The organism is Cellulosimicrobium composti (assembly GCF_010287905.1).
GTDB classification, from domain to species: Bacteria; Actinomycetota; Actinomycetes; order Actinomycetales; family Cellulomonadaceae; genus Cellulosimicrobium; species Cellulosimicrobium composti.
Map to the genome: position 1 here is coordinate 1 of NZ_JAAFAN010000029.1, position 48,766 is coordinate 48,766.

The window sequence follows — 48,766 nt, forward strand, 5'->3', positions numbered from 1 at the left end:
CGGGCGGGGGCCCCCCCCTGGGCGCCCCCCCGGGGCCCCCCCCGCGCCGGGCCCCCGGCCGCCCCCCCCCCCGGGGGGGGGGGGCGGGGGCCCCCCCCCCCCCCCCCCCTCGACGGGAGCCCGCGCAGGAGCCTGCGGCTCGCTCAGCCCTTGACGGAGCCGGACATCAGCCCGCCGACGAAGTACTTGCCGAGGACGATGTACACGAGCAGCGTCGGGAGCGACGCGAAGAGCGCGCCCGCCATGGAGACGCCGTAGTTCTGCAGCAGCGCACCGTTCGCGAGGTTGTTCAGCGCGAGCGTGACGGGGCCGTTCTGGCTCGAGGAGAAGAACACCGCGAAGAGGAAGTCGTTCCACGCCGACGTGAACTGCCAGATGAGCACGACCACGAAGCTCGGGATCGAGATCGGCAGGATGATCGACCAGAACGTGCGCAGCATGCCCGCGCCGTCGACGCGCGCGGCCTCGACGAGCTCGTGCGGCACCGTCATGTAGTAGTTGCGGAAGATGAGCGTCGTGATCGGGATGCCGTAGACCACGTGGAGCAGGATCAGCGACGGCACGCCGCTCGGGATGCCCAGGCCCAGCACGAGCTGGTTGAGCGGGATCATCACGGCCTGGTACGGGATGAACATCCCGAAGAGGATGAGCGTGAAGACGACGTTCGCGCCCTTGAACGACCAGCGCGAGAGCACGAACCCGTTGAGCGAGCCGAGGAAGGCCGCGATGATCGCGGCCGGCACGACCATCTGCAGCGAGCGCAGGATCGCCGGCGACAAAGCGGTCCACGCGGTCTGCCAGTTCTCGAGCGTCCACACCTGCGGGAGCGCCCACGCGCGTGCCGGGGACGCGTCGCCCGCGCCCTTGAAGCTCGTCACGAGCAGCACGTAGACGGGGATGAGGACGATGACGACGAAGAAGAGCAGCGCGGCGTACTTCAGGGTGCGGCCGACGGAGAACCGTCCGCGCGGGGCACGACGCTCGGTCTGGCGCGGGGTGCCGAGGACGTCGGGAGTGGGGACGGCCGGCGTCGAGGTGGTCGTCATCGCTTCTCCTGACGGTTGGTGCGGACCAGGTAGGGCACGATGACGACGGCCACGATGATCAGCAGGATCGAGCCGACGGCCGCCGCGTTGGCGTAGTCGAAGCTCGACTTGAAGACGTACATGTCGACGGCGGGCACCTTGGTCTGGTAGTTCGCGGGCTTCGAGATCGACATGATGAGGTCGAACGCCTTGAGCGACATGTGGCCGATGATGATGAGCGCCGACAGCGCGACCGGCGACAGCTGCGGGAACAGCACGTGGCGGTAGAGCTTCCACTCGCTCGCGCCGTCCATGCGGGCCGCCTCGCGGAGCTCGTCGGGGATGCCGCGGAACCCGGCGAGGAAGAGCGCCATGACGTAGCCGGAGAGCTGCCAGATCGCGGGGATCGCGATCGCGGTGATGCCCCACGTGACGTTGTTCCACCAGTTGTTCTGCAGGAAGTCCAGGCCGACGATCTGGAACAGGCGGTTGAGGCCGCTCGCCTGCTCGCCCTGGTTCGAGTTGAGCAGCCAGCGCCACACGACGCCCGAGGCGACGAACGACACGGCGAAGGGGAACAGGTAGACCGACCGGAAGAAGCCCTCACCCTTGACGGGCCGGTCCATCATCCACGCCCACAGGAAGCCCATGAGCATCGTCCCGGCGAGGAAGACGACGGTGTAGAGGACGAGGTTCTTCAGCGAGTGCTGGAACGCCTCGCTGCCGAGCAGGTCGAGGTAGTTCTCGAACCACACGACCACCGACGGCTTCTGGCCGGTGGCCTGCGCCGCGGTGTGGTTGTCGGTGATCGACGTCGTGAAGTTCGCGCCGATGAGGCCGTACACGAACACGCCGACGAGGATCAGCGAGGGGGCGAGCATCAGCAGCGCGGGGCCGGCGCGTCGCAGTGACTTGAGCATGGTGGGTCTTCCCGGTCGTGGGGGCGAGGGAGCCGCTCGGCGGCATCCCGGGGAGGGTTCCGGTCGCGCGGGTCCGCCGCGCGCCGTCGGGACGTGCCCGACGACGCGCGGCGGCTCCGGTGGACCGGTCTCAGCCCTGGGTGGCGGACACGAGCTCGGACTGGAAGGTCGCGAGGTCGGACCCGCCGGAGGTGAACTTGCTCGTCGCGTCGGAGATCGCGTTGAGCGTCGCGACCGGCGCGGCGGCGCCGTGCGCGAGCGAGGACACGATCGTGTCCTGGCCGAACGACTCGATCGCGGTCTGCTGGTACTCGGAGAACTCCGAGGCGTCGGCGTCGGTACGGGCCGGGATGGAGCCCTTGGCCTTGTTGAACGCGACCTGGCCCTCGAGCGAGCCGACGGTCTCGAGCCACGCCTTGGCGCCGTCGGGGTGCGGCGCGCCCACCGGGAGGGTGAACGAGTCGGCGAGGAAGTCGAACACGCCGTCGGTGCCCGGCACGGGGAACGCGGTGAAGTCGGTGCCGAGCGCCTTGCCCTGCTCCTCGAACGCCGCGACGGCCCAGTCGCCCATGACGTTGAACCCGGCGTTGCCGTCGATCACCATCTGGGTCGCCTCGGGCCAGTCGAGCCCGTCACGGTCGGTGTTGGTGTAGCCCATGAGCTTCTCGAAGTCCTCGAGCGCGGCCGTCACCTCGGGGCCGGCCCAGTCGGTCGAGCCGTCCCACAGGCCGTTGTACGCCTCCGCGCCGAGGTCGGCGAGGAGCACGGTCTCGAGGAGGTGGACCTGGGTCCACGTCGTCGCGACGGACAGCGGCGTGACGCCGGCGGCCTGGAGCGTGTCGAGGTCCGCCATCCAGGCGTCGAGGTCCGCGTAGGTCGCGGCGGGGTCGATGCCGTTGGCCTCGAGGACCGCCGGGTTGGCCCACACGACGTTCGCGCGGTGGATGTTCGACGGGATCGAGTAGATCGCGCCGTCCTCGGACTTGAGGCGGTCGACCAGGTCGGCCGGGAACACGTCGTTGAGGCCGAACTCGTCGTACAGCGAGGAGACGTCCTCGATCTGCGCGGCGTCGATGTAGTCCTGCAGCTCCGCGCCGGCGTGCGCCTGGAACGTGTCCGGCGGGTCCTGCGCCTGGAGGCGCGACTGGAGGAGGTCCTTGGCGGCCGAGCCGGCACCGCCGGCGACCGCGCCGTTGATGAACGTCACGTCGGGGTGCTGCTCGTCGAACACGCCGACCAGCGCGTCGAGACCCGCCTTCTCGGAGCCGGCGGCCCACCAGGTGAAGACCTCGACCTCGTCGCCGCCCCCGGAAGCGCCACCGTCACCGGTGCCCCCGTCACCGGAACCACCGCCGCTGCACGCGGCGAGTGCGAGACCCACGAGGGCGGCAGTCGCCACCGTCGCGCTCGTCCTGCGATCGATTCGCATCGTGATTTCCCTACGCCTTCTTCGGTCGTTGGGGACCAGCGGGACGACCACGTCGCGCCGGCCGGGCGCACCGGCGCGCCCTCGAACCCGGTGCCCATCCAACGGCGACCCACGCTTGGTGTCAAGAAGTGAACTCAAGCGTCGCCCAATCGTGATCTTCACGTCAGGTCGTGGATCCAACCTGCGGCTCCGCTGAGGACCGCCTCGGATGACAGCGCTATCGACCAGCGGCCGAGGGAACCCGCACGGGACCGAGCCGGGGCGCCCCACCTGGACCGGGGTGCCTCGGCGGTATTCTGGCGGACGTGCGCGCTGACCGGGTGACCCCGGGCTCGCAGACTTCACTGCGTGAGGCCAACCGAGCTCGGATCGTGAGCGCCGTCCAGCAGCGTGGCTCCCTCACGCAGATCGAGCTGGCCGGCGTCACCGGGCTGTCCCCGGCCACCGTCTCCAACATCGTCAAGGAGCTCACGGGCGCGGGCGTGCTGCACACCTCGCCGTCCACGCGCAGCGGGCGCCGCGCGCTCCAGGTCACCCTCGCGCGCAACCTCGGGCTCGTCGCGGGCGTCCACTTCGGCAGCCGGTCGATGCGCGTCGCGCTCGCCGACGCCTCGATGCGCGTCCTCGCCGACCAGCGCATGCCCCTCGCGCCGGACCACCGCGCGGACACGGGCCTCCAGCGCGCCGCGCTCCTCGTCGCCGAGATGGTCGCGTCGGTCGACGCCGCCCCGGACGAGCTGCTGGCCGTCGGCGTGGGCGTCCCCGCGCCGGTCGACGTGCGCGCGGGCAGCATCGCCACGGTCGGGATGATGCGCGGGTGGGACGGCGTCGTCGTCCCCGAGGTGCTCGAGGCCGAGCTCGGCGCGCCCGTGACGGTCGACAACGACGCCAACCTCGGCGCGCTCGCCGAGACCCGGTTCGGCGCGGCCGTCGGGCACGACGCCGTCGCCTACCTGCGCGTGTCGCACGGCGTCGGCGGCGGGCTCGTCCTGGGCGGGCGCGTCGTGCACGGCCGGGCGGGCGTCGCGGGCGAGATCGGGCACGTGACGATCGACGAGAACGGCCCCGTGTGCCGGTGCGGCAACCGCGGGTGCCTCGAGATGTACGTCGGCGCGGGCGTGCTGCTCTCCATGCTCTCCGAGAGCCGCGGGCACCTCACGCTGCGCGACGTCATCGCGCGCGCGCAGGAGGGCGACCCGGGCTGCCGCCGCGTCCTGTTCGACGCCGGCCAGCACCTCGGGGTCGCGGCCGCCAACCTCTGCAACCTCGTGGACCCGGAGATCGTCGTCGTGGGCGGGCAGCTCGCCGAGGCGGGCGAGGCGCTGCTCGGCCCGCTGCGCACGGCGCTCGAGCAGCGCACCGTGCCGAGCACCGCCGGACCCGTCCAGGTGGTCGCGTCCGAGCTCGGCTCCGCCGCCGAGGTGCGCGGGGCGCTCGCCGTCGCGCTCGACCTGGCCCGCGTGAGCGGGTCGCTGGGGGTGAGCGCATGACCGCCGCGCGCGTGCGCCGCGCCGTCGCGGCCGCCGTCGTCACCCTGCTCGCGCTCGCCGGGTGCGCCGCGCCCGAGGAGGCGCCGGCGGGCCCGTCCGAGGGGACGATCGGGCTGCTGCTGCCGGAGGCGAAGACCGCGCGCTACGAGACGACCGACCGGCCCACCTTCGTGGGCGTCGTCGAGCGACGCTGCCCCACGTGCGAGGTGCTGTACGCCAACGCCGCGCAGGACGCGGCGAACCAGCAGCAGCAGGCCGAGTCGATGCTCGCGCGCGGCGCCGACGTGCTCGTCCTCGACGCGGTCGACGCCGTCGCCGCGGTGAGCATCGTCGCCGAGGCCCAGCGCCTCGGCGTGCCCGTCATCGCCTACGATCGCTTCGTCGACGGCGCGAACTACTACGTCTCGTTCGACAACGAGCTCATCGGGTACCTCATGGGGGAGGCGCTCGTCGGCGCGGTCCTGGACCGCGCGGAGCAGGACCCGCCGGGCGAGGGCCGGCGGCCGGGCGTCCTGCTCGTCCAGGGCTCGCCGACCGACCCGAACGCCGCGGAGCTCGCCGCCGGCGCCCACCGTGCGCTCGAGGGAGAGGACATCGACGTGCTCGCCGAGTACGACACGCCCGACTGGAGCCCCGACAAGGCGACCGAGTGGGTCGAGGGACAGCTCACGCAGTACCCCGGTCGCGTCGACGGCGTCTTCGCGGCGAGCGACAGCATCGCGGGCGGAGCCATCGCGGCCATGAAGGCCGCCGGTCTCGACCCCGTGCCGCCCACGACCGGCCAGGACGGCGAGCTCGCGGCCGTCCAGCGCATCGTCTCGGGCGACCAGTACATGACCGTCTACAAGGCGACCGCCCAGCAGGCGCGGACGGCGGCCGAGCTCGCCGTGCGCGTGCTGCGCGGCGAGGACCCGCGCGCGACGGCCGTCATCGACGGCGTCCCGAGCCTGCTGCTCGCGCCGCGCGCCGTCGGGGTCGACGACGTGCAGCGCGTCGTCGTGGACGGCGGGGTCCACTCCGTCGACGAGATCTGCACCCCGTACTACGTCGACGCGTGCGTCGAGGCCGGGCTCCTGGAGGCCGCACCGTGAGCGCACCCGTCCTGTCGCTGCGCGGCGTCTCGAAGAACTTCGGCGGCGTCCGCGCGCTCGTCGACGTCGACGTCGACGTGCGCGAGCACGAGGTGCTCGCCGTCGTGGGCGACAACGGCGCCGGCAAGTCGACGCTCGCGGGCGTCATCGCGGGGGCGTTCCGCCCGGACGGCGGCGAGGTCCTGCTCGACGGCGCGCCCGTCGTGCTCGACTCGCCCGCCGCGGCCCGCACGCACGGGATCGCGGCGGTCTTCCAGCAGCTCGCGCTCGTCGACGACCTCGACGTCGTCGAGAACGTGTTCCTCGGCCAGGAGACGCTGCGCGGGCCGTTCCTCGACGAGATCGCGATGGAGCGCGAGGCGTGGGGCCTGCTCGACCAGCTCGCGGCGACCGTCCCCTCGGTGCGCCAGCCGGTGCGCACGCTGTCCGGCGGCCAGCGCCAGGTCGTCGCGGTGGCCCGGGCCCTGCTCGGCGCGCCGCGCGTCCTCGTGCTCGACGAGCCGACGGCCGCGCTCGGCGTCCGCCAGACCGCCGAGGTGCTCAACCTCATCGAGAAGCTGCGCGAGCGCGGCCACGCCGTCGTGCTCATCAGCCACCAGGCGGGCGACCTCCAGGCCGTCGCGGACCGCATCGTCGTGCTGCGCCTCGGGCGCGTGCACGGCGAGTTCTCGGGCGACACCTCGTACGAGGACCTGCTCGCCGCGATGACCGGCGCGGTCCGGCCCGCGCGCCCCGGCGGTCCCGCGCGCGCCGCGTCCGGCCCGGAGCCCCGCGAGCGGCGGGCCGGCGGCACGGGGGCGGTGCACCGATGAGCGTCCCCGGCCGCACCCCCGGCGCCGCGCTCGAGCGCACGACGACCGGCGCCCTGTCCGGCACCGTCGTGCAGCAGCTGCGCGGCGCGCACCTCGGCATGCTGCCGATCGTCGGCGCGCTCCTGCTCATCTGGGTCGTGCTGGGCGCGATCAACCCGGCGTTCCTCTCCGCGGAGAACCTCGTCAACCTCACGCTCCAGAGCGCGCCCACGGGCATCATCGCGCTCGGCGTCGTCATCGTGCTGCTCGTCGGGCAGATCGACCTGTCGGTCGGGTCGGTGAGCGGGCTCGCGGCCGCGGTGCTCGCGGTCGGGACGGTCGGCCTCGGGTGGCCGGTCGGGCTCGCGATCGTCGCGGCCCTCTCCGTCGGCGTCGTCGTGGGCATCGGGTACGGGCTGCTGTCCACGCGCCTGGGCCTCGCGTCGTTCGTCTTCACGCTCGCGGGCCTGCTCGTCCTCGCGGGCGTGCAGCTGCGCGTCCTCGGGCCCAAGGGGTCGATCAACCTCCCGTTCGAGTCGTGGCTCGTGCGCACGGTCCAGCAGGGCTTCCTCGCCCCGGCCGTCGCGTGGGGGCTCGTGGCCGCCGTCGTCGTGGGGTACGCGGCGCTGCGCGTCGCCGACCACGTGCGCCGCGTGCGCGCGGGGCTCCCCAGCCCGGGCCTGGGCCGCGCCGCGGTCCGCACCGGGCTCCTCGCCGCCGTCCTCGTCGCGACCGTCGCCTACCTCGGCACGGCGCGCGGCATCGGCTACACCGTCGTGCTCTTCGTCGCGCTCGTCGTCGTGGTCGACGTGCTCCTGCGCCGCACGCGCTGGGGTCGCTCGGTGCGCGCGGTGGGCGGCAACCGCCGGTCGGCGCTCCTCGCGGGCGTCGCCGTGCGGCGGACGGTCGTCTCGTGCTTCGTCGCCTGCTCCACCTTCGCCGCGCTCGGCGGCGTCCTCGCTGCCGGCCGCCTCGCCGCCGCGAACCAGGGCACGGGCGGGGCGGACACCTACCTCACGGCCATCGCCGCGGCGGTGATCGGCGGCACGAGCCTGTTCGGCGGGCGCGGCAGCGCGTGGTCCGCGCTGCTCGGCGTGCTGGTCATCCAGTCGATCGCGAACGGCCTCACCCTGCTCAACCTCGACACGGCGACGCGCTACATCGTGACCGGAGCGGTGCTCCTGCTCGCTATCGTCGTCGACATGCTCATCCGCGGCCGACGGGAGATCTGATGATGGTGGTGCAGGGGGAGCACGCGGACATGCTCCCGCCGGGCGGGGCCCCGGTCACGACGGTGGCAGGACCGGCCGCGGCGACGCGCGTCGCGCCCGACGCCGCCGCGCGACCGCACGCGGGCCGCGGAGGACGGCGCCCGACGCTCGCGTCGGTCGCCGAGGCCGCGGGCGTCAGCCTCAAGACGGCGTCCCGCGTCCTCAACGACGAACCGAACGTCGCGCCGCAGACGCGCGCCAAGGTGCAGGAGGCCGCGCAGCGGCTCGGGTTCCGGCGCAACGCCGTCGCGGCCGACCTCGCCCGCGGCGGCTCGTCGCGGCTCGTCGGCTTCGTGACCGGCGACCTCGCGAACCCGTTCTACTCGGCGCTCGCGAGCGGCATCGAGCGCGAGCTGCGCCACCACGGGCTGCAGCTCATCACGACGAGCTCCGACGAGGAGCCCGAGCGCGAGCGCACGCTCACGGAGGCGCTCGTCGAGCGGCGCGTCGGCGCGCTCGTCGTCACGCCGACCTCGACCGACCACTCGTCGCTGCGCCGCGAGCTCGACGACGGCCTCCCGGTCGTGTTCATCGACCGCCCCGCGCAGGGCGTCGAGGCGGACACCGTCGTCATCGACAACCGCGGCGGCGTGCGCGACGCCGTGACGCACCTGCTCGCGCACGGGCACCGGCGCATCGCCCTCGTGGGCGACGTCTCGCGCCTGTGGACGTTCCAGGAGCGCCGCGACGAGTTCGTGGCGACGCTGCGGGCCGCCGGCGTCGAGGACCCCGCGCGGTACGTGCGCGACGGCGCGCACGACGCGGACCTCGCACGCGCGTTCGTCACCGAGCTCCTGGCCCTGCCGGAGCCGCCGACGGCGCTCGTCACCGCGAACAACAAGATCACCGTCGGCGCGCTGCACGCCCTGCGCGACCGCGTCTCCGGGGGCGAGGCGCCCGACGTCGCGCTCGTGGGCTTCGACGACTTCGAGCTGGCCGACCTCCTGCACGTGACCGTCGTGGGCTACGACGTCGTCGAGATGGGTCGTCAGGCCGCGGCGCTCGCGGTCTCGCGCGCCGAGAACCCCGAGCTCGCGCCGCGGCTGGTCGTGGTGCCGACACGGCTCGTCGTGCGGGGCACGGGGGAGGTCCCCGGCCCCGGGGCCTAGGTGCGCACGGGCGGTGCGAACCGCGCGTCCGGCACGCCGTGCGCGCCCCCGAGATCCCCTCGCCGAACGCGGCCCGGCCCCGCCGAGGTCGCGTTGACAAAGCGAGGAGCCGCCGCATAAGTTCAGGTCGCCCCTGACAACGCTTCCCCCCTGCGCGTTGTCAGGGGCACCCCTGCAGCCTGACAGCGCTGTCAGATGATCGAAGGAGATCGCGAGCATGATCAGACCCCTCCCGCCCGGACGCGCGGTCGCGCGCTCCGGCGGCGGCGCGCGCCCGCTCGGGCTCGCGCTCGCCGTGGCCCTCGCCGTACCCCTCGCGGTACCCGTGGGCGTCCTCGCCGCGGCGCCCGCGGCCGCCGCCGAGCCCGGCGACTTCTTCTCCTCGTTCGAGTCCGGCGACCCGGCCCCGCTGTCCACCACGGTGGCGGAGCGCGACGGCGAGCCCTGGCAGTCGAACGTCGGAGCCTTCACCGCGGGCCTGCCCGGCAGCGTGCTCGGCGGGCTCCGGAGCATCACCGCGAGCGCGGAGAACCTGCCCAACGAGGGAGCCGCCAAGCTCGCCGACGGCAGCTCGGGCACCAAGTGGCTCGCGTTCGCCTCGACCGGCTGGGTCACGTACCAGTTCGCCGAGCCCGTCTCGATCTCCGCCTACGCGATGACGTCGGGCGACGACGCCCCCGGGCGTGACCCGAAGAACTGGACGATCGAGGGCTCCTCCGACGGCACCACCTGGACGCCGCTCGACCAGCGCACCGACGAGGACTTCCCCCAGCGCCAGCAGCAGCGCGTGTTCGAGCTCGACGAGCCGACCGCCGCCTACGCCTACCTGCGCCTGAACATCACCGCGAACTCCGGCGACAACATCGTGCAGCTCGCCGGCTGGGACCTCTCGTCCGACCTCTCCGCCGCGCAGCCGCCCGCGCCCATGACGACCGAGGTCGGCACCGGGCCGCGCGTGAACTTCACGAACAAGGCCGGCGTCGGGTTCACCGGCCTGCGCTCCCTGCGCTACGACGGCTCGCACATCGCCGACGGCGAGGCGTACGCGACGAACGTCCTCTACGACGACGTGGACGTCGTCGTGGGCGAGGACACGCGCCTGAGCTACACGATCTTCCCCGAGCTGCTCGACGACCTGCAGTACCCGTCGACGTACGCCGCGGTGGACGTCCGCTTCACCGACGGCACCTTCCTGTCCGACCTCGGCGCGCGCGACGCGCACGAGACGGTCGCGAGCGCGCAGGCGCAGGGCGAGGGCAAGATCCTCTACGCCGACCAGTGGAACTCGGTCCGGATCGACCTGGGCGACGTCGCCGCGGGCAAGACCGTCGACCAGCTCCTCGTCGGGTACGACAACCCGGCCGGGCACGCGGGCACGCGGTTCGCGGGCTGGCTCGACGACGTGGCGATCACCGCGGACCCCGCGACGATCGACGGGTCGAGCCTCGTCAACTACGTGGACACGCGCCGCGGCACGCACGCGTCGGGCTCGTTCTCGCGCGGGAACAACATCCCGGCGGCGGCCCTGCCGAACGGGTTCAACTTCTGGGTGCCGTACACCAACGCGTCCTCGCAGAGCTGGCTGTACGAGTACCACAAGGCCAACAACGGCAACAACAAGCCCGTCCTCCAGGGCTTCGGCGTCTCGCACGAGCCGAGCCCGTGGATGGGGGACCGCAACCAGCTGACGTTCCTGCCGTCGACGGTCGCGGGCACGCCGAACGCGACCCTCTCGACGCGCGGTCTCGAGTTCGACCACGCCGACGAGACGGCGCGGCCCGACTACTACGGCGTCCGGTTCACCAACGGCTCCGCCCTCGAGGCGACGCCCAGCGACCACGGCGCGGTGCTGCGCTTCTCGTTCCCCGGCAGCACGGGCCACGTGATCGTGGACAAGGTGGACGGCTCGTCCAAGCTCACGCTCGACCAGGCCACGGGCACGATCTCCGGCTGGGTCGAGAACGGGTCCGGCCTCTCCGTGGGCCGCACGCGGATGTTCGTCGCCGGCTCCTTCGACCGTAGTCCGACGGCGGTCGGGACGGCGACGGGCAACCGGGCCGACGCGCGGTTCGCCACGTTCGACACGTCGTCCGACGACACGGTCGAGCTGCGCGTCGCGACGTCGTTCATCAGCCTCGACCAGGCGCGCAAGAACCTCGACCTGGAGGTGACCGGCAAGACCTTCACCGAGGTCAAGGCGGCCGCGGCCGAGGCGTGGAACGACCGCCTGGGCGTCATCGAGGTCGAGGGCGCGAGCGAGGACCAGCTCGTCACGCTGTACTCCAACCTCTACCGCCTCAACCTGTACCCGAACTCGCAGTTCGAGAACACGGGCACGGCGGACGAGCCCCGGTACCAGTACGCGAGCCCGGTCTCCGCGACCACCGGCTCGGCGACCGACACGCAGACGAACGCGAAGATCGTCGACGGCAAGATCTACGTGAACAACGGGTTCTGGGACACGTACCGCACGGCGTGGCCGGCGTACTCGTTCCTCTACCCGGAGCTCGCGGGCGAGCTCATCGACGGGTTCGTGCAGCAGTACCGCGACGGCGGCTGGATCGCGCGCTGGTCCTCGCCGGGCTACGCCGACCTCATGACGGGCACGAGCTCCGACGTCGCGTTCGCGGACGCGTACCTCAAGGGCTCGCTCCCGACCGGCACCGCGCTCGAGGCGTACGACGCCGCGCTGCGCAACGCGACCGTCGCGCCGCCGAACAACGCCGTGGGCCGCAAGGGCCTGCAGACGTCGCCGTTCCTCGGGTTCACGCCGGAGTCCACGCACGAGTCCGTGTCGTGGGGCCTGGAGGGCCTGATCAACGACTTCGGCATCGGCAACATGGCCGCGGCCCTCGCGGAGGACCCGGCCACGCCGGACGAGCGTCGCGAGACGTTGCGCGAGGAGTCGGCGTACTTCCTCGAGCGCGCCACGCACTACGTCGAGCTGTTCGACCCCGAGGTCGACTTCTTCGTGCCGCGCCACGCGGACGGCTCGTGGGCCGTGGACCCGGAGACGTACGACCCCGAGGCGTGGGGCGGCGGCTACACCGAGACGAGCGGCTGGAACTTCGCGTTCCACGCGCCGCAGGACGGCCAGGGCCTGGCGAACCTCTACGGCGGCAAGCAGGGCCTGGAGGACAAGCTCGACCTGTTCTTCTCCACCCCGGAGCGGGGTGCCGGCAACGGCGGCATCCACGAGCAGCGCGAGGCGCGCGACGTGCGCATGGGCATGTGGGGCATGAGCAACCAGGTGTCGCACCACATCCCGTGGCTGTACGACGCCGCGGGCGCCCCGGCCAAGGCCCAGGAGAAGGTCCGCGAGGTCATGCGCCGCCTCTTCGTGGGCAGCGAGATCGGCCAGGGCTACCCGGGCGACGAGGACAACGGCGAGATGTCGTCGTGGTGGATCTTCGCCTCGCTCGGCTTCTACCCGCTGCAGGTCGGCTCCGACCAGTACGCGGTCGGCTCGCCGCTGTTCGACACGGCGACCGTGCACCTGCCGGACGGCGACCTCGTCGTCAACGCCGAGAACAACTCGGTCGACAACGTCTACGTCCAGTCCCTCGCCGTGGACGGCGAGGCGCGCACGTCGACGTCGCTCTCGCAGGCCGACCTCTCGGGCGGCGCGACCCTGGACTTCGTCATGGGTCCGGAGCCGTCGGCGTGGGGCACGGGCGAGGACGACGCGCCGCCGTCGCTCACCGAGGGCGACGAGCCCCCGGTCCCGGCGAAGGACGCCACCACGGTGGGCCTCGGCACGACGACCGTCAGCGACGGCGACGCGTCCACGAGCGCCACGGCGCTCACGGACAACACGTCCGCCTCGCGCACGACGTTCGCCACGTCGACCCCGTCGATCACGTGGGCGGGCAACGGCATCCGGCCGACGGTCGCGACGTACACCCTGACCTCCGGGGCGAGCGGGACGGCCTCGCCGTCCGCGTGGACCCTCGAGGGCTCGGACGACGGCGAGACGTGGACGACGCTCGACGAGCGGTCGGGCGAGCAGTTCCGCTGGGCGCTGCAGACGCGGCCGTTCACCGTCGCCGACCCGGCGGCGTTCGCGCAGTACCGCGTCACGGTCACGGCCACGGCCGGCGAGGGCGCGCTGTCGCTCGCCGAGGTCGAGCTGCTCGCCGACCCGCGGGAGTCGGGCGCCCAGGAGCTCACGCTCTCGGCCGCCCCGGACCGCGAGGCCGTCACGGGCCGCGAGGTCACCGGCGCGTTCGCGACCCTCACGGGGGTCGGGGGCGACGTGGCCGCGCTCGACGCGCAGGTCACGTTCGGCGACGGGTCCGACCCGGTCGCCGGGACGCTCGTGGCCGGCGCGTTCGGCGGGTACGCGGTGCACGCCGCGCACACGTGGGCCGCCCCGGGCGTGTACCCGGTGACGGTGACGGTCTCCGGCGACGGGGTCGAGCCGGTCACGGCGACGTCCCACGTGAGCGTCTCGCTCCTGCGCGAGGGCTCGCTGCTCGCCGCGTACGACAACGTGTGCATCGGCGACGTCGGCACCACGGTCGGCTCGTGCGACGGGCAGGGCGTGTTCTTCGACCGGGCGCAGCTCGAGGCGAAGGGCTTCGTCCAGGGCGAGCGCGGCACGGTGCCCGGCACCGACCTCGCGTTCGACGTCCCCGCGGTCCCCGCGGGCGAGCCGGACAACGCGACGGGCGACGGGCAGACCATCGAGCTGGACGTCCCCGCGGACGCCGAGCAGCTCTCGGTGATCGGCACGGGCACGGAGAAGAACCAGCAGGCCACCGGCACGCTGACGTTCGACGACGGCTCGTCCCAGCCCATCGACCTGAGCTTCGGCGACTGGTCGGGCGCCGCCCGCAACCCGGTGTTCGGCAACATCGCGGTCGCCGTGACGGACCACCGCCTGCGCGGCGGGAGCCCGCAGACCGGCACCCCCGCCGCGTTCTTCGCGACGGCGCCGATCACGCTCCCCGAGGGCAAGCGGCCCGTGAGCCTCACGCTCCCGGACCAGCCGGGCGAGCTCGCGCGCGACGGGCGCATCCACGTCGTCGCGATCGCGCACGACGGCACCTTCGCGGAGCAGCCCCCGCTCGAGGTGACGGCGGCCGAGGGCGTGAGCCTCGCCGTCGGCCGGTCCACCGACGCGGTCCTCGCGCACGTGACCGGCGGCCGCGAGGGCGCCGAGCTGCGCGCGGCGGTCACGTGGGGCGACGGGTCCGACGTCGAGGCGGGCGTCGTGGCGGACGGGTCGGTCACCGGCTCGCACGCCTACGCGGCGGCGGGGTCGTACACGGCGTACGTCGTGGTCGACGACGGCTGGACCAGCCGCGTGGTCGAGGTCCCCGTGACCGTGACCGAGGGCCAGGCGGAGCTCGCGATCGACGTCACCGTGAGCACGCGGTGCCTCGCGGGCAAGGTGTACGTCGCGGTCCGCGCGGAGAACGGCGAGGACGTGCCCGTCGCGGTGCGGCTCGTCACCCCGTTCGGCACCAAGGAGCTCGCGGCCGTCGCGCCGGGGGCCAACGCCTACCAGTCGTTCGCGACGCGGGCCACGTCGGTCGAGGCCGGCACGGTCACGGTCGAGGCGACGCGCGGGAGCGGCGACGAGGAGGTGACGGCGTCGATCGACAGCGACTACGCCGCCGTGACCTGCGGCTGAACCTCACCCGCCCGCCCCACGACCTCGCCGACCGAGGCGTGAGGTGAGCATGCACCACCGGCGGTGCCCCGGGATGATCGTCCCGGGGCACCGCGCCGTCCCGGCCCCGCGCCCGGTGCGGCGCCACGTACCCAGCACGAGAAGGACCGACACATGACCGAGCACCCGACCGAGCGGACCGCGCCGACGACCGACCTGCGAGTCGATCGCACGGCGTGGCGCCGCGAGCAGCTTGCCGACCTGCTGCGCTTCGGCGAGGCGTCGCTGCGTGCGGACGGGGCCGCTCAGTGGCTCGACGACGACGGGCGCCCCGACCTGTCGCGACCGGTCCACACGTGGATCACGGCGCGCATGGCCCACGTGTACGCGTTCGCATCGCTGCTCGGGGTGCCGGGCGCGGGCGAGCGGGCCGACGCGGCCCTGCACGGCCTGCGCGCGGTGCTCGTCGACGCGGCGAACGGCGGCTGGGTGGCCTCGCGCGGCCCGGCACCGCGACCGGGCGACGGCCACGACCCGGCGGCGGGCGAGACCGAGCCCGTCGACGGCACGAAGAGCGCGTACGCGCACGCGTTCGTCGTGCTCGCCGCGGCGTCGGGCACGATCGCGGGCCGCGAGGGCGCGCGCGACCTGCTCGACGCGGCGCTCGCGGTGCTCGACGAGCGGTTCTGGGAGCCCGGGCCGCGCATGCACGCGGACGAGTGGTCGCGCGACTGGTCGGTCCTCGACGAGTACCGGGGCGTCAACGCGAACATGCACTCCGTCGAGGCGCTGCTCGCGGCGCACGACGCGACGGGCGACCCCGAGTGGCTCGAGCGGGCCGTGTCGATCGCCGACCGCGTCATCGGCTGGGCCCGCGACAACGCGTGGCGCATCCCCGAGCACTTCGACGCCGGCTGGAACCCGCTGCCGGACTACAACGCGGACCGCCCGCGCGACCCGTTCAAGCCGTACGGCTCGACGCCGGGCCACGGCCTCGAGTGGTCGCGGCTCCTGCTCCAGGTGGACGTCGCCGCGGGCACGCCCGGTGCGCGCACGGACGCCGCGGTCGCGCTGTTCGACCGCGCGGTCGCGGACGGCTGGGACGGCGAGCACGGCGGCGGCTTCGTCTACACGGTCGACTGGTCGGGCGCCCCGGTCGAGCCGCGCCGCTACCACTGGGTCGCGGCCGAGGCGGTCGCCGCGGCGGACGTGCTCGGCCGGGTCACGGGCGACGCGCGGTTCGGCGACGCCGCCGCGGGCTGGTGGGAGTGGGTCGACCGGTACCTCGTCGACCACGAGCGCGGGTCCTGGCACCACGAGCTCGACACGGCCAACCGCCCCGACGGCGTCACGTGGGTCGGCAAGCCCGACGTCTACCACGCGGCGCAGGCCGTGATCCTTCCCGACCTGCCCCTCACCGGCTCGCTCGCCGCCTCGGCCAAGGCCGCCGGCAGCATCCTGGGCTGAGCCTCCGGATCGCCGGTCCCGGGGTCGCGCGCCGCGTCACCGTCGCCGCGGCGCGCGACCTCGGGCCCGGTACGCCCTCACCGTCGGCACGCTCTCGCCGCCGGCGCGGTGCGCCGGCGGTGGTCGCGGCCGCCGCGCGCGGTCACGCGGCGACGGGCTCCAGGGCGGCCAGGGCGTCGTCGGGCAGCTCGAGGTCGGCGGCGGCGAGGTTCTCGCGCAGGTGCGCGACCTTCGACGTGCCCGGGATGACCAGCACGTTGGGCGAGCGGCGCAGGAGCCAGGCGATCGCGACCGCCTTCGGGCTCGTGCCCAGCCGTGCCGCGACCGCGTCGAGCGCACCGGACTGCAGCGGCGAGAAGCCTCCCAGCGGCCAGAACGCCGTGTAGGCGACGCCCTGCGCGTCGAGCGCGGCGATGAGCGCCTCGTCGCCGCGGTGCGCGACGTTGTACCAGTTCTGGACCATGACGACCGGGGCGATCGTCTGCGCCTCGGCCACCTGGGCGGCGTCGACGACGGACAGCCCCAGGTGCTGGATCTTGCCCTGCTCGCGCAGCTCGGCGAGCGCGCCGAACGGCTCGGCGAGCGAGCCGGGGACGGGCGAGTGGCCGTCGGGACCGCCGCCGAGGCGCAGGTTCACGACGTCGAGCGCCTCGACCCCGAGGGTCCTGAGGTTCGACTCGACCTGGGCGCGCAGCTGCTCGGGCGAGCGCGCGTGCGGCCAGCCACCGTTCTCGTCGCGCACCGAGCCGACCTTGGTGACGACGTGGACGCCGTCGTACGGCGCGAGCGCCTCGCGGACGATCTCGTTGACGACGTGCGGGCCGTAGAAGTCCGCGGTGTCGACGTGGTTCACCCCGGCCCCGACGGCCGCGCGCAGCACGCGGACCGCCTCGTCCCGGTCGGCCGGAGGCCCCCAGACGCGCGGGCCGGCGAGCTGCATCGCGCCGAGGCCCTCGCGCGTGAAGGTGATGCCCTCGGACGTGGTGAAGGTTCCGCCGGGCGTGCGTTCGTGAGTCATGGTGTTCCTCCTCTCTCGGTGCCCCACGAGGGGCGGTGCTCTGCGTGCGGTGCGGTGCTGCTCAGTCGACGAGCACCTCCGCCTCCGCTCTGGTGGTGGCGGTCGTGGACGTTTTCGCGGCGCCGGACGTCCGTGCGTCGTTCCCCGCGTCGCTCCTCGCGTCGCGATCGTTGTCGCCGGGCTCGGGCGTGCGCCCGCCCGCCGGGAGCACGAGCGAGAGGACGACGGCGAGGACGGTGAACCCGGTGGCCCACCAGAAGGCGACGTGGAAGCCCGCGGCCGGCGTCGCCGCCGTCGTGATCCCGGTCTGGAGGACGACCGCCAGCACGGCGGTCCCGAACGACCCGCCGAGCTGCTGGCCGATGCGGCTGATCACGCTCGCGTGCGGCACCTCGTCGCGCGCGAGCCCCTCGAACGCGAGCGCCATGAGGGGCACGGTGACCGCGCCCAGCCCGATGCCGCGGACCAGGAGGAACGCGCTCACGAGCACGAGGTCCGTGCTCTCGGTGGCGCCGAGGAACGGCAGCGTGCCGATCGCGACGACCACGAACCCGACGAGCACGACCCAGCGCGCGCCGATCGTCTCGGCGAGCCGTGCGGCGGGGGAGCGGCTGAGGAGGGACCCGACGCCCTGGGGGATGAGGAGCAGGCCGGCGGCGAGCGGCGTCATGCCGCGCAGCTGCTGGAAGTACAGCGGGATGAGCAGCATGGCCCCGTACAGCGCGAACCCCGACAGGAACAGCAGGGTCGTCGAGGACGACAGCGGCCGGTGGCGCAGGAGCCGCAGGTCGACGAGCGGGTCCGAGCGGCGCCGGAGCGTCCACGCGGCGAAGCCGGCGATCAGGACGACGCCCCCGGCGAGCGGGACGAGGACGTCCGGGTGGACGAACCCGCCGTCCTTGCTCGCGTTGCTCAGCCCGAGCAGCACGGCGACCAGGCCGACGGCCATCGTGGCGAACCCGACGCCGTCGAGCGGGGCGCTCCGCGTCGGCTCGTCCTTCGGCAGGTACCGCAGCGCGAGGGGGATCCCGGCGAGCGCGAACGGCGCCGTGACGAGGAAGAGCCAGTGCCAGTCGAGCGCGTCGAGCACGAGCCCGCCGAGCACGGGGCCCAGGATCGGGCCGAGCACGGCCGGGACGCTGACCACGGACATGACGCGCGCGAGGCCCTTCCCGGCGGCGGCCTGCATCACGAGGGTCGTCATCAGCGGCATGAGCACGCCGCCCGCGGCGCCCTGCAGCATGCGGGACGCGATGAGCGACGGCGCGTCCCACGCGACGGCGGCCAGCACGGACGCGACGAGGAACAGGGTCAGCCCGGTCACCCACAGGTGCCGCCCGCCGAGGCGCTGCTGGGCCCAGGGCACGATCGGCACGACGACGGCCAGCGCCAGGAGGTACCCGGTGCTGATCCATTGGATCGTCGAGAGCGGGACGTCGAGGATCCCGGCGAGCGGTTCGACCGCCACCGCGACGACCGTCGTCGCGAACAGGACGCCCAGGCCGCCCACGAGGGTGGTCCAGGCGACGGGCCACACCCCGGGCGCGACGCCTCCGGTGCTCTTCCTCATCATGGCCTCCTGGTTGAGAGTCAGCGTGTATCTTAGATACCCTAGACGGCGAAGATAAGGAACACAATGTCCCCTACGGATCATTCCCGCCCCGTCCCTCAGCGCCGTCGCGGCGCGCAGCTCGAGGAAGCGCTCCTCGACGCGGCGTGGGACGAGCTCCTCGACGTGGGCTACGAGGCGCTCACCTACGACGCCGTCGCCGAGCGGGCGCGGACGAGCCGCGCGGTGCTCTACCGGAGGTGGCCCACCAAGCGCGACCTCGCCGTCGCCGCGGTGTCACGCGTCCTGGCCGCGCAGCCCTCGCCCACGCCGGACACCGGCACGCTGCGCGGTGACGTGATCGCGCTGCTGCACGCGGCGAACGACGCGCGCGCCCGCGTCGCCGTGCAGCTGGCCGCGCGCCTCGACGGTCCGCAGGAGGGAGGGCTCACCCTCGCCGACCTGCGCGACACCCTCTCCCGGCGCAGCGACGACCACGTGCGCACGATCCTCGGGCGGGCCCGGGACCGCGGCGAGATCCCGACGGCCGACCTGCCCCGCCGCGTGCGGACCGTCGCGTTCCACCTGCTCGGCTACCACGTGCTCATGACGCGCCGGGCGGCCACCGCCGAGGAGATCGCCGAGGTCGTCGACGAGGTGTTCCTGCCTCTCGTGCGCGGACGGGGAGCGTGAGCGCCGCGGCTCCGACCGCAGGACTCGTCCCCCGGTACCCGTCGTGCCGCCGGCCGGGTACCGCGGGCCGATGTGCGGCGCCGGGGGCGTCCCTAGCGTGGCCGACCATGATCACCGCAGAGCACCTGACCAAGAGGTACGGCGGCAGGACCGCCGTCGACGACCTCTCGTTCACCGTCCGCCCGGGCGTCGTCACCGGGTTCCTCGGCCCGAACGGCGCCGGGAAGTCGACCACGATGCGCATGCTCGTGGGTCTCGACGAGCCCACGTCGGGGCGGATCACCGTCGGCGGACGGCGTTACCGCGACCTGCGCGACCCGCTGCGGCACGTCGGCATCCTCCTCGACGCCGGCGCGGTGCACCGGGGGCGCAGCGCACGCGACCACCTCCTCGCGATCGCGCACACGCACTCCCTCCCCGTACGGCGCGTCGACGAGGTGCTCGACCTCGTCGGCCTGGGGGCCGTCGCGCGCCGGCGCGCCGGCGGGTTCTCGCTGGGCATGGGGCAGCGCCTCGGGATCGCGGCCGCCCTGCTCGGCGACCCGCAGGTGCTCGTGCTCGACGAGCCGGTCAACGGGCTGGACCCCGACGGCGTGCTGTGGGTCCGGCGGACGCTCGCAGACCTCGCCGCGGACGGGCGCACCGTGTTCCTCTCCTCGCACCTCATGAGCGAGCTGTCGCTCATCGCCGACGACCTCGTCGTCATCGGCCAGGGGCGGCTCCTCGCGGCGGGCACGGCCCAGGACGTCATCGCGTCCGTCGCCCCCACCACGGTGCGCGTCGTCTCGCCCGACGCCGCCGCCCTCGCGACGGCCCTGCAGGGCGCCGACGTCAGCGTGACCGCGCTCGACCGGGAGACCCTCGACGTCCAGGGCCGCTCGGCGCGCGAGATCGGCGCGCTCGCGGCCGCACGGGGGATGGCCCTGCACGAGCTCGCCACCCGACGCATCAGCCTGGAGGAGGCGTTCATGCAGATCACCCGCGACGCCGTCGAGTACGGCACCGTCACGGAGGTCGCCCGATGACCACCCTCACGCTGCCCGAGCCCCGCACGGACCTCGCCGGGGCGCGGATCACCGCCGCCGGCCTGCTCCGCTCCGAGTGGACCAAGCTCCGGTCCCTCCGCTCGCTGCGGGTCACCCTTGCCGCCGCGTTCGCGCTCGTCCTCGGCCTGAGCGGGTACGTCGTGCTCGAGGGGACGGCGCTCGACGGCGCGCCCTCGGACATCCCGTTCGGCTTCACGGCCGTGTACCCGATCGGGACGCTCGCCCTCGTCGTGCTCGGCGTGCTCACCGTGACGAGCGAGCACAGCAGCGGCACCGTCCGCGTCAGCATGGTCGCGGCCCCGCGCCGGGCCGGCGTGCTGCTCGCGAAGGCCGCCGTGCTCACCGCCGTCACCACCGGCCTCGCCGTCGTGAGCTCGGTGCTCCTGTACCTCCTCGTGCAGGCCACCGGAACCCTCCCCGCGGCGCGCGGCGTCTCGCTCCTCGACCCGGAGATGCTCGGGGGCGTGCTCGCGAACACGCTCCTGCTGCCGTACGGGGCGCTGCTCGGGGTCGTGCTCGGCGCCCTCGTCCGCGACGCCGCGGGCGCGATCACCCTGTACTTCGGCGTGTTCCAGCTCGGTCCGCAGATCTTCCCCGCCTTCCTGCCCGAGCCCGTGGCGGGCGTCGTGGACGTGCTGCCGACGGTGGCCATGAACGTCGTGCGCGCGGCCGGGCTCTCCTCCGAGCCGTACGGCGTCGGCACGGCGGTGCTCGTGCTCGTCGCGTGGGTGGGCGCGCTCGGCGCCGCCGCGTGGTGGCGCCTGCGGCGGCGGGACGTCTGAGCGGACGCGCGGACCGGGCATGAGGACGACGGACCCCCTGCGGCGGCTGCGCGCCGTCGACCGGCGGCACCCCCTGTGGTGCGACGGCGCGCTGGCCGCGCTCGTCGCGGCCGTCTCGCTCCAGGCCGGTCCGCGCCTCGGCCCGGGCGGGCTGGTCGTCCTCGTCGCGGTCCACGCCGCGGTCGTGGTCCGCCGCCGCCGTCCGCTCGCAGCCCTCGCCGCCGCCGTCGCGGGCGTCGTCCTCGCCGCGGTCGGCGCGCTCGTGACCGGCACGCCGCCGCCGTGGACGTACCTCGCGACGTGGGTCCTGCTCTATACGGTCGCGCTCCACGACGGCCGCCGTCGTGCGGTCGTCACGACGGTCGCCGCCGTCCCGGTGCTGGCGGCGGTCGCGCTGCTCGCCCCGCCGAGCGCCGGCCCCGTCGCGCCGGGCGAGCGCCTGACGCTCGTCGTCGCGGTGGCCGGGACGAGCTCCGCCGCCCTGCTGCTCGGCCTGCAGGTCCGGGCCCGTCGGCAGCGCGTCGCGGCCGAGCAGAGCCAGATCGCGCACGCCGCGGCCGTCGCCGAGCGCGCGCGCATCGCCCACGAGATGCACGACGTCATCGGGCACAACCTGTCCCTGGTCGCGTCGCTGGCCGCGGGCGGCGGGGTGGCCGTGCGCACCTCCCCGGACGACGCCGTCCGCGCGTTCGCCGCCATCTCCGAGGTGAGCCGCGAGTCGGTGCGGGAGGTCCGCCGGGTGCTGCGCGTGCTGCGCCACGACGCGAGCGACGACGGCGCGCCCCTGCGGCCGCAGCCCGGCCTGGACGACCTCCCGGCGCTCGCGGAGTCCGTGCGCGCCGCGGGCACCGACGTGACGTTGCGCCGGTCCGGGGACCTGCGCGGCCTGGACGCCGGCCGGCAGCTCGTCGTCTACCGGGTCGTGCAGGAGTCGCTGACGAACGCGCTCCGGCACGCCGGCCCGCACGCCCGGGCGCTCGTGTCGGTCGTCCGGGAGCCGGGCGCCGTCGTGGTGACGGTGACCGACACCGGTGGGGGCGCGGGCGTCGTGAACGCGGCCGGGCACGGGATCGCCGGCATGCGGGAGCGCGTCGAGGCGTACGGCGGGGAGCTCGACGCGGGGCCCGCGGGCGACGGGTGGCGCGTGCGGGCGCGCGTCCCCGCGCGCGACGTCGCCGCGGAGGGGAGGCATCGATGACGGAGGAGACGCCGACGACGAGGGTGCTCGTGGCGGACGACCAGCCGCTGCAGCGCACGGGCATGCGCCTGTTCCTGGGTGGTCAGCCCGACCTGGAGGTGGTCGGCGAGGCGGCCGACGGCGGCGAGGCGGTCCGCCTGGCGCGCGAGCTGCGCCCCGACGTCGTGCTGATGGACGTCCGGATGCCGGGGCTCGACGGGATCGCGGCCACGCGGCTCGTCGTGGAGCGTGGCCCCGGACCGGAGCCGGGTCCGCGCGTGCTGCTGCTCACGACGTTCGACCTCGACGAGTACGTGCTGTCGGGGCTCGAGGCGGGGGCCAGCGGGTTCCTCACCAAGGACGCCGAGCCCGGCGACCTGCTCTCGGCGATCCGCGCCGTCGTCGCCGGGGACGCGGTCATCGCGCCCAGCGCGACGCGCCGCCTGCTGGACCGGCTGACCGGCTCCGCCGCGGCGGCCCGCGGCCCTGCGCCCGAGGCCGCGGTCGTCGCGCAGCTCACGCCGCGCGAGCGGGAGATCCTCGTCGCGATCGGGCAGGGCCTGACGAACGCGGAGATCGCGCGGCGGACGTTCCTCGCGGAGTCCACCGTGAAGAGCCACGTGGGCCGCCTCTTCCTGAAGATCGGCGCGCGCGACCGCGTGCAGGCAGTCATCGTCGCGTTCCGGGCAGGTCTCGTGGACGCCTGACCGCGGCGGCCGTCGTCAGCCCGACTCGGCGCGGCGCCCGGCCCGGAACGCGTCGATCGCGAGGCGGGCGAAGCGCCGGGCGGCGGCGTCCCGGTCCTGCGGGCCCACGGCCGCGAGCCCGCGGCCCGCGAGGAGCACGAGCACGAGGTCGTCGACCCGGAAGTCGGGGCGCAGGCGGCCGGCGCGCCGGGCGCGGTCGGCGAGCCGGGACACCATCCGCAGGAGCTCGCGCCGGTGCTCCGCGAGGGTGCCGTCCGCGGCGCTCGCCGCCGTGAGGGCGTCCACGGACGCGCGGGTGCGGGCGTTCCTCGCCGTGAGCCGCTCGACCACCGACGTGAAGCCGTGCCAGGGGTCGGGGTCCGCGCACCCCTCGACGACGATCTCCCGGCAGGCGCGCAGCTCCTCGCCGAACACCTCGTCCAGCACGGCCTGCTTGGTGGGGAAGCGCCGGTAGAGCGTCGCCGGGCCGACGTGGGCGCGCCGGGCGATGTCGCGCATCCCCACGTCCGTGCCGCGCTCGGCGAGGAGCGTGCGCGCCGCGGCCAGGATCCTGTCGCGGTTCTCCTGCGCGTCCGCGCGCAACCGGGTCGGGTCGCCGGGCATGTGTCTCACTTCCCTCCAAACGGACGCAGGCGTCCACTACCGTCCGAAGCGTACCGGCCACGACGACGAGAAGGAGACGAACGGTGCGTGCGGTGACGATCCGGGAGCTCGGCGACCCCAGCGGGATGGAGGTGGTCGACCTCCCCGTCCCGGTCCCCGGGGCCGGGCAGGTGGCGCTGCGGACGGAGGCGGTCGGCGTCGGCGGCGTCGACGCGGCCCTGCGCCGCGGCACGCTGGGCGTGGGGCTCGCGCCCGGCTACGTCCCCGGCAGCGAGGTGGCCGGGACCGTGACCGCGGTCGGGCCCGGCGTCGACCCGTCGTGGCGGGGTCGGCGGGTGTGGGCCTTCACGGGCACCGGCGGTGCGTACGCGGAGCACGTCGTCGCCCGGGTCGAGGACGTCACGCCGCTCCCCGAGGGCCTGTCGTCCGTCGACGCCGTGACGCTGGGCAGCGCCGCGACCGTCGCGCACTTCGCGCTCGCCCACGCGCACCTGCGCGCGGGCGAGTCGGTCCTCGTGCGCGGCGCCACGGGGAGCATCGGCATCGCCGCGGTCGAGCTCGCGGTCCGCGCCGGGGCCGGCGCCGTCGCCGTCACGACGCGGTCGAGCGAGCGCGGCGAGCGGCTGCGCGGGTTCGGGGCCACCCACGTGCTGGACCGCGCCGGGGCGGGGGACCCGGACGCGCCGGAGGCGTTCGACGTGATCGTCGACGTCGTCGGCGGCGCGGACGTCCCCGTCTTCCTCGACCGCCTCGCCCCGAACGGGCGCCTGGTCATGGTCGGCGCGGTCGCGGGGTTCCCGCCCGACGACTTCGGCGCGGCGCTCGTGCGCGCGTTCCAGCAGTCCCGGTCGTTCGCGACCTTCAGCCTGGCGACCGTCCCGGTCGCCGAGCGCGACGCCGCGCGCGCGGACCTGCTCGACGCGGCCGTCCGGCGCGAGATCTCGCCCGTGGTCCACGCGGTCCTCCCGCTGGAGGGGGCCGCGGAGGCGCACCGGCAGATGGATCGCGGCGCCGTCTTCGGCCGGATCGTGCTGCGCCCGTAGGCGCGCGGCGGCACAGGCCACCACGGACGGCGAGAGCCCCGCACCGGACCGGTGCGGGGCTCTCGCTTGCTGAGCGGGTGACGGGAATCGAACCCGCGCTGTCAGCTTGGGAAGCTGAAGTTCTACCATTGAACTACACCCGCGTGGCGCTGGTGGCGTCCGCCCCGGAGCCTCTGGGAGGATCCTCGGCGAACCAGCGCGCGCCCCGATCATAGCGGACGTCGCCGGTGACGCCAGAACCCGACCCACGTCCCGTCCGCGCCACCGCGGCGCGCCGCCCGAGGAGCCGCCTTGTCCGAGAACCCGTACCAGCAGCAGCCCGACCCGTCGCAGGGCTACCCGGCCTCCGGGGACGCCGCACCGGCGTCGGGCGCCGCGCCGGGCCCCGACCCGCAGCAGGCCCCGTACGGGGAGGCGTACGGCCAGCAGCCGTACGGGACCCCGGGCCCGCAGCCGGGCTACGGCGAGGCGCCGCAGGGCGCGGCGTACGGCACGCCCGCGCAGGGCTACCCGCAGCAGGGGTACGCGCAGCCGGGCTACGGCCAGCCCGGCCCGTACGGCCAGCCCGGCCCGTACGGCCAGCCCGGCGTGGACCCCGCGTACGACCCGCAGGCGAAGTCCCGCCTCGCCGCCGGTCTGCTCGGCATCCTCGTGGGCAGCCTCGGCATCCACCGGTTCTACCTGGGCTACACCGGCATCGGCCTGGCGATGCTCCTCGTCTCGGTGCTGTCGCTCGGCTTCCTCGCGCCGATCGTCGGGATCTGGGGCCTCGTGGAGGGCATCCTCTACCTGACCTCGAAGTCCGGCTACTACTCCGTCGACTCGACGGGCCGCCCGCTGCGCGCCTGACCTCCGGCGGGACCGGGGTCGCGCGTCGTCGAGCCGTCCGGGCCGACGCGCGGCCCCGCCCGGGCGTCGCGCGACCACGCTCCGGAGGCCGGTCCGGGGGAGCGCCGGCGTCGGCTAGCGTGGGCCCGTGCTGCTCTCCGACCGCGACATCCGGGCCGAGCTCGACGCCGGCCGCGTCCAGCTCGAGCCGTACGACCCGTCGATGCTCCAGCCGTCGAGCATCGACGTGCGCCTCGACCGGTTCTTCCGGCTGTTCGACAACCACAAGTACCCGTTCATCGACCCGTCGCAGGACCAGCCGGACCTCACGCGGCTCGTCGAGGTGGACCCCGCGGAGCCGTTCGTGCTGCACCCGGGCGAGTTCGTCCTCGGGTCCACGTACGAGACGGTGACGCTGCCCGACGATGTCGCGGCGCGCCTCGAGGGCAAGTCGAGCCTCGGCCGCCTGGGCCTCCTCACGCACTCCACGGCGGGCTTCATCGACCCGGGCTTCTCCGGGCACGTGACGCTCGAGCTGAGCAACGTCGCGACCCTGCCCATCACGCTGTGGCCGGGCATGAAGATCGGGCAGCTCTGCTTCTTCCGTCTCTCCTCGCCCGCGGAGAACCCCTACGGGTCGAGCGTCTACGGTTCGCGCTACCAGGGCCAGCGCGGCCCGACGGCGTCCCGGTCGTGGCAGAGCTTCCACCGCACCGAGGTCTGAGCGCCGCGCGTCGCGTCGGACGCCGGACGACCCCGCCGACCCCCAGGACCGGAGGACCGCACCGCATGAGCCCGCTCCCGACCCTGCCGCACCCGGACGGGTCCGGCGCCGCGCAGCAGTACCAGGCGCGTCACCTCCTGGGGCTCCCGGCCGACGTCCTCGTGGACGAGGTCGAGACGCTCGCGCTCTCGCGCTTCGCGGGGGCGCGCTGGGACGTCGCGCCCGAGGGGACCGAGCCGCTCGTCCCGCCCGCGCGCACCGCGGGCGCCGGGGAGCCGGGCGTGCTGCGCACGTCCCGCCACACGGTCCTCACGGGCCCGTACGCCGCGACCGGTGCGGGGCTGCCGCCGGGCACGACGCTCGTGTTCGACGTCGTGTGCCCGCGCGAGCGCGGCGACGTCCCGTACCCCGGCGGTGGCGACCGCGACGGCGTCGGGCGCGCGTTCCCGGGCGGGCTGCCCGTGCGCGAGGAGGAGCGTGTCGTCGCGTTCCTCGTCGCGGCCGCGCGCCGGCTCGGCGGGTCGGTGCGCACCGACGTCGGCAACCCGGCGGCGCCGGGCGTCGTCCTGACCCCGGACCCGGGCGTCGCGGTCGACATGACGCTGTACTCGGACGTGTGGCTGGACCCGAACGCGGCGCTCGCGCTCGTGGCCCGGCTGCACCCCCGCACGCGGCTCGCGACCGAGGGGAAGTCGTACGGCGGCCCGCCGAAGGGCATCGCGGAGCTCCCGCTCTACCCCGGCGAGAAGATGGACCCCGCTCTGCGCCGCGCGATCCACGCCGCCGCGGACGACGTGGACATCAAGGCCCTGACGACGGGCGCCGTCCTCGACGGGTACGGGCTGCTGCTCGACCTCGGCATGGACGGCCTCGTGGCGGTCGAGGTCGGCGGCGAGGAGGCGCTGCCGCTCCTGCTGCGCGGCCTGCCGTGGACGGCGGACGGCGCGGTGAGCTACCGCGTGCGGTGGGAGCCGCACGACCTCGTGGAGTCGCAGCGCGAGCAGCCGTCGTTCGAGCACCAGGTCGCGCGCAAGCGCGCGGCGCAGGTCGTCGCGCAGGTCGCGCGCACGCTCTACGACGCGGTCGGCGGCGAGATCGCCGACGAGGCGGACTTCCTCGTCGACCCCGAGGATCTGTGACGACGGACTGAGGAATCGGTCACGGTCCGGGCAGGGGGACCGGGGCACGGCTGAGCAGTCGGTAAAATGGTTCTCGGCCCGGTCTCGCCGGCGCCGTGCGCTGTCGTGCCCCGGGGTCCCTCGGGGTGCGACGATGACAAGTCCAGCAGGAACTCGCCCACCCGCCCCCGACCCGGACGGAGCGGCCCGTGCTCTACGTGCTCGTTGCCCATCTCGTGATGGCACTGGGCGCGCCCGCACTCGTCTCGCTCCTCGGTCGCCGGGCGTTCCTCGTGATGGCGCTCGCACCGGCGTCGGCCGCGGCGTACGCGCTGGCCTGGACCGAGCGCGTCATGGACGGCGAGCACCCGACCCAGGTCGTCGAGTGGGTGCCGGGCCTGGGGCTCGAGCTCGCGTTCCGCATGGACACCCTGTCGTGGCTCATGCTCCTGCTGGTCGGCGGGGTCGGCGCGCTCGTCCTCGTCTACTGCTCGGCGTACTTCTCGCCCACGGCGCAGGGCCTGCGCCGGTTCGGCGGCGTGCTGACGGCCTTCGCGGGCGCGATGGTCGGCCTCGTCACCGCGGACGACATGCTGCTCCTGTTCGTCTTCTGGGAGCTCACGACCGTCTTCTCCTACCTCCTCATCGGGCACTACGCGGACCGCAAGGCGAGCCGCCGCGCGGCCATGCAGGCCATCGTCGTGACGACGGCGGGCGGCCTCGCGATGCTCGTCGGGGTCGTGGTGCTCGGGGTCCAGGGCGGCACGTTCCGGGTCTCGGAGATCGTCGCGGACCCGCCCGCGGGCGGCGCGGTGACGGCCGCGATCGTGTGCCTCCTCGTGGGCGCGGCGAGCAAGTCCGCGCTCATCCCGCTGCACTTCTGGCTGCCCGCGGCGATGGCCGCCCCGACGCCGGTGAGCGCGTACCTGCACGCGGCCGCGATGGTCAAGGCCGGCGTCTACCTCGTCGCGCGCTTCGCCCCGGCGTACTCCGAGACGACGGTGTGGCGGTCGCTGGTCATCGCGCTCGGCGCGGGCACGCTCCTCGTGGGCGGCTACCGCGCGCTGCGCCAGTACGACCTCAAGCTCGTCCTCGCGTTCGGCACCGTGAGCCAGCTCGGCCTCATCATCCTGCTCGTGGGCCTGGGCACGCGCGGGGCCGCGCTCGCCGGCCTCGCGATGATCGGCGCGCACGCCATGTTCAAGGCGTCGCTGTTCCTCGTGGTCGGCGTGGTCGACGCCGCGGCCGGGACGCGCGACCTGCGCCGCCTCACGGGCGTGGGCCGGGCGCTGCCGTGGACGGCGGTCGCGGGCGGGCTCGCGACGGCGTCGATGATCGGCCTGCCCCCGTTCGCGGGGTACGTCGCGAAGGAGGCGGGCCTCGAGTCCCTCCTGCACGGCGAGGGCCCGGTCTGGGTCGACACGGTGGTCCTGTGGTCCGTCGTCGTGGGGTCCATGTTCACCGTCGCGTACGGCCTGCGCTTCTGGTGGGGCGCGTTCGCGTCGAAGCCGCACCTCGGCGCACCTCCCGCGCGCGCCAACGCGCACCAGGACCTGCGGGCGGTGGTCGCCCGCCGCCCGGTGGTCGAGGCCGAGGAGCCGCCGATCGACCCGGCGCGCATCCACCGCCAGCCGTTCCTGCTCGTCGGCCCGGCCGTGGTGCTCGCGGTCCTCGGGCTCGCGACGGCCCTCGTGCCGCACTTCGGCGAGGAGCTCCTCGCGCCGTACGCCGACACGTACCCGGTCGGCGAGCCCGGCCACCTCGTGCTGTGGGCCGGTCTCACGCCCGCGCTCGCGCTGACCGTCCTCGTGCTCGTCGTGGGCGTCGCGCTGTTCTGGCAGCGCGCGCGGGTCGAGCGGTTCCAGGCGTCGCTGTGGACGGGGCCCGAGGCGGACGTCACCTACCGCCGCATCATGCGCAAGCTCGACGACGCCGCTGCCGACGTCACCGCCGTCACGCAGCGTGGCTCGCTCCCGTTCTACCTCGGCGCGATCCTCGTGGTCCTCGTGCTCGGGCCCGGCGCGGTCATGGTCGCGCAGACGGCGTGGCCCGAGCAGCTCAAGGCCTGGGACCGCCCCGCGCAGCTCGTCGCGGTCGCCGCGATCTGCGTCGCGTCGGTGCTCGCCGCGCGCTCGCGCCGGCGGCTCAAGGCCGTGATCCTCGTCGGCATCGCGGGGTACGGCAACGCCGTGCTCTTCCTCCTGCACGGCGCGCCCGACCTCGCGCTCACCCAGGTCCTCGTCGAGACCATCACGCTCGTCGTCATGGTCCTCGTGCTGCGCCGCCTGCCCGCGTACTTCTCGAACCGGCCGCTCGCCGCGAGCCGGTGGGTGCGGCTCGGCGTGGGCCTCGCGGTCGCCGTCGTCATGATGGGCTTCGCCGTCGTCGCGCCGCTCGCGCGCGTCGCGACGCCGATCTCCGTCGACTTCCCGGCCGAGGCGTACGAGTACGGCCACGGCAAGAACATCGTCAACGTGACCCTCGTGGACATCCGTGCGTGGGACACGATGGGCGAGATCTCCGTGCTGCTCGCGGCCGCGACGGGCGTCGCGTCGCTCGTGTTCCTGCGCACGCGCAGCGGCGAGATCCTGCGGGCCTCGGGCGCGCGGCCCGTGACGACGGCCGCGGGGTCCGGCGTGTGGAGCGAGGGCGAGGACCCGGGGGCGGCGCTGCGCCGTCGCGGCGTCACGGAGCAGGACCAGCCGCGCATGCTCGTGTGGCTGAGCGCCGGGCGCACGCTCGCACCGCAGAGACGCTCGGTGATCTTCGAGGTCGTCACGCGCGTGCTGTTCCACGCGATGATCGTGTTCGCGCTCTTCCTGCTGTTCTCCGGGCACAACGCCCCCGGCGGCGGCTTCGCGGCCGGGCTCGTGGTGGGCATCGCGCTCATCGTGCGCTACCTCGCGGGCGGGCGGTACGAGCTCGGGGAGGCGGCACCTGTGCACCCCGGTCTGCTCCTGGGCACGGGCCTGTTCCTGTCCGCGGGCGTGGGCCTCGTCGCGTTCCTCCTCACCGGCAACGTGCTCGGCAGCGACGCGTACGACATCGCGCTCCCGCTCGTCGGCGAGATCCACCTCGTCACGTCGCTGTTCTTCGACGTGGGCGTGTTCCTCGTCGTCGTCGGGCTCGTCCTCGACATCCTGCGCACCCTCGGGGCGGAGATCGACCGGCACGCCGAGCGCGCCGCGGCCGGCCGCGAGCCGGGCGAGGACACGGGGCCGTTCGAGGCCATGGAGCCCGACGCGATCGGGGGTGGCCGCCGGTGAGCGTCATCGACACGACCCCGAGCGTCGTCCTGGTCCTCGCGATCGGCGTGCTCTTCGCCGCGGGCGTCTACCTGCTGCTCGAGCGCAGCCTCACGCGCGTGCTGCTGGGGTTCATCCTCATGGGCAACGGCGCGAACCTGCTCTTCCTCGTCGCCGGCGGCCGCGCGGGCGGGGCGCCGATCATCGGGGAGACGCCCGAGGGGGAGATGAGCGACCCCCTGGTCCAGGCCATGGTCCTCACCGCCATCGTCATCACGCTCGGGATCACGGCGTTCGTGCTCGCGATGGCGTACCGGTCGTGGCAGCTCCACGGCCACGACGAGGTGCAGGACGACCTGGAGGACCGCCGCGTCGCGCGGCACGCCGCGCGCAACGCCCCGGCGTTCGAGGACGCGGACACGGAGGAGAGCGGCGCGAGCCTGGACGACGAGGCCGCCGAGGTCCGCGACGAGACGGACGGCGACGGCGACGGGGTCACCGACGGTCAGGAACCGGACGCGACCGCGGACGGTCCCGCCGGCGCACCGGCACCCGACGCACGACCTGACGACCGACGACCGCGCGACGGGAAGGAGCCGCGATGACCCTCACCGCCGCGGCCCTCGTCCCGCTGCCCGTCGTCCTCCCGCTCGTCGCGGCGGGCCTCGCGCTCGCGCTGTGGCGGCACCCGCGCGCGCAGCGGCTCATCACCGTCGCAGCGCTCGCGCTCGTGCTCGCGGCGGCCGTCGGCCTGCTGGTCGCGGCCGACTCCGGGCCGATCGTCGTGGACGTCGGCGGGTGGGCCGCGCCGGTCGGCATCGACCTGGTCGCGGACCGGCTGTCGGCGCTCATGCTCGTCGTGTCGAGCTTCGTCATGCTGTGCGTCCTGCTCTACTCGCTCGCGCAGGGCGTCGCGGACGGCGACGAGGAGGCGCCGGTCGCGATCTACCACCCGACGTTCATGGTGCTCGCGGCGGGCGTGTTCAACGCGTTCCTCTCGGGCGACCTGTTCAACCTCTACGTCGGGTTCGAGATCTTCCTCGCGGCGAGCTACGTGCTCCTCACGCTCGGCGGCACGGGCGAGCGCATCCGCGCCGGGTCGATCTACGTCGTCGTCGCGCTGCTGTCCTCGATCGTCTTCCTCGTCGCGATCGCGCTGACCTACGCGGCGACGGGCACGGTCAACCTCGCGCAGCTCTCGGAGCGCTACGCCGAGATCGAGCCCGGCATGGCGCTGACGATCCAGCTCCTGCTGCTGCTCGCGTTCGGCATCAAGGCGGCCATCTTCCCGCTGTCCGCGTGGCTGCCCGACTCCTACCCGACGGCGCCCGCACCCGTCACGGCCGTGTTCGCGGGCCTGCTCACCAAGGTCGGCGTCTACGCGATCATCCGCACGCAGACGCTGCTCTTCCCCGAGGGCAGCGTGGTCGACGACGTCCTCATGTGGCTCGCGCTGCTGACCATGGTCGTCGGGATCCTCGGCGCCGTCGCGCAGAACGACATCAAGCGTCTGCTGTCGTTCACGCTCGTGAGCCACATCGGCTACATGATCTTCGGCATCGCGCTCGCGTCGGAGCCCGGCATGGCCGCCGCCATCTTCTACGTGGTGCACCACATCACGGTCCAGACGACGCTGTTCCTCGTCGTCGGCCTCGTGGAGCGCCGCGGCGGGTCGACGTCGCTCGACCGGCTGGGCGGTCTCGCCAGGCTCGCGCCGGGCCTCGCGATCCTGTTCTTCATCCCCGCGATGAACCTCGCGGGCATCCCGCCGCTGTCCGGGTTCCTCGGCAAGGTCGGTCTGCTCGAGGAGGGCGTCGCGCAGGGCACGCCGCTGACGTGGGCGCTGGTCGTCGGCTCGGTCGTCACGTCCCTGCTGACGCTCTACGCGATCGTCAAGGCGTGGAACAAGGCGTTCTGGCAGACGGCGCCCGTCGAGATCCCGGCCGACGCGCGGCTCCCGCGCGGCATGGTCGGGCCGGCGACGGCGCTCGTCGCGTTCGGCCTCGCCCTCACCGTGGTGGCGGGCCCGCTCTACGCGTACACCGAGCGCGCGGCCACGACGCTGCTCGACGGCCACACGTACGTGGACGCGGTCTTCCCGGGTGACTCCGACCGGGGGCAGGGCGAGTCGAACGAGGTCGCGGAGGACGAGACCGGCACCGAGCCCGTCACGGGAGGTGAGGACGGATGAGCCTGCACCGCCGCCGTCGCGCCCTCGCGTCCGGGTGGTTCGCGCGCGTCACGACGCAGTGGCGCACCATCCTGTGGCTCACCGCCGTCTGGGTCATGCTCTGGGGCGACCTGTCGTGGGGCAACGTCCTCGCGGGCGTGGTCATCGGCTCCGCGGTCATCACGTTCTTCCCGCTGCCGTCGATCGCGGCGCGGGGCAAGCTCCGGCCGTGGCCGTTCCTCGTGCTCGTCGGGCGCTTCGTGTCCGACCTCGTGGTCGCCTCGTTCCAGGTGAGCCTGCTCGCGCTCAACCCGCGGCACACGCCGCGCGGGGCGGTCGTGGGCGTCCGGCTGCGGAACCCGTCGGACATCTACCTCACCATCACGGCCGAGCTCTCGTCGCTCGTGCCCGGGTCGATCGTCGTCGAGGCGCACCGCCTCACGGGCATGCTCTACCTGCACGTGCTCGACGTCGAGACGGCGGGCGGGGTCGAGCAGGTCCGGCAGGACACGCTCGCGCTCGAGGCGCGCGTGCTGCGCGCGCTCGCGTCGAACGACGAGCTGCGCGCGGCGGGGCTGTACCACGTCGAGCCCGCGCGAGAGGCGGCCGAGGCATGACCGACACCGTGTACCTCGTCATCGTCGTGGCGTGCGCTTTGCTTCTCGCGGTCGGGGCGACGCTCGCGATCGTGCGCGCCGAGCGCGGCCCGTCGATGCTCGACCGCACCATCGCGCTCGACGTCTTCACGACGACGCTCGTCGGGGCGATCGCGCTCGAGGCCGCGTTCTCGCGGCGCACGGACACCATCCCGATCCTCGTCGTCCTCTCGCTCGTCGGGTTCGTGGGGTCGGTGACGATCGCGCGGTTCGCCTCGGTCGAGCCCGAGGACGAGGGGCGCATCCGCACGGCCGAGGAGATCGCCGCCGAGGACGCGGCCCGCCGCGAGGCCGAGGAGAGCGAGCGGGACGCGGCCGTGGACGCGGAGCACCACGGCGGGGCTCCCGAGGGGGAGGTGCGCTGATGGACCCGAGCACCGGCCTGTGGGACACGGTGGCCGACGTCGTCTCGGCCCTGCTGCTGCTGTGCGGCGCGTTCCTTGCGTTCGCCGCGGGCGTGGGCGTCGTGCGCTTCCCCGACCTCCTGGCCCGCATGCACGCCGCGACGAAGCCTCAGGTGCTCGGGCTCATCCTCGTGCTCGCGGGACTGAGCCTGCGGCTGCGCTCGTGGGGCGCCGTCGCGACGCTCTTCCTCGTCGTCGTCTTCCAGCTCCTCACGTCGCCCGTGGCCGCGCACATGGTGGGCCGCGCGGGGTACCGGACCGGGAAGGTGCGGACCGACCTGCTCGTGGTCGACGAGCTGACGCGCGACCAGGAAGCGGCCGAGCGCGAGGACGTGGGCGAGCACGAGCAGCCCGCCGGTCCCGCTGAGCCGGGCGCCCGTGGCGACGTCGACCTCGCCGACACGGGCGACGCCACCCCGGGCGAGGCGGACGCCGGCGACCCGGGCGTCGTCGGCGACACCGGCTCGGGCGAGCCCGACGACGCGGCAGACCCCGAGCGCTGACGTCTCGCACGCGCCGCGGCCGTTGCGCGCGCGGGCCGTGCGGCGTGCTGGTAGACCGGCAGCATGGCCGACGCCACCCCGCCGCAGCCGGAGTCGCGCAACCCGCGCGTCGCGCAGCCGGAGGACGGCGGCGAGAGCACCGTCACCGTCGTCGTCGCGTTCGTCGCGAACGCGCTCGTCGCGGTCGCCAAGACCGCCGCGGCGACGATCACCGGCTCGGCCTCGATGCTCGCCGAGGCGGTGCACTCGTGGGCGGACACCGGCAACGAGGTGTTCCTCCTCGTCGCGGACCGCCGCTCGCGGCGCCCCGCCGACGCGGCGCACCCGTTGGGGTTCGGGCGCGAGGCGTACGTGTGGTCGATGTTCGCCGCGATCGGGCTGTTCGCCGTGGGCGCGGGGGTGTCGATCACGCACGGCGTGCAGGAGCTCGTCCACCCCGAGCCGGCCGGCAGCTACGGCGTCGCGTACGTGGTCCTCGCGGTCGCCTTCGTCCTGGAGGGCGTGTCGTTCCTCCGCGCGCGCCGCCAGGCCCGCGACGAGGCGCGAGCCGCGGACCGGGACACGCTGCACCACGTCCTCGTGACGTCCGACCCGACGCTGCGCGCGGTGTACGCGGAGGACGCGGCGGCGCTGGTCGGCCTCGTCGTCGCGTTCGGCGGGGTGCTCGCGCACCAGCTCACCGGGTCGCCCGTCCCGGACGCGATCGGCTCGATCGTCGTCGGTGTCGTGCTCGCGGTCGTGTCCGTGGTCCTCATCGACCGCAACCGTCGCTTCCTCGTCGGCGAGGCCGCGATGCCGGGGACGCGCGCGGCGGTGCTGCAGGGCATCCGCGACATGCCGGAGGTCGATCGGGTCACGTACCTGCGCCTCGAGTACGTGGGTCCGCGCGCGCTGTACCTCGTGGCGAGCGTGGACCTGCGCGGCGACGAGTCGGAGACGTCGGTCGCCCGCCGCCTCGACGACCTCGAGCGGCGCGCGACCGCGGTGCCGGTCATCGTCGGCGCGGTGTTCACGGTCTCGGCGCCGGAGGAACCCTCGATCTCCTGATCATCGGGCGGATCGGACGAAGCGGTACACATCCGTCGCCCGGGTCGGTAGGGTCGAGCGATGTCCTCGCAGCCCACGCCCCGGCACCGGGCCGCAGCGCCCGCCCCGACCACGTCCGGCGCGGCTGCCGCGCCGGCTCGCCCCACGTCGACGACCCGACGGGCGGGTGGGCCGTTCGCGCGGCACCTGCGCTCCGGCCCGCGCGCCGCGGTGACGGGCGGCGTCGTCGCGGCGCTGCTGCTCGGCCCGCCGCTCGGCCTGACCGCGGCGACGATGACGGGTGCGGTGCGGCCCGAGCACGTCGGTCCGCTCGGGCCGGTCGTCGCGGCCCTCCCGTGGCACGAGGCCGACGCGCAGACGTGGCTCGACGGGCGCGACCCGCGCGACGACCGCGCGTCGCGCACGCTCGCCCACGGCCGCGACGAGGATGCGCTGGGCCCGGTCGACGTCCCGTCGCCGGACGGGACTCCGACGCCCGGCGACGAGACCCCCGCGCCCGACGACCCCACCGACCCCGCCGCCGACGCGCGGGACGACGCGGCCGGGACCCCGCCCGCCGAGGACGCGACCGACCCCGTGCCGTCCGCGGAGCCCGCGGACGCTCCGGACGACGCCGCGCCGAGCACGGCGCCGGCTCCTGAGCGGCCCGCTCCCCGGGCGGGTGCGACGCGGACGACGACCGCCGCGGCCACCGAGGCCGACGCCGTCGTCGCGCTGACGAACGCCGAGCGCGCCGCTGCGGGGTGCGCCCCGCTCGCCCTGGACGACCGGCTCGTCGCCGCGGCGCAGCTGCACAGCGAGGACATGGCGGCGAACGACTACATGGACCACACGAGCCTCGACGGGCGGTCCCCGTGGGACCGCGCGAAGGCCCAGGGCTACCCGAACCCCGGCGCGGAGAACGTCGCGAAGGGGTACCGCACCGCCGAGGACGTCGTGCGGGCGTGGATGGACTCACCGGGCCACCGCGCGAACATCCTCAGCTGCGACCTGCGGGAGATCGGCGTCGGGCACGCCGACGGCGCGTGGACGCAGCTCTTCGGCTGGGGATGACGGCTCAGGCGAGCAGCGCGGGCGCTCCCGTGGCGCGCGCCTCGCGCTCGAGCAGGCTGCGCTTGACCTCGAGGCCGTAGCGGAACCCGCCGAGGCTGCCGTCCGTGCGCAGCACGCGGTGGCACGGCACGAACAGCGCGGCGGCGTTCGTCGCGCACGCGCCCGCGGCGGCGCGCACCGCCGCGGGGCGGCCGGACAGCTCGGCGTACCGCGTGTACGTCACGGGGTCGCCGGGCTCGACCGTCCGCAGCACGTCCCAGGCGTGCGCGCGGTACGGCCCGGACGCCTGCCGCACGGGCACGGCGTCGATCGCGTGCACGTCGCCCGCGTAGTAGGCGCGTACCGCGGCGGCGGCCGTCGCGACGGCAGGGTCGTCGTCGGCGACCGACGTCACCTCCGCGGGCCGCAGCCCGGGGTGCACGAGCGCGACGAGATCGGCCGGGTCGGACGTCCACCCGGACGCGAGGACGGTGCCCTCGGGGTCGACGACGACCGTGAACGGGCCGTCGGGCGTGGCGAGCGTCGTCGTGACGGCGGCGGCTGCGCGCGCGTCGGTCGCCGGGGCGGCGGTGCGGGGTGCGGTGGTCACGGTGTCTCCTTCGCGGGGGCGGTGGTCATGGGGGCGGCGGCGCGCCACAGGTGCATCGCCGCGTACGAGCGCCACGGCGCCCAGCGCGCGGCGTGCGCGGTGAGCGCCCGGCGGTCGTCGGGAAGCCCGAGCGCGGCGGCGCCCGCGCGGAGCGCGAGGTCCCCGTCGAGCAGGACGTCGGGGTCGTGCAGGACGCGCAGCGCGACGTACCGGGACGTCCAGGGCCCGACGCCGGGCAGCGCCTCGAGCGCCGCGCGCTGGGCTGCCGGGTCGTCGGCGGGGGAGAGCGCGAGCGTGCCGTCGGCGAGGGCGCGCGCGGCGCCGAGGACCGCCGCGGTCCGCCGGGCGGGCCCGCGCACGTGGGCGGCGCCGTCCTCGGCGATCCGGGCCGGCGTCGGGAACAGGAGCGTCGGACCGAACCGGGAGGCGAACGGCGTCCCGAGCGCTGCCGCGAGCCGCGACAGGTGCGTGCGCGCGGCGGCGACGGAGATCTGCTGGCCGACGAGCGCGCGCACGAGGATCTCGGCGGCGTCGACCGCGCCCGGCACCCGGACCCCGGGCACGGCGCGCACGGACGCGGCGAGCGCGGGGTCCGCCACGAGCGCGGCGTCCACGGCGGCCGGGTCGGCGTCGAGGTCGAACAGGCGACGGACCCGGGCGATCGCCGCGGGCAGGTCCGCGACCGACGTCAGCTCGAGCTCCACGTGGAACCGTGCGGCGCCGCGCGGGCGCCCGGGCGGCGGGCCGTACGTCGCGCGGAACGCGCCCGGCCCGTGCGGCAGGGCGAGCGTGCGCGCGTAGGAGAGCACGGGCCCCGCGAGGTCGGCCACCTCGACGCCGTCGACGGCGCGCGCCGCGAGGAACGCGAACACGCCGGGCGCGTCGTAGGGCTCGCGCAGGGGGAGCGTGAGGTCGAGGACCGCCGGCGTCGCGCCGCCGGTCTCCGGGACGTCCGGGAGCGGGGAGGTCGTGCCGGCCCGACCGCCCGGACCGGTGCGGCCCGCGCGGTCGGGCCGCGCGCGGCGGCGCAGCTCGCTCGGCGTCGTGTCGAAGACCTCGGTGATCGTGTCGTTGAACTGCCGCACGCTCCCGAAGCCCGCCGCGAACGCGACGTCGGCGAGTCGCAGGTCGGTGCCCGTGAGCAGGGCGCGGGCGGTCTGGGCCCGCAGGGCGCGCGCGAGCGCGACCGGTCCCGCGCCGAGCTCCGCGACGAGCACGCGGTGGACGTGGCGGGCGGAGTAGCCGAGGCGCGCGGCGAGACCGTCGACGCCCTCGCGGTCCACGACCCCGTCGGCGACGAGCCGCATCGCGCGGGCGGACAGGTCGTGCCCGAGGTCCCACGACGGGGTGCCAGGCACGGCCTCGGGGAGGCAGCGCTTGCACGCGCGGTACCCCGCCTCGTGCGCGGCCGCGGACGTGCGGAAGAACGTGACGTTCTCGGGCCGGGGCGTGCGCGCCGGGCACGACGGGCGGCAGTAGATGCCCGTGCTGCGCACGGCGGTGATGAACTGGCCGTCGAACCGGCGGTCCCGCGACGCGATCGCGCGGTAGCGCTCGGTGAACGCAGGGTCCCGGGCCGGGTCCGGTGCGGTCTGCGGCGTCGTGCGCGCGGCCGTGGTCGTCGTGGTCATGACTCGATCCTCACCCGCCGGGCACGCCGTGGCTAGCGGGATTCGGACACGGCGGTGAACGACGGCGGTCGGCGGGTGGGTGCGTCGTCGGCCCGGGTGCCGGGCCCCTGGATCCCGCACCGCGAGCCACCGTCAGACGCGGGCGTCGAGCCAGTCGAGCACCTCGCGCAGGTACGTCGAGCGCGCGGGCTCGGGCGACAGCGCGAGGTCGTGCGCGCCGCCCTCGACGCTCACGACCGTGACGTCGTCGCCCAGGCGCGCCGCGCGCGAGGTGATGTGCCCGACGTCGAGCACGCTGTCGGTGGTCAGCAGCTCCGGGTGCCAGCCCGTCGCCGGGCCGCTGCGCGCGGACGCGAGCACGAGCACGGGGCAGTCGACGTGCAGCCCGCGGGCCACGCGCGCGTGCGCCCGGCGCACGGTCCGCAGGAACCCCGCGCGCACGGGGAAGCCCTCGAGCGGCTTCCACGCGAGGTCGAAGTCCCACTCCCCGCCCGTGCTGGAGTGCAGGGCCTGCGCCCAGTGCGGGTCGAGCCCGCCCACGACCAACCGCGGGGCGACCCGCCCGACGACGTCGACCACCCACGTCACCGGCCCGCGGTACACCCACGGCTTGTTGAGCTCGAACCACGGGCTGTTGAGCACGAGCGCCGCGAGCCGGCCGGGCCGCGCGTCGGCCCACAGGCTCGCGACCAGCCCGCCCGTCGAGTGCCCCAGCACGACGAGCCGCTCGTGCCCCTCGGCGCGGACCGCCCGCGCGGCGGCGTCGAGATCCTGCGCGTACACGGCGAGGTCGGTGACGAAGTTCGGGTCGTCGTCGGGCCGCGACGGCGCCCCCGAGCCCTTGCCGATCGAGCGCCCGTACCCGCGCAGGTCGAGCGCGTAGAACCGGTACCCGCGCGCCTCGACCGCCTCCGCGACGTGGGTCTGGAAGAAATAGTCGATGAAGCCGTGCACGTAGAGCACGGCGGGGCGGTCCCCGCCGGGCTCCGTCTCGCGGCGCACGAGGGTCGCGACCGCGCCGTCCGGCAGGTCGAGGTCGCGCGCGACCCAGTCGCCGCCCAGCACGTCGGGGCGCCACCCGCCCGCTCGTCGCGTCCCGTCCACCGAAGCCTCCTCGCCGCCGACCCGTCCGACGTGCCAGGGTCCCACGACGGGCGCGTCCGTGGAGGGCCGACAGGCGGGTGCGGAGGTACCGTGGCGCGCGTGACGAGCGAGATCATCGCCCGCGTCGATGACGGCGTCGGGCACCTCACCCTGGACCGGCCCCGGGCCCTCAACGCCCTCGGGTACACGATGCTCGGCGAGATCGCCGACGTGCTCGACGCGTGGCGCCTCGACCCGACGGTGCGGCTCGTGCTGCTCGACGGCGCGGGCGACCGCGGCTTCTGCGCGGGCGGCGACGTCCGTGAGCTGCGCGCGTCGGTCGTCGCCGGCCGGCAGTCCGACGCGCGGCGCTACTTCCGCCGCGAGTACGCCGTGGACGCGGCGCTCGCGGAGCTGCCCGTGCCCGTCGTGACGATCATGGACGGCATCACGATGGGCGGGGGCGTGGGCCTCGGCGCGCACGCGCCGGTGCGGGTCGTCACGGAGCGGTCGCGCGTCGCGATGCCCGAGACGCGGATCGGGTTCACGCCCGACGTCGGCGGGTCGTGGCTGCTCGCGCGCGCGCCCGGGCGCCTGGGCGAGATGCTCGCGCTCGGCGCCGTGACGATGGACGCCGCCGACGCGATCGTCGCCGGGCTCGCCGACCACTACGTGCCGAGCGAGCGGCTGCCCGTGCTCGTCGCCGACCTCGCCGCTCTCGCGGCCGCGGGCGTCGACCCGCTCGACGTCGAGGACGTGCGGGAGGTCGTGCGCCGCCACGCGCTGCCCGCGCCCGTGTCCGGGCTCGTCGCGCGCCGCTCCGTCATCGACGCGGTCTACTCGGCGCCCACGGTGCCGGAGGTCGTGGCGCGCCTGCGGGCGGCCGCCGCGGACGGGGACGAGCACGCGGGCGCCGAGGCGGACGAGCTCGAACGCCTGTCGCCCACCGCGGTGACCGTGGCGCTCGCCGCGGTCCGCAGCGCGCGCACGCTGCCCGACCTGCGCTCGGCCCTCGAGCAGGAGTACCGGCTCGTCTCGTGGTTCGTCGACACCCAGCCCGACCTCGTCGAGGGGATCCGCGCGCAGGTGGTCGACAAGGACCGCGACCCGTCGTGGCGGCCCGCGACGCTCGCCGAGGTCGACCCCGGCGTCGGCGCCACGGCGCTCGCGTACGAGCCCGCGGAGGCGCTGTGGGACGACGCCCTGAGCCCGCGGCTCGCGCGCCGCGCCGTCGAGGCCGTGGCGCGGCGGTTCAGCGAGGACGAGCCGACGCCGGACGATCTGACGGAGCTGATCGACGACCTCGTGGTCGAGCTCGTCGAACGGCACGACGACGGCGGCATGATCGTCCACCTCGCGGACTCGTGCGGCGGGCACTTCCTCGACGGCTACTGGCCCGCGGTGCGGTTCGACGCCGTGGGCGACGTCGTCGAGGTCACCGTCGAGTCCTGACCGCCCGCGGTGCGGTCCCGCCAGGACGCCGAAGCGGCCACGCCGAGCAGGCGTGACCGCTTCGGGTCGGTGTCAGGGACCGGTGGTCAGACGAGCGCCTGCTGCCACTCGATCAGGTCCGCGATCTTCTCGACGAGCGTGTCGTCCTGGAGACCGTGCGCCTTGCCCTTGGCCTGCTTGAGGACCTTGATCGCCCCGGCGTGGTCGCCCGCGTCGGCAGCGGCCTCGGCCCGGTCGAGGTAGTCCGCCACGTCGCCGCCGAGCTTCTCCGCGCGGTTCGAGCCCGTGGAGAGCGACGTGACGATGCCGTCGACCTCCTTGAAGGTGACGCAGTCACCGCCGCCGCTCACCTTGCCGGCCGTCCACTCGATGCCGCCCGTGAGGTGCGCGAGGAAGACCGGGTCGGAGTACGACGAGTCGACGTGGCCGGCACCCTCGTACCAGGACCGCCCGCCCTCGAAGTTGTGGCACCAGGCGATCGGGTGGTCGGCGCCCATGGCGTCTCGGCCGGGGTTGTAGGTCGACTCGTCCAGGGTGATGAGCACGTGGACGTCCTCACGCGGGTTGCTCGTGAAGTTGTACCACTCGTCGAACCGCGTCCACTCCGCGGGCAGCATCTCGGTCGACGGGTGCGCGGGGCTCTCGACCCGCATCGTGGCCGTCTGCTGGGCCGGGTGGCTCGCGAACCGGGCCGACCCGCCGCTCAGCTGGCTGTACCACGGCACCGCGTGCATGGTGTCGGTCGCGGCGTGCAGGCCCACGTACCCGCCGCCGTCGCGGATGTAGCCCTGGAGGGCCGTGAGCTCCGAGTCGTTGAGCAGGCGCGGGCGCGCCGGGTCCTGGTTGTTCGTGCCGTCGACCGGGGACGCGAAGACGATCGTCGCGTACTGCGCGAGGTCCTCGGCGCTCGTGAACGGCGTCGAGGTGAGCGTCAGCTCGGGCTGCCGCGAGTCCCAGACGTCGACGGTGAACCCGCGCTCCTCGCCGATGGCGATGACCGCCTCGGTCGTCTCGTCGATGTGGGAGTGGCGGAAGCCCAGGGTCTCGCCGACGACGAGGACCTTGTACTCGTCGTCGCTCGCGCTCGCCGGGATCGCGGCGACCCCGACGGCGAGTGCGCTCGCTGCTGCGGTGAGACCAGTGGCCAGGCGCCAGGCGTGATGCTTCATGGTGACTCCTCGTTGAGTGAACCGGTAACGCCCCCGGCCGTCGGGTGCCTGGGGCACCTGGCGCTTCGGGCGACGATATCCCGCTCTGCGCGCAAAAGGCAATGCCATTGAACAAAAAGATCCCGACCAGATGGTCGTCCTCCTCGGCGCCTCGGAGGGCGACGCTCCCGGACGCCCGCGGGCGGCGCCCCGGCCCTGGCGCGGCCGCACGTGACGTGCGAGCCGCGCCCGGGCCCTCGGGCGACGCGACGTCGAGCGGTCAGCGGGCGGTCGCGCGCGCGGCCGCGAGGACGACGTCCGTCACCGCGTCGGGCCGCGACACGGAGACGGCGTGGGACGCGTCGACCTCGACGGTCGTGGCCCCGGCGCGCTCGGCCATGAACCGCTCCGACTCGAGCGGGATCGCGAGGTCCTGGCGCGCGACGAGGCTCCACGACGGGATCGTCCGCCACGCGGCGGCGCTCGCCGTGTCTGCCAGTGCCTGGCCGATGATCGGTCGCTGCGTGGCCGCCATGAGTGCGGCCGTGCCGGCCGGGACGTCCGCGGCGAAGACCTCGCGGAACCGGTCCTGGCGGATGGAGAGGTCGTCCCCGGTGCCGCCGTCCGGGGTCGGGGCGGGGACGGCCTCGAGGGCCGCGCCGAGCTCGGCGCCGGGGAACTTCGCGGCCAGCTCGCCCGTGCTCTCGCCGACCTCGGGGAGGAAGCTCGCGACGTACACGAGCGCGGTCACCTGGTGGTTGCCCTCGGCGGCGACCGTCATGACCGTGCCGCCGTAGGAGTGCCCGACGAGGACGACGGGCCCGTCGACGCCCGCGAGGACGCTGCGGAGGTAGGCGGCGTCGTGCTCGAGGCCGCGCAGGGGGTTGGCGACGGCGATCACGCGGTGCCCGGCGGCCTGCAGGGCTGGGATCGAGCCGTTCCAGCTCGAGGAGTCGGCGAACGCGCCGTGCACGAGGACGACGGTCTGCTGCGTGGTGGTGGTCATGGCGATCTTCCCTTCCCATCGGGTCCGGGGCCATCCCGGTACGCGCCTCCAACCTCACCGGTATGCAATATATTCCATGCGAGCGACCGCGGGCCGGGAGGCGAGGAAGAATGGGGCTGTGCCCATCCCTCCACACTCGCCCGCGGTCGGTCGCACGCTCCTGCGCGACGACGTCTACACCCGGCTCCGGGACGCCATCATCGACGGCACCCTCGAACCGGGGGAGCAGCTGCGCGACGTCGAGCTGGCCGCCTGGCTCGGCGTGAGCCGGACGCCTGTGCGCGAGGCCCTGCTGCGGCTCGCGCGCGGCGGCCTCGTCGTCGCGCGTCCGGGGCGGTCCACCGTCGTCAGCTCGCTCGACCTGCGCGCGCTGCGCGAGGCGCGCGACGTCGTCGCCGCGATGCACCAGCTCGCCGTGCGCCAGGCCGTCCCCCTGCTCACCGACGCGGACCTCGACGCGATGCGCGACGCCGCACGCCGCTTCGCCGCGGCCGTGGAGACGGGCGACGTGGACGCGGCGATCGCCGCCGACGACGACCTCCACGGCGTCCCGGTCGAGGTGGCCGGGAACCGGGCGGTCGTCGCCGTGCTCGAGCAGTTCACGCCGGTCCTGCGCCGGGCCGAGCGCCTGCGCTTCGCCGCGCCCGACGCCCAGGGGTCCCTCGGACGCCACGACGAGCTCGTCCGCCTGTGCGCCGCGCGGGACGCCGACGGCGCGGCGGCTGTCGCCGCCGGGCTCTGGTCGAGCCTTCCGGACGCCGACTGACGCACGACGGCGCCGGGTCGACCCCGTACGGGGCGGCCCGGCGCCGTGGCGTCGGTCGGCGGGGCGTCACCGGCGTGCGGTGTCGCCCCGCGCGGAAGTCACTCCGAGGGCGGGCGCAGGCGCGTCGCGTCGTCGATCTCGTCGTCCGGGCCGCCCGGCGCGCCGGTGTCCGGTGCCGCGCCGCCCGGCTGGGGCGGGAGCGGCTGCGTCGGGGCCGGCTGCTGGTACGGCGGCAGCGGCTGGGTCGCGCCCGGCTGGGCCGGCAGGGGCGTCGTCGGCGAGGACTGCGGGTGCTGCGGCGCGCCCGGAGGGGTGAACGGCGCCGCACCCGGCTGCCCGCCCTGCTGGGGCGGGGCCGGCGGCCCGGGCGCGTACTGCCCCGGTGCCGGAGGCTGTGCCCCGTACCCCTGCGGACCCGGCTGGCCGGGCTGCTGCGGGCCCGGGTACTGGCCCGGCTGCTGGCCGGGATACGGGGACTGCTGCTGTCCGGGGTACTGAGGCTGCTGCTGTCCGGGGTGCTGAGGCTGCTGCTGGCCGGGGTACTGGCCCTGCTGGGGTCCCTGCGGGCCGGGGTAGGCGCCGGGCTGACCCGGGTACGCGCCCGGCTGCGCCGGGTGGCCGGCCTGCTGGCCGGGGTACTGGCCCTGCTGACCCGGGTACTGGCCCGGCTGGCCGGGGTACTGGCCCTGCCCCGGCTGCTGGCCGCCGGCGTACGCGCCCGGCTGGCCGCCCTGCGCGAAGCCCGCGGCCTGGCCGTCCTGCGTGCCGGGCTTCGAGCGGAGCACGAGCCACAGCACGAGGCCGATGATCCCGAGCAGCACCACGCCGCCGAGCACGAGCCAGATCCAGGCCGACGAGCCGGAGTCCGACGCGTCCGCCGAGCCGTCGCCGGTGTCGGGCACCGCGGCGCCGTCGGAGTCCGACGTCTCCTCGTCGGAGCCCTCGTCGCCCGAGCCCGCCGAGCCGCCCGCGACCGCGGAGCCGCGCGCCGTCATCTCGTTGGTCTCGCCCACGACGGGCGTCCAGGTGACGGTGTTGCCGTCGATCTCGCCGTTCGACTCGGTGACCTCACCGGGGAACGTGATGGCGATGCGGATGTCGAGGCTCTCCATCATCTGCCGCGTCATCTCGTCGCTCGTGGCGTCGCCCGTTTCGGGGTCGAACTCCTCGTCCGTCATGTCCATCGACCCGCTCACGACGTACTCGTCACCCTCGCGCGTGACGGAGATCGAGTCCGCCGCGCCGGAGTCGAGCTGCGCGATCGGCTGGTCGGCGTACGCGATCCGGGTGCCCGTGTAGCCGTCCTCGGCGTACGGCTCCTGGGTCGCGCCCTCGGGCAGGTCGGACTCCATCTCGGAGCCCATCTGGTCCCACATCTCCTGCGGGTCCATGTCGAGGGACTGCGCGAGCTCGTCCGAGAACGCCATGACGACGCTGCCGTCGAACGTGTCGTCCTCGTTGAGGGTGATGGCCATGTCCATCCGCATGCACCCCGTGAGGAGGAGTGCGAGGGTGGCGAGGAGGGCGCCGAGGCCGAGTCGTCTGCGCAAGGGTGTGGAGTTCACCGGGCCAGCATGTCGCGGATCGTCGCCCGGGGCGAGGGTCGATGCCGATTTGAGACGGAATGCGGCCGGAGTTCATCCGCTCCTCGGGGTCCCCGCGGCGCCCTGGAGGGCGGGAGACGTGCCGAGGGAAGTTGAGCGGAATACACTCAACTTAGGAGTCGTTCCACTGGTCAGACCATCTTTTCGCGCAGCACACCGGAGCACCTATGGAAACGAAGTTCACGACCATGTCGCAGCAGGCGATCGGCGAGGCGATCCAGACCGCGTCGGCCGCCGGCAACCCGCAGCTCGAGCCGACCCACCTCCTCGCCGCGCTGCTCACCCAGGAGGGCGGCGTCGCCGTCGGGCTGCTCGACGCCGTCGGCGCCGACAAGCAGGCCGTCGGGCAGAAGGTCCGCGCGGCCCTCGTCGCGCTGCCCACCGCGAGCGGGTCCGCGGTCGCCCAGCCGACGGCGTCGCGCGCGACGTCCACCGCCCTCGACAACGCCGCCAAGGAGGCACAGGCGCTCGGGGACGAGTACGTCTCGACGGAGCACCTCCTGCTCGGCATCGCGGCGGGGTCGTCGCAGGCCGCGACCATCCTCCAGCAGGCAGGCGCCACGGTGGACGCGCTGCGCTCGGCTCTCCCGGCCGTGCGCGGGAGCGCGCGCGTGACGAGCCCCAACCCCGAGGGCACCTACAAGGCGCTCGAGCAGTACGGCACCGACCTCACCGCCGCTGCCGCCGAGGGCCGTCTCGACCCCGTCATCGGGCGCGACGCCGAGATCCGGCGCGTCGTGCAGGTGCTGAGCCGCCGCACCAAGAACAACCCGGTGCTCATCGGCGAGCCTGGCGTCGGCAAGACGGCCGTCGTCGAGGGGCTCGCGCAGCGCATCGTCGCGGGCGACGTCCCGACGTCCCTCCAGGGCAAGCGGCTCGTGTCGCTCGACCTGGCGAGCATGGTCGCGGGCGCCAAGTACCGCGGTGAGTTCGAGGAGCGCCTCAAGGCCGTCCTGGAGGAGATCAAGTCCTCCGACGGCGAGGTCGTCACGTTCATCGACGAGCTGCACACGGTCGTCGGCGCGGGCGCCGGCGGCGAGGGTGCCATGGACGCGGGCAACATGCTCAAGCCGATGCTGGCGCGCGGCGAGCTGCGCCTCGTGGGCGCCACGACGCTCGACGAGTACCGCGAGTACATCGAGAAGGACCCCGCGCTCGAGCGCCGGTTCCAGCAGGTGTTCGTGGGCGAGCCCTCGGTCGAGGACACGGTCGCGATCCTGCGCGGCCTCAAGGAGCGGTACGAGGCGCACCACAAGGTGACGATCGCCGACTCGGCGCTCGTCGCCGCGGCGTCCCTCTCCGACCGGTACATCACCGGGCGCCAGCTCCCGGACAAGGCGATCGACCTCGTCGACGAGGCGGCGTCGCGCCTGCGCATGGAGCTCGACTCGTCCCCGGTCGAGATCGACGAGCTCCAGCGGGCCGTGACGCGCCTGGAGATGGAGGAGGTCGTGCTCTCGGAGTCGACCGACCCGGCGTCGCTCGAGCGGCTCGAGAAGCTGCGCGCCGACCTCGCGGACCGGCGCGAGGAGCTCGCCGCGCTCACGGCGCGGTGGGAGGCCGAGAAGGCCGGGCACAACCGCGTCGGCGAGCTGCGCGCCAAGCTCGACGAGCTGCGCGTGCAGGTCGAGCGCGCGATCCGCGAGGGCGACCTGGAGACCGCGGGCCGCCTCCAGTACGGCGAGATCCCGCAGGTGCAGCGCGAGCTCGACGCGGCCGAGGCGGAGGAGCGCGCGGACGACGCGCTCGCCGCGTCCGGCCAGGAGCCCGCCCCGATGATCGCGGACAAGGTCGGCGCGGACGAGATCGCGGAGGTCGTCTCCGCGTGGACCGGCATCCCCGCGGGCCGCATGCTCCAGGGCGAGAGCGAGAAGCTGCTGCACATGGAGGACGTCATCGGCGAGCGCCTCATCGGCCAGCAGGCCGCGGTGCGCTCGGTGTCCGACGCCGTGCGCCGCTCGCGAGCGGGGGTCGCCGACCCGGACCGCCCCACGGGCTCGTTCCTCTTCCTCGGCCCCACGGGCGTGGGCAAGACGGAGCTCGCGAAGTCGCTCGCGGACTTCCTGTTCGACGACGAGCGCGCCATGGTGCGCATCGACATGTCCGAGTACTCGGAGAAGCACTCGGTCGCCCGGCTCGTCGGCGCGCCCCCGGGGTACGTCGGGTACGAGGAGGGCGGCCAGCTCACCGAGGCCGTGCGGCGCCGGCCGTACTCGGTCGTGCTGCTCGACGAGGTCGAGAAGGCGCACCCGGAGGTCTTCGACATCCTGCTGCAGGTGCTCGACGACGGCCGCCTCACCGACGGCCAGGGCCGCACGGTCGACTTCCGCAACGTCATCCTCGTGCTCACCTCGAACCTCGGCTCGCAGTTCCTCGTGGACCCGATGCTCGACGACGCGGCGAAGCGCGAGGCCGTCATGAGCACGGTGCGGGCGTCCTTCAAGCCCGAGTTCCTCAACCGCCTCGACGACGTCATCGTGTTCGAGCCGCTCACGCTCGACGAGCTCGGCCGGATCGTCGACATCCAGGTGGCCGGCCTCGCACGTCGCCTCGCCGACCGGCGCATCACGCTCGACGTGACGACCGCCGCCCGCGAGTGGCTCGCGCTCGAGGGCTTCGACCCCGCGTACGGGGCGCGCCCGCTGCGCCGCCTCGTGCAGCGCGAGATCGGCGACCGCCTCGCGCGGATGCTCCTCGCGGGCGACGTGAGCGACGGCGACGTCGTGGCCGTGGACCGCGACCCCGAGGCCGAGGGGCTGACCCTGACGACCGAGGTCCTCACGGCCTGACGACGCGGCCCGGCGACGCGGGCGACGGGGCCGTGCCGGCGACCGGGCCCGCCCCCCGCCCCGGCCCCACCCCCGCCCCCCCCGGGGCGGCGCCCGCCGGCCCGGGGCATAAACGGGCCGGG

39 protein-coding genes and 1 tRNA gene are annotated in these 48,766 nt (G+C 74.7%); 27 read left to right on the forward strand and 13 right to left on the reverse strand.

From position 1 onward, the window contains the following. Nucleotides 1-143: 143 nt before the first annotated feature. The 3 genes from GYH36_RS10065 to GYH36_RS10075 form a co-directional block, all read right to left on the reverse strand. The gene (locus GYH36_RS10065) at nt 144-1,046 is read right to left on the reverse strand and encodes a carbohydrate ABC transporter permease (protein WP_024839154.1); all 903 of its coding nucleotides are present in this window, start codon (nt 1,044-1,046) and stop codon (nt 144-146) included. Then, the gene (locus GYH36_RS10070; protein WP_162289777.1) at nt 1,043-1,945 is read right to left on the reverse strand and encodes a carbohydrate ABC transporter permease; all 903 of its coding nucleotides are present in this window, start codon (nt 1,943-1,945) and stop codon (nt 1,043-1,045) included. The genes GYH36_RS10065 and GYH36_RS10070 overlap by 4 nt, the downstream gene beginning before the upstream one ends. A 130-nt stretch (nt 1,946-2,075) precedes the next feature. Next, the gene (locus tag GYH36_RS10075; protein ID WP_024839152.1) at nt 2,076-3,374 is read right to left on the reverse strand and encodes an ABC transporter substrate-binding protein; all 1,299 of its coding nucleotides are present in this window, start codon (nt 3,372-3,374) and stop codon (nt 2,076-2,078) included. Between the two features lie 371 nt (nt 3,375-3,745). Here GYH36_RS10075 and GYH36_RS10080 point away from each other — a divergent pair, with 371 nt between their 5' ends. From GYH36_RS10080 to GYH36_RS10110, 7 genes are all read left to right on the forward strand, one after another. Next, nucleotides 3,746-4,864, forward strand: a complete 1,119-nt coding sequence (locus GYH36_RS10080; protein ID WP_024839151.1) for an ROK family transcriptional regulator — start codon at nt 3,746-3,748, stop codon at nt 4,862-4,864. Further along, complete coding sequence (locus GYH36_RS10085; protein ID WP_162289778.1) at nt 4,861-5,955, forward strand: substrate-binding domain-containing protein; 1,095 nt, start codon at nt 4,861-4,863, stop codon at nt 5,953-5,955. Before GYH36_RS10080 ends, GYH36_RS10085 begins: the two co-directional genes overlap by 4 nt. Next, nucleotides 5,952-6,767: an ATP-binding cassette domain-containing protein gene (locus GYH36_RS10090; RefSeq protein ID WP_024839149.1), complete on the forward strand. Its 816-nt coding sequence runs from the start codon at nt 5,952-5,954 to the stop codon at nt 6,765-6,767. Before GYH36_RS10085 ends, GYH36_RS10090 begins: the two co-directional genes overlap by 4 nt. After that, nucleotides 6,764-7,978, forward strand: coding sequence for a sugar ABC transporter permease (locus GYH36_RS10095; RefSeq protein WP_162289779.1), 1,215 nt, complete (start codon nt 6,764-6,766; stop codon nt 7,976-7,978). The genes GYH36_RS10090 and GYH36_RS10095 overlap by 4 nt, the downstream gene beginning before the upstream one ends. Continuing rightward, nucleotides 7,978-9,126, forward strand: coding sequence for a LacI family DNA-binding transcriptional regulator (locus GYH36_RS10100; RefSeq protein WP_024839147.1), 1,149 nt, complete (start codon nt 7,978-7,980; stop codon nt 9,124-9,126). Before GYH36_RS10095 ends, GYH36_RS10100 begins: the two co-directional genes overlap by 1 nt. A 217-nt stretch (nt 9,127-9,343) precedes the next feature. Further along, nucleotides 9,344-14,764 (forward strand): GH92 family glycosyl hydrolase, encoded by a 5,421-nt coding sequence (locus GYH36_RS10105; protein WP_203231747.1) that lies wholly within the window; start codon nt 9,344-9,346, stop codon nt 14,762-14,764. 153 nt (nt 14,765-14,917) lie between these two features. Beyond that, complete coding sequence (locus GYH36_RS10110; RefSeq protein WP_115941811.1) at nt 14,918-16,210, forward strand: AGE family epimerase/isomerase; 1,293 nt, start codon at nt 14,918-14,920, stop codon at nt 16,208-16,210. A 142-nt stretch (nt 16,211-16,352) separates the two neighbouring features. Here GYH36_RS10110 and GYH36_RS10115 read toward each other — a convergent pair whose 3' ends face one another. Both GYH36_RS10115 and GYH36_RS10120 read right to left on the reverse strand, forming a co-directional pair. Next, nucleotides 16,353-17,228 (reverse strand): oxidoreductase, encoded by an 876-nt coding sequence (locus tag GYH36_RS10115; RefSeq protein ID WP_162289780.1) that lies wholly within the window; start codon nt 17,226-17,228, stop codon nt 16,353-16,355. Nucleotides 17,229-17,289: 61 nt separating this feature from the next. Further along, nucleotides 17,290-18,798, reverse strand: a complete 1,509-nt coding sequence (locus tag GYH36_RS10120) for an MDR family MFS transporter (RefSeq protein WP_203231748.1) — start codon at nt 18,796-18,798, stop codon at nt 17,290-17,292. 66 nt (nt 18,799-18,864) lie between these two features. Here GYH36_RS10120 and GYH36_RS10125 point away from each other — a divergent pair, with 66 nt between their 5' ends. The 5 genes from GYH36_RS10125 (at nt 18,865) to GYH36_RS10145 (ending at nt 23,182) form a co-directional block, all read left to right on the forward strand. Further along, nucleotides 18,865-19,470: a TetR/AcrR family transcriptional regulator gene (locus GYH36_RS10125; RefSeq protein WP_162289782.1), complete on the forward strand. Its 606-nt coding sequence runs from the start codon at nt 18,865-18,867 to the stop codon at nt 19,468-19,470. Between the two features lie 107 nt (nt 19,471-19,577). Beyond that, a complete protein-coding gene (locus GYH36_RS10130; protein ID WP_162289783.1) occupies nt 19,578-20,495 on the forward strand; it encodes an ABC transporter ATP-binding protein in 918 nt (305 codons plus the stop codon). Next, nucleotides 20,492-21,298, forward strand: coding sequence for an ABC transporter permease (locus tag GYH36_RS10135; RefSeq protein WP_162289784.1), 807 nt, complete (start codon nt 20,492-20,494; stop codon nt 21,296-21,298). The genes GYH36_RS10130 and GYH36_RS10135 overlap by 4 nt, the downstream gene beginning before the upstream one ends. Before the next feature lie 19 nt (nt 21,299-21,317). Further along, nucleotides 21,318-22,496, forward strand: a complete 1,179-nt coding sequence (locus tag GYH36_RS10140) for a sensor histidine kinase (protein WP_115941817.1) — start codon at nt 21,318-21,320, stop codon at nt 22,494-22,496. Beyond that, nucleotides 22,493-23,182 carry a response regulator gene (locus GYH36_RS10145; protein ID WP_115941818.1) on the forward strand — a complete coding sequence of 230 codons (690 nt, stop codon included), beginning with the start codon at nt 22,493-22,495 and terminating at the stop codon, nt 23,180-23,182. Before GYH36_RS10140 ends, GYH36_RS10145 begins: the two co-directional genes overlap by 4 nt. Before the next feature lie 15 nt (nt 23,183-23,197). On the opposite strand, the gene GYH36_RS10150 is transcribed toward GYH36_RS10145, so the two are convergent. Further along, on the reverse strand, nt 23,198-23,785 hold the full coding sequence (locus GYH36_RS10150) for a TetR/AcrR family transcriptional regulator (RefSeq protein ID WP_115941819.1): 588 nt from the start codon (nt 23,783-23,785) through the stop codon (nt 23,198-23,200). Between the two features lie 92 nt (nt 23,786-23,877). Between GYH36_RS10150 and GYH36_RS10155 the strand changes: the two genes are divergently transcribed. Further along, complete coding sequence (locus GYH36_RS10155) at nt 23,878-24,828, forward strand: zinc-binding dehydrogenase (RefSeq protein WP_312028587.1); 951 nt, start codon at nt 23,878-23,880, stop codon at nt 24,826-24,828. Nucleotides 24,829-24,900: 72 nt separating this feature from the next. Here GYH36_RS10155 and GYH36_RS10160 read toward each other — a convergent pair. Further along, nucleotides 24,901-24,971 (reverse strand) — tRNA-Gly (locus GYH36_RS10160). Between the two features lie 148 nt (nt 24,972-25,119). Between GYH36_RS10160 and GYH36_RS10165 the strand changes: the two genes are divergently transcribed. From GYH36_RS10165 to GYH36_RS10215, 11 genes are all read left to right on the forward strand, one after another. After that, nucleotides 25,120-25,677, forward strand: a complete 558-nt coding sequence (locus tag GYH36_RS10165; RefSeq protein ID WP_162289786.1) for a TM2 domain-containing protein — start codon at nt 25,120-25,122, stop codon at nt 25,675-25,677. A 127-nt stretch (nt 25,678-25,804) separates the two neighbouring features. Continuing rightward, nucleotides 25,805-26,380, forward strand: coding sequence for a dCTP deaminase (dcd, locus tag GYH36_RS10170; protein ID WP_024839134.1), 576 nt, complete (start codon nt 25,805-25,807; stop codon nt 26,378-26,380). A 65-nt stretch (nt 26,381-26,445) separates the two neighbouring features. Next, a complete protein-coding gene (locus GYH36_RS10175; protein WP_162289787.1) occupies nt 26,446-27,519 on the forward strand; it encodes a hypothetical protein in 1,074 nt (357 codons plus the stop codon). Nucleotides 27,520-27,737: 218 nt separating this feature from the next. Then, a complete protein-coding gene (locus GYH36_RS10180) occupies nt 27,738-30,764 on the forward strand; it encodes a Na+/H+ antiporter subunit A (RefSeq protein WP_155097991.1) in 3,027 nt (1,008 codons plus the stop codon). Continuing rightward, nucleotides 30,761-31,348, forward strand: a complete 588-nt coding sequence (locus GYH36_RS10185; RefSeq protein ID WP_162289788.1) for a Na(+)/H(+) antiporter subunit C — start codon at nt 30,761-30,763, stop codon at nt 31,346-31,348. The genes GYH36_RS10180 and GYH36_RS10185 overlap by 4 nt, the downstream gene beginning before the upstream one ends. Then, nucleotides 31,345-32,934, forward strand: a complete 1,590-nt coding sequence (locus tag GYH36_RS10190; protein ID WP_024839130.1) for a Na+/H+ antiporter subunit D — start codon at nt 31,345-31,347, stop codon at nt 32,932-32,934. Before GYH36_RS10185 ends, GYH36_RS10190 begins: the two co-directional genes overlap by 4 nt. Further along, entirely contained in the window at nt 32,931-33,530 is a 600-nt protein-coding gene (locus GYH36_RS10195; RefSeq protein WP_024839129.1) for a Na+/H+ antiporter subunit E, read from the forward strand. The genes GYH36_RS10190 and GYH36_RS10195 overlap by 4 nt, the downstream gene beginning before the upstream one ends. Beyond that, nucleotides 33,527-33,934, forward strand: a complete 408-nt coding sequence (locus GYH36_RS10200; protein WP_051471320.1) for an MrpF/PhaF family protein — start codon at nt 33,527-33,529, stop codon at nt 33,932-33,934. Before GYH36_RS10195 ends, GYH36_RS10200 begins: the two co-directional genes overlap by 4 nt. Further along, nucleotides 33,934-34,476, forward strand: a complete 543-nt coding sequence (mnhG, locus tag GYH36_RS19690; protein WP_081772149.1) for a monovalent cation/H(+) antiporter subunit G — start codon at nt 33,934-33,936, stop codon at nt 34,474-34,476. The genes GYH36_RS10200 and mnhG overlap by 1 nt, the downstream gene beginning before the upstream one ends. Before the next feature lie 63 nt (nt 34,477-34,539). Then, nucleotides 34,540-35,523, forward strand: coding sequence for a cation diffusion facilitator family transporter (locus GYH36_RS10210; protein WP_162289789.1), 984 nt, complete (start codon nt 34,540-34,542; stop codon nt 35,521-35,523). A gap of 60 nt (nt 35,524-35,583) precedes the next feature. Then, a complete protein-coding gene (locus tag GYH36_RS10215) occupies nt 35,584-36,576 on the forward strand; it encodes a CAP domain-containing protein (protein WP_203231749.1) in 993 nt (330 codons plus the stop codon). Nucleotides 36,577-36,580: 4 nt separating this feature from the next. On the opposite strand, the gene GYH36_RS10220 is transcribed toward GYH36_RS10215, so the two are convergent. From GYH36_RS10220 to GYH36_RS10230, 3 genes are all read right to left on the reverse strand, one after another. Continuing rightward, nucleotides 36,581-37,165: a methylated-DNA--[protein]-cysteine S-methyltransferase gene (locus tag GYH36_RS10220; RefSeq protein ID WP_162289790.1), complete on the reverse strand. Its 585-nt coding sequence runs from the start codon at nt 37,163-37,165 to the stop codon at nt 36,581-36,583. Beyond that, a complete protein-coding gene (locus tag GYH36_RS10225; protein WP_162289791.1) occupies nt 37,162-38,796 on the reverse strand; it encodes an AlkA N-terminal domain-containing protein in 1,635 nt (544 codons plus the stop codon). The genes GYH36_RS10220 and GYH36_RS10225 overlap by 4 nt, the downstream gene beginning before the upstream one ends. Before the next feature lie 132 nt (nt 38,797-38,928). After that, nucleotides 38,929-39,900, reverse strand: coding sequence for an alpha/beta hydrolase (locus GYH36_RS10230; RefSeq protein ID WP_162289792.1), 972 nt, complete (start codon nt 39,898-39,900; stop codon nt 38,929-38,931). A 99-nt stretch (nt 39,901-39,999) separates the two neighbouring features. Here GYH36_RS10230 and GYH36_RS10235 point away from each other — a divergent pair, with 99 nt between their 5' ends. Then, the gene (locus GYH36_RS10235; RefSeq protein WP_312028588.1) at nt 40,000-41,331 is read left to right on the forward strand and encodes an enoyl-CoA hydratase/isomerase family protein; all 1,332 of its coding nucleotides are present in this window, start codon (nt 40,000-40,002) and stop codon (nt 41,329-41,331) included. A gap of 86 nt (nt 41,332-41,417) precedes the next feature. On the opposite strand, the gene GYH36_RS10240 is transcribed toward GYH36_RS10235, so the two are convergent. Next, entirely contained in the window at nt 41,418-42,500 is a 1,083-nt protein-coding gene (locus GYH36_RS10240; RefSeq protein ID WP_155097986.1) for a ThuA domain-containing protein, read from the reverse strand. A gap of 259 nt (nt 42,501-42,759) precedes the next feature. Further along, nucleotides 42,760-43,485: an alpha/beta fold hydrolase gene (locus GYH36_RS10245; protein WP_162289793.1), complete on the reverse strand. Its 726-nt coding sequence runs from the start codon at nt 43,483-43,485 to the stop codon at nt 42,760-42,762. A gap of 118 nt (nt 43,486-43,603) precedes the next feature. Between GYH36_RS10245 and GYH36_RS10250 the strand changes: the two genes are divergently transcribed. After that, the gene (locus GYH36_RS10250) at nt 43,604-44,251 is read left to right on the forward strand and encodes a GntR family transcriptional regulator (RefSeq protein ID WP_312028589.1); all 648 of its coding nucleotides are present in this window, start codon (nt 43,604-43,606) and stop codon (nt 44,249-44,251) included. 98 nt (nt 44,252-44,349) lie between these two features. Here the strand turns inward: GYH36_RS10250 and GYH36_RS10255 are convergent, their stop codons facing one another. Next, nucleotides 44,350-45,816, reverse strand: a complete 1,467-nt coding sequence (locus GYH36_RS10255) for an LppM family (lipo)protein (protein ID WP_162289795.1) — start codon at nt 45,814-45,816, stop codon at nt 44,350-44,352. 206 nt (nt 45,817-46,022) lie between these two features. On the opposite strand from GYH36_RS10255, the gene clpB reads away from it, so the two are divergent. Further along, nucleotides 46,023-48,644, forward strand: coding sequence for an ATP-dependent chaperone ClpB (gene clpB / locus GYH36_RS10260; protein ID WP_162289796.1), 2,622 nt, complete (start codon nt 46,023-46,025; stop codon nt 48,642-48,644). Nucleotides 48,645-48,766 lie beyond the last annotated feature (122 nt).

What these genes read in the sequence shown, in the direction of transcription:
- GYH36_RS10065 (WP_024839154.1), bottom strand. Translation starts at nt 1,046, where the DNA reads ATGACGACCACCTCGACGCCGGCCGTCCCCACTCCCGACGTCCTCGGC.
- GYH36_RS10070 (WP_162289777.1), bottom strand. Translation starts at nt 1,945, where the DNA reads ATGCTCAAGTCACTGCGACGCGCCGGCCCCGCGCTGCTGATGCTCGCC.
- GYH36_RS10075 (WP_024839152.1), bottom strand. Translation starts at nt 3,374, where the DNA reads ATGCGAATCGATCGCAGGACGAGCGCGACGGTGGCGACTGCCGCCCTC.
- GYH36_RS10085 (WP_162289778.1), top strand. Translation starts at nt 4,861, where the DNA reads ATGACCGCCGCGCGCGTGCGCCGCGCCGTCGCGGCCGCCGTCGTCACC.
- GYH36_RS10095 (WP_162289779.1), top strand. Translation starts at nt 6,764, where the DNA reads ATGAGCGTCCCCGGCCGCACCCCCGGCGCCGCGCTCGAGCGCACGACG.
- GYH36_RS10100 (WP_024839147.1), top strand. Translation starts at nt 7,978, where the DNA reads ATGATGGTGGTGCAGGGGGAGCACGCGGACATGCTCCCGCCGGGCGGG.
- GYH36_RS10105 (WP_203231747.1), top strand. Translation starts at nt 9,344, where the DNA reads ATGATCAGACCCCTCCCGCCCGGACGCGCGGTCGCGCGCTCCGGCGGC.
- GYH36_RS10110 (WP_115941811.1), top strand. Translation starts at nt 14,918, where the DNA reads ATGACCGAGCACCCGACCGAGCGGACCGCGCCGACGACCGACCTGCGA.
- GYH36_RS10115 (WP_162289780.1), bottom strand. Translation starts at nt 17,228, where the DNA reads ATGACTCACGAACGCACGCCCGGCGGAACCTTCACCACGTCCGAGGGC.
- GYH36_RS10120 (WP_203231748.1), bottom strand. Translation starts at nt 18,798, where the DNA reads ATGAGGAAGAGCACCGGAGGCGTCGCGCCCGGGGTGTGGCCCGTCGCC.
- GYH36_RS10125 (WP_162289782.1), top strand. Translation starts at nt 18,865, where the DNA reads ATGTCCCCTACGGATCATTCCCGCCCCGTCCCTCAGCGCCGTCGCGGC.
- GYH36_RS10130 (WP_162289783.1), top strand. Translation starts at nt 19,578, where the DNA reads ATGATCACCGCAGAGCACCTGACCAAGAGGTACGGCGGCAGGACCGCC.
- GYH36_RS10135 (WP_162289784.1), top strand. Translation starts at nt 20,492, where the DNA reads ATGACCACCCTCACGCTGCCCGAGCCCCGCACGGACCTCGCCGGGGCG.
- GYH36_RS10140 (WP_115941817.1), top strand. Translation starts at nt 21,318, where the DNA reads ATGAGGACGACGGACCCCCTGCGGCGGCTGCGCGCCGTCGACCGGCGG.
- GYH36_RS10145 (WP_115941818.1), top strand. Translation starts at nt 22,493, where the DNA reads ATGACGGAGGAGACGCCGACGACGAGGGTGCTCGTGGCGGACGACCAG.
- GYH36_RS10150 (WP_115941819.1), bottom strand. Translation starts at nt 23,785, where the DNA reads ATGCCCGGCGACCCGACCCGGTTGCGCGCGGACGCGCAGGAGAACCGC.
- GYH36_RS10175 (WP_162289787.1), top strand. Translation starts at nt 26,446, where the DNA reads ATGAGCCCGCTCCCGACCCTGCCGCACCCGGACGGGTCCGGCGCCGCG.
- GYH36_RS10180 (WP_155097991.1), top strand. Translation starts at nt 27,738, where the DNA reads ATGGCACTGGGCGCGCCCGCACTCGTCTCGCTCCTCGGTCGCCGGGCG.
- GYH36_RS10190 (WP_024839130.1), top strand. Translation starts at nt 31,345, where the DNA reads ATGACCCTCACCGCCGCGGCCCTCGTCCCGCTGCCCGTCGTCCTCCCG.
- GYH36_RS10195 (WP_024839129.1), top strand. Translation starts at nt 32,931, where the DNA reads ATGAGCCTGCACCGCCGCCGTCGCGCCCTCGCGTCCGGGTGGTTCGCG.
- GYH36_RS10200 (WP_051471320.1), top strand. Translation starts at nt 33,527, where the DNA reads ATGACCGACACCGTGTACCTCGTCATCGTCGTGGCGTGCGCTTTGCTT.
- mnhG (WP_081772149.1), top strand. Translation starts at nt 33,934, where the DNA reads ATGGACCCGAGCACCGGCCTGTGGGACACGGTGGCCGACGTCGTCTCG.
- GYH36_RS10210 (WP_162289789.1), top strand. Translation starts at nt 34,540, where the DNA reads ATGGCCGACGCCACCCCGCCGCAGCCGGAGTCGCGCAACCCGCGCGTC.
- GYH36_RS10215 (WP_203231749.1), top strand. Translation starts at nt 35,584, where the DNA reads ATGTCCTCGCAGCCCACGCCCCGGCACCGGGCCGCAGCGCCCGCCCCG.
- GYH36_RS10225 (WP_162289791.1), bottom strand. Translation starts at nt 38,796, where the DNA reads ATGACCACGACGACCACGGCCGCGCGCACGACGCCGCAGACCGCACCG.
- GYH36_RS10240 (WP_155097986.1), bottom strand. Translation starts at nt 42,500, where the DNA reads ATGAAGCATCACGCCTGGCGCCTGGCCACTGGTCTCACCGCAGCAGCG.
- GYH36_RS10245 (WP_162289793.1), bottom strand. Translation starts at nt 43,485, where the DNA reads ATGACCACCACCACGCAGCAGACCGTCGTCCTCGTGCACGGCGCGTTC.
- clpB (WP_162289796.1), top strand. Translation starts at nt 46,023, where the DNA reads ATGGAAACGAAGTTCACGACCATGTCGCAGCAGGCGATCGGCGAGGCG.